Source organism: Nannocystis exedens (assembly GCF_002343915.1).
Lineage (GTDB): Bacteria > Myxococcota_A > Polyangia > Nannocystales > Nannocystaceae > Nannocystis > Nannocystis exedens.
The window spans coordinates 4602183-4658810 of sequence record NZ_NETK01000001.1 but is presented as its reverse complement, the minus strand read 5'-3'; the positions used below and the strand labels follow the sequence as shown (position 1 = coordinate 4658810).

The 56628-nt window shown below is 71.2% G+C and carries 50 protein-coding genes and 1 pseudogene (2 of these 51 running past the window's edge); 22 read left to right on the top strand and 29 right to left on the bottom strand.

Features of this window, described 5'->3' with window-relative positions:
* The 8 genes from NAEX_RS18305 to NAEX_RS18270 form a co-directional block, all read right to left on the bottom strand.
* Nucleotides 1–160: the beginning of a methyltransferase domain-containing protein gene (locus tag NAEX_RS18305; protein ID WP_143825592.1), read on the bottom strand. The gene continues 2087 nt to the left of window position 1, outside the view; only the first 160 of its 2247 coding nucleotides appear in the window; it begins with the start codon at nucleotides 158–160; its stop codon lies off the left edge, out of view.
* Nucleotides 161–251: 91 nt separating this feature from the next.
* Nucleotides 252–725 carry a hypothetical protein gene (locus tag NAEX_RS18300; RefSeq protein ID WP_096328765.1) on the bottom strand — a complete coding sequence of 158 codons (474 nt, stop codon included), beginning with the start codon at nucleotides 723–725 and terminating at the stop codon, nucleotides 252–254.
* A 27-nt stretch (nucleotides 726–752) separates the two neighbouring features.
* Entirely contained in the window at nucleotides 753–1742 is a 990-nt protein-coding gene (locus NAEX_RS18295; protein ID WP_096328764.1) for an Ig domain-containing protein, read from the bottom strand.
* A gap of 208 nt (nucleotides 1743–1950) precedes the next feature.
* Nucleotides 1951–3375, bottom strand: coding sequence for an aminopeptidase P family protein (locus NAEX_RS18290; RefSeq protein ID WP_096328763.1), 1425 nt, complete (start codon nucleotides 3373–3375; stop codon nucleotides 1951–1953).
* A 102-nt stretch (nucleotides 3376–3477) separates the two neighbouring features.
* Nucleotides 3478–4569: a hypothetical protein gene (locus tag NAEX_RS48000; protein ID WP_143825591.1), complete on the bottom strand. Its 1092-nt coding sequence runs from the start codon at nucleotides 4567–4569 to the stop codon at nucleotides 3478–3480.
* On the bottom strand, nucleotides 4554–4772 hold the full coding sequence (locus NAEX_RS18280; RefSeq protein WP_096328761.1) for a hypothetical protein: 219 nt from the start codon (nucleotides 4770–4772) through the stop codon (nucleotides 4554–4556). The genes NAEX_RS48000 and NAEX_RS18280 overlap by 16 nt, the downstream gene beginning before the upstream one ends.
* Nucleotides 4773–4867: 95 nt before the next feature.
* Complete coding sequence (locus tag NAEX_RS18275) at nucleotides 4868–5845, bottom strand: hypothetical protein (protein WP_143140910.1); 978 nt, start codon at nucleotides 5843–5845, stop codon at nucleotides 4868–4870.
* A gap of 93 nt (nucleotides 5846–5938) precedes the next feature.
* Nucleotides 5939–7129: a hypothetical protein gene (locus NAEX_RS18270; RefSeq protein WP_096328759.1), complete on the bottom strand. Its 1191-nt coding sequence runs from the start codon at nucleotides 7127–7129 to the stop codon at nucleotides 5939–5941.
* A gap of 581 nt (nucleotides 7130–7710) precedes the next feature.
* Here NAEX_RS18270 and NAEX_RS18265 point away from each other — a divergent pair.
* From NAEX_RS18265 to NAEX_RS50390, 5 genes and pseudogenes are all read left to right on the top strand, one after another.
* Nucleotides 7711–9093 carry an ArnT family glycosyltransferase gene (locus NAEX_RS18265; RefSeq protein WP_143140911.1) on the top strand — a complete coding sequence of 461 codons (1383 nt, stop codon included), beginning with the start codon at nucleotides 7711–7713 and terminating at the stop codon, nucleotides 9091–9093.
* Between the two features lie 100 nt (nucleotides 9094–9193).
* Nucleotides 9194–10228, top strand: coding sequence for a class II fructose-bisphosphate aldolase (fbaA, locus tag NAEX_RS18260; protein ID WP_096328757.1), 1035 nt, complete (start codon nucleotides 9194–9196; stop codon nucleotides 10226–10228).
* Between the two features lie 37 nt (nucleotides 10229–10265).
* Nucleotides 10266–10880: an L-threonylcarbamoyladenylate synthase gene (locus tag NAEX_RS18255; RefSeq protein ID WP_096328756.1), complete on the top strand. Its 615-nt coding sequence runs from the start codon at nucleotides 10266–10268 to the stop codon at nucleotides 10878–10880.
* 53 nt (nucleotides 10881–10933) lie between these two features.
* Nucleotides 10934–11725, top strand: a pseudogene (locus NAEX_RS54560) (DNA-methyltransferase); the annotation flags it as partial.
* A 615-nt stretch (nucleotides 11726–12340) separates the two neighbouring features.
* Nucleotides 12341–13759: a ferritin-like domain-containing protein gene (locus tag NAEX_RS50390; protein WP_170135812.1), complete on the top strand. Its 1419-nt coding sequence runs from the start codon at nucleotides 12341–12343 to the stop codon at nucleotides 13757–13759.
* 180 nt (nucleotides 13760–13939) lie between these two features.
* Here NAEX_RS50390 and NAEX_RS18240 read toward each other — a convergent pair whose 3' ends face one another.
* Together NAEX_RS18240 and NAEX_RS18235 are read right to left on the bottom strand one after the other, a co-directional pair.
* Entirely contained in the window at nucleotides 13940–14830 is an 891-nt protein-coding gene (locus NAEX_RS18240; protein WP_143140912.1) for a hypothetical protein, read from the bottom strand.
* Nucleotides 14831–15218: 388 nt separating this feature from the next.
* Nucleotides 15219–16466, bottom strand: coding sequence for a family 3 adenylate cyclase (locus NAEX_RS18235; RefSeq protein ID WP_096328752.1), 1248 nt, complete (start codon nucleotides 16464–16466; stop codon nucleotides 15219–15221).
* Between the two features lie 318 nt (nucleotides 16467–16784).
* Here NAEX_RS18235 and NAEX_RS18230 point away from each other — a divergent pair, with 318 nt between their 5' ends.
* The 3 genes from NAEX_RS18230 to NAEX_RS18225 all read left to right on the top strand — a co-directional run bounded on the left by NAEX_RS18230 (nucleotide 16785) and on the right by NAEX_RS18225 (nucleotide 17626).
* On the top strand, nucleotides 16785–16997 hold the full coding sequence (locus NAEX_RS18230) for a hypothetical protein (protein ID WP_096328751.1): 213 nt from the start codon (nucleotides 16785–16787) through the stop codon (nucleotides 16995–16997).
* A complete protein-coding gene (locus tag NAEX_RS53845) occupies nucleotides 16994–17116 on the top strand; it encodes a hypothetical protein (protein WP_256254079.1) in 123 nt (40 codons plus the stop codon). The genes NAEX_RS18230 and NAEX_RS53845 overlap by 4 nt, the downstream gene beginning before the upstream one ends.
* A gap of 105 nt (nucleotides 17117–17221) precedes the next feature.
* The gene (locus tag NAEX_RS18225) at nucleotides 17222–17626 is read left to right on the top strand and encodes a hypothetical protein (protein WP_096328750.1); all 405 of its coding nucleotides are present in this window, start codon (nucleotides 17222–17224) and stop codon (nucleotides 17624–17626) included.
* Between the two features lie 8 nt (nucleotides 17627–17634).
* Here NAEX_RS18225 and NAEX_RS18220 read toward each other — a convergent pair whose 3' ends face one another.
* From NAEX_RS18220 to hemE, 6 genes are all read right to left on the bottom strand, one after another.
* A complete protein-coding gene (locus NAEX_RS18220) occupies nucleotides 17635–19125 on the bottom strand; it encodes a hypothetical protein (protein ID WP_096328749.1) in 1491 nt (496 codons plus the stop codon).
* Nucleotides 19126–19364: 239 nt separating this feature from the next.
* On the bottom strand, nucleotides 19365–20432 hold the full coding sequence (gene add, locus NAEX_RS18215; RefSeq protein ID WP_096328748.1) for an adenosine deaminase: 1068 nt from the start codon (nucleotides 20430–20432) through the stop codon (nucleotides 19365–19367).
* Nucleotides 20433–20445: 13 nt separating this feature from the next.
* Nucleotides 20446–21021, bottom strand: coding sequence for a hypoxanthine phosphoribosyltransferase (gene hpt / locus NAEX_RS18210; protein ID WP_096328747.1), 576 nt, complete (start codon nucleotides 21019–21021; stop codon nucleotides 20446–20448).
* Between the two features lie 277 nt (nucleotides 21022–21298).
* Nucleotides 21299–22432: a mechanosensitive ion channel family protein gene (locus NAEX_RS18205; protein WP_096328746.1), complete on the bottom strand. Its 1134-nt coding sequence runs from the start codon at nucleotides 22430–22432 to the stop codon at nucleotides 21299–21301.
* 86 nt (nucleotides 22433–22518) lie between these two features.
* Nucleotides 22519–23079: a TlpA family protein disulfide reductase gene (locus NAEX_RS18200; protein ID WP_100793221.1), complete on the bottom strand. Its 561-nt coding sequence runs from the start codon at nucleotides 23077–23079 to the stop codon at nucleotides 22519–22521.
* A complete protein-coding gene (gene hemE / locus NAEX_RS18195) occupies nucleotides 23076–24092 on the bottom strand; it encodes a uroporphyrinogen decarboxylase (RefSeq protein WP_096328744.1) in 1017 nt (338 codons plus the stop codon). Before hemE ends, NAEX_RS18200 begins: the two co-directional genes overlap by 4 nt.
* Before the next feature lie 131 nt (nucleotides 24093–24223).
* On the opposite strand from hemE, the gene NAEX_RS18190 reads away from it, so the two are divergent.
* Nucleotides 24224–25141: a hypothetical protein gene (locus NAEX_RS18190; protein ID WP_143140913.1), complete on the top strand. Its 918-nt coding sequence runs from the start codon at nucleotides 24224–24226 to the stop codon at nucleotides 25139–25141.
* A gap of 48 nt (nucleotides 25142–25189) precedes the next feature.
* Here NAEX_RS18190 and NAEX_RS18185 read toward each other — a convergent pair whose 3' ends face one another.
* Together NAEX_RS18185 and NAEX_RS18180 are read right to left on the bottom strand one after the other, a co-directional pair.
* Entirely contained in the window at nucleotides 25190–25765 is a 576-nt protein-coding gene (locus tag NAEX_RS18185) for a hypothetical protein (RefSeq protein WP_143140914.1), read from the bottom strand.
* The gene (locus NAEX_RS18180; RefSeq protein ID WP_245913754.1) at nucleotides 25759–26277 is read right to left on the bottom strand and encodes a methylated-DNA--[protein]-cysteine S-methyltransferase; all 519 of its coding nucleotides are present in this window, start codon (nucleotides 26275–26277) and stop codon (nucleotides 25759–25761) included. The genes NAEX_RS18185 and NAEX_RS18180 overlap by 7 nt, the downstream gene beginning before the upstream one ends.
* A gap of 749 nt (nucleotides 26278–27026) precedes the next feature.
* Between NAEX_RS18180 and NAEX_RS52155 the strand changes: the two genes are divergently transcribed.
* Nucleotides 27027–28439: a formylglycine-generating enzyme family protein gene (locus tag NAEX_RS52155; protein WP_096328740.1), complete on the top strand. Its 1413-nt coding sequence runs from the start codon at nucleotides 27027–27029 to the stop codon at nucleotides 28437–28439.
* 316 nt (nucleotides 28440–28755) lie between these two features.
* Here the strand turns inward: NAEX_RS52155 and NAEX_RS18170 are convergent, their stop codons facing one another.
* On the bottom strand, nucleotides 28756–29520 hold the full coding sequence (locus NAEX_RS18170) for a TerC family protein (protein WP_096328739.1): 765 nt from the start codon (nucleotides 29518–29520) through the stop codon (nucleotides 28756–28758).
* Between the two features lie 70 nt (nucleotides 29521–29590).
* Complete coding sequence (locus NAEX_RS18165; RefSeq protein ID WP_096328738.1) at nucleotides 29591–30172, bottom strand: hypothetical protein; 582 nt, start codon at nucleotides 30170–30172, stop codon at nucleotides 29591–29593.
* Nucleotides 30173–30417: 245 nt separating this feature from the next.
* Between NAEX_RS18165 and NAEX_RS18160 the strand changes: the two genes are divergently transcribed.
* Nucleotides 30418–30681, top strand: coding sequence for a hypothetical protein (locus tag NAEX_RS18160; protein ID WP_096328737.1), 264 nt, complete (start codon nucleotides 30418–30420; stop codon nucleotides 30679–30681).
* Nucleotides 30682–30792: 111 nt separating this feature from the next.
* Here NAEX_RS18160 and rpoD read toward each other — a convergent pair whose 3' ends face one another.
* Nucleotides 30793–32640, bottom strand: a complete 1848-nt coding sequence (gene rpoD, locus NAEX_RS18155; RefSeq protein ID WP_096328736.1) for an RNA polymerase sigma factor RpoD — start codon at nucleotides 32638–32640, stop codon at nucleotides 30793–30795.
* A 79-nt stretch (nucleotides 32641–32719) separates the two neighbouring features.
* Entirely contained in the window at nucleotides 32720–34603 is a 1884-nt protein-coding gene (gene dnaG, locus NAEX_RS18150; protein ID WP_096328735.1) for a DNA primase, read from the bottom strand.
* A gap of 329 nt (nucleotides 34604–34932) precedes the next feature.
* Here dnaG and NAEX_RS18145 point away from each other — a divergent pair, with 329 nt between their 5' ends.
* The 5 genes from NAEX_RS18145 (at nucleotide 34933) to NAEX_RS18125 (ending at nucleotide 38657) form a co-directional block, all read left to right on the top strand.
* Nucleotides 34933–35346 carry a hypothetical protein gene (locus tag NAEX_RS18145; protein ID WP_143140915.1) on the top strand — a complete coding sequence of 138 codons (414 nt, stop codon included), beginning with the start codon at nucleotides 34933–34935 and terminating at the stop codon, nucleotides 35344–35346.
* Nucleotides 35347–35371: 25 nt separating this feature from the next.
* Nucleotides 35372–36190: a myxosortase MrtZ gene (gene mrtZ / locus NAEX_RS18140; RefSeq protein WP_143140916.1), complete on the top strand. Its 819-nt coding sequence runs from the start codon at nucleotides 35372–35374 to the stop codon at nucleotides 36188–36190.
* Entirely contained in the window at nucleotides 36187–36867 is a 681-nt protein-coding gene (locus NAEX_RS18135) for an HAD family hydrolase (RefSeq protein WP_170135811.1), read from the top strand. The genes mrtZ and NAEX_RS18135 overlap by 4 nt, the downstream gene beginning before the upstream one ends.
* Before the next feature lie 78 nt (nucleotides 36868–36945).
* The gene (gene nadC / locus NAEX_RS18130) at nucleotides 36946–37809 is read left to right on the top strand and encodes a carboxylating nicotinate-nucleotide diphosphorylase (protein ID WP_096328732.1); all 864 of its coding nucleotides are present in this window, start codon (nucleotides 36946–36948) and stop codon (nucleotides 37807–37809) included.
* 86 nt (nucleotides 37810–37895) lie between these two features.
* Nucleotides 37896–38657, top strand: a complete 762-nt coding sequence (locus NAEX_RS18125; protein ID WP_096328731.1) for a biotin--[acetyl-CoA-carboxylase] ligase — start codon at nucleotides 37896–37898, stop codon at nucleotides 38655–38657.
* A 235-nt stretch (nucleotides 38658–38892) separates the two neighbouring features.
* On the opposite strand, the gene NAEX_RS18120 is transcribed toward NAEX_RS18125, so the two are convergent.
* Together NAEX_RS18120 and NAEX_RS18115 are read right to left on the bottom strand one after the other, a co-directional pair.
* Entirely contained in the window at nucleotides 38893–39555 is a 663-nt protein-coding gene (locus NAEX_RS18120; protein ID WP_096328730.1) for a TetR/AcrR family transcriptional regulator, read from the bottom strand.
* A gap of 25 nt (nucleotides 39556–39580) precedes the next feature.
* Nucleotides 39581–40252: a DUF4336 domain-containing protein gene (locus NAEX_RS18115; RefSeq protein ID WP_096328729.1), complete on the bottom strand. Its 672-nt coding sequence runs from the start codon at nucleotides 40250–40252 to the stop codon at nucleotides 39581–39583.
* Nucleotides 40253–40329: 77 nt separating this feature from the next.
* On the opposite strand from NAEX_RS18115, the gene NAEX_RS18110 reads away from it, so the two are divergent.
* A complete protein-coding gene (locus NAEX_RS18110; protein WP_096328728.1) occupies nucleotides 40330–41832 on the top strand; it encodes an O-acetyl-ADP-ribose deacetylase in 1503 nt (500 codons plus the stop codon).
* A 106-nt stretch (nucleotides 41833–41938) separates the two neighbouring features.
* Here NAEX_RS18110 and NAEX_RS18105 read toward each other — a convergent pair whose 3' ends face one another.
* The gene (locus tag NAEX_RS18105; RefSeq protein WP_096328727.1) at nucleotides 41939–42394 is read right to left on the bottom strand and encodes a DUF1036 domain-containing protein; all 456 of its coding nucleotides are present in this window, start codon (nucleotides 42392–42394) and stop codon (nucleotides 41939–41941) included.
* 305 nt (nucleotides 42395–42699) lie between these two features.
* Entirely contained in the window at nucleotides 42700–43992 is a 1293-nt protein-coding gene (locus tag NAEX_RS18100) for a homoserine dehydrogenase (RefSeq protein WP_170135810.1), read from the bottom strand.
* Nucleotides 43993–44041: 49 nt separating this feature from the next.
* Between NAEX_RS18100 and NAEX_RS18095 the strand changes: the two genes are divergently transcribed.
* Nucleotides 44042–45421, top strand: a complete 1380-nt coding sequence (locus NAEX_RS18095; protein ID WP_177325977.1) for a cytochrome P450 — start codon at nucleotides 44042–44044, stop codon at nucleotides 45419–45421.
* Here NAEX_RS18095 and NAEX_RS18090 read toward each other — a convergent pair.
* The gene (locus NAEX_RS18090) at nucleotides 45354–46790 is read right to left on the bottom strand and encodes a sensor histidine kinase (RefSeq protein ID WP_096328725.1); all 1437 of its coding nucleotides are present in this window, start codon (nucleotides 46788–46790) and stop codon (nucleotides 45354–45356) included. The genes NAEX_RS18095 and NAEX_RS18090 overlap by 68 nt on opposite strands.
* 105 nt (nucleotides 46791–46895) lie before the next feature.
* Between NAEX_RS18090 and NAEX_RS18085 the strand changes: the two genes are divergently transcribed.
* Nucleotides 46896–47945 carry an NAD-dependent epimerase/dehydratase family protein gene (locus tag NAEX_RS18085; RefSeq protein WP_143140918.1) on the top strand — a complete coding sequence of 350 codons (1050 nt, stop codon included), beginning with the start codon at nucleotides 46896–46898 and terminating at the stop codon, nucleotides 47943–47945.
* 3 nt (nucleotides 47946–47948) lie between these two features.
* On the opposite strand, the gene NAEX_RS18080 is transcribed toward NAEX_RS18085, so the two are convergent.
* A complete protein-coding gene (locus NAEX_RS18080) occupies nucleotides 47949–49601 on the bottom strand; it encodes an AgmX/PglI C-terminal domain-containing protein (protein WP_096328723.1) in 1653 nt (550 codons plus the stop codon).
* A gap of 235 nt (nucleotides 49602–49836) precedes the next feature.
* Between NAEX_RS18080 and NAEX_RS18075 the strand changes: the two genes are divergently transcribed.
* Nucleotides 49837–51597: a glycosyl hydrolase family 28-related protein gene (locus NAEX_RS18075; protein WP_096328722.1), complete on the top strand. Its 1761-nt coding sequence runs from the start codon at nucleotides 49837–49839 to the stop codon at nucleotides 51595–51597.
* Between the two features lie 129 nt (nucleotides 51598–51726).
* Here the strand turns inward: NAEX_RS18075 and NAEX_RS18070 are convergent, their stop codons facing one another.
* Nucleotides 51727–52776, bottom strand: coding sequence for a VWA domain-containing protein (locus NAEX_RS18070; RefSeq protein WP_245913753.1), 1050 nt, complete (start codon nucleotides 52774–52776; stop codon nucleotides 51727–51729).
* A 1157-nt stretch (nucleotides 52777–53933) separates the two neighbouring features.
* Here NAEX_RS18070 and NAEX_RS18065 point away from each other — a divergent pair.
* Together NAEX_RS18065 and NAEX_RS52985 are read left to right on the top strand one after the other, a co-directional pair.
* Nucleotides 53934–55841 (top strand): integrin, encoded by a 1908-nt coding sequence (locus NAEX_RS18065; RefSeq protein ID WP_096328721.1) that lies wholly within the window; start codon nucleotides 53934–53936, stop codon nucleotides 55839–55841.
* 167 nt (nucleotides 55842–56008) lie between these two features.
* Nucleotides 56009–56628, top strand: partial view of an ATP-binding cassette domain-containing protein gene (locus NAEX_RS52985; RefSeq protein WP_245913752.1) — the 5' portion only. It continues 1291 nt past the right edge of the window; 620 of the gene's 1911 nt are visible here — the first part of the coding sequence; it begins with the start codon at nucleotides 56009–56011; the stop codon falls past the right edge of the window.

Below are 56628 nucleotides of genomic sequence, written 5' to 3'. Positions count from 1 at the left end.
TCTTCGCGCCCGCGCCCAACCGATGCAGCAGCTCGCCCGTGCCGCGCCCGGTCCCGCAGTGGATGTCGAGCGCGAGCACCTCGGGCAGGTTGGGCAGGTTGCGGACGATGAGCCGCGCGAAACGATCGTGCCAGACCGGAGAGATCTCGCGGTCGAGCACCCGGGCGACCCTTCGGTCGCGGAGCCCTGCAGCTCCGCCGCCGCGACTGTCTTGTGTGCTCAAGGGTTGGATGGCGTCGGCCCCGTGGGGCTCAGTTCTGGGGCAGGATGATCAGCCCGAACTCGTAGTTGCTGCCGTCGCCGTTGGCCCGGATCAGCGCCGCCTTGGCGTTCGGGTCGGCCTCGTTGTTGCCGCAGTCCTGGTCGTTCTGCGCCATGCAGTAGTCGAAGCTGATGTTGGTGACGAAGGCCCGGTTGCCGTAGTTGCGCAGGAAGGTCTCGTCGCTCTCGGTGACGCGGATGGCGTGGGTGAAGCCGTCGAAGCCCATCGCCGGGAACTTCGCCGACGGGCTGGCGCTGACCGAAGCGGCCGCCGACAGCGCGTTGTACGAGAAGATGTAGGCGTAGAAGCAGCTGCCCTGGCAGTCCTCGGTGTACGTGACCGTGACCTGCGGGTCGGGCGCGTCGGTGCCGAAGGTGAAGGTCGGCGGGTCGGCGGCCTCGAGGTCGAACACGATGTGGCCCGGCGACAGGGTCTTGTCGGTGCCGCCGTCCTGGCGCTGCACGCCGTAAGCGGTGCCGGCCTGGACGTCCTACGGGGCGCAGTACGGCAGGTAGGCCTTGGTGCCCGACTGCTCGATGGTGGTGATCCACGCGTAGGCGCCGAAGCGGAGCTTGCTGTCGATGGTGCCCGAGAGCTCGCAGGTGTCGGCGCTGACCGAGATGCCCGGCGGGAAGCTGTCGGGCGTGTTCGCGTCGCCGTCGAAGTTGCGGCTGCCGTTGCCGCGGCCGGCGACCAGCGAGCAGGTCGGCGGGGTCGTCGCGTCCTTGACCGGGATGACGATGCCCTTGGCGATCAGGCCGTCGAGGTCCTCGCCGTAGGTGATGCAGCCGTCGGGATAGGCGGCCAGCAGCGAGTCGGTGTCGACCTGGATCGGGTCGCGGATCTCGAGGACGCCGCACTCGCTCGTGATCTCCTGGCCGTCGGCGTCGGTGACCGTCAGCGTGACGTTGGAGATGCCGGCGACCTCGGGCGTGCCGGAGATGACGCCGGTGGCCGGGTCGATCGTGAGGCCCGCGGGCAGCGTGCCGCCGTCGGTCCAGTTGGTGTACGGCGGGCGGCCGCCGACGGCGGTGGGCTCGTAGTTGTAGACGAGGCCGACGAAGCCGTCGGGGATGTCGCCGGGGGCGACGCTCTCGTCGCGGCAGTCGATGCCGGCGCCCGCGTCGATGACGATGTCGCCGCAGGTGATGACCGACTGCACGTCGCGCGCGTCGACGACGACGACCTTGAGCGGATACATGCCCTCGGCCGTGGGCGTGCCGGAGATCGTGCCGGTGCTCTCGTCGATCGTCAGGCCGGGAGGCAGCGGCGTGCTCGGGTCGACCGAGAACGTGAAGGGCGCCACGCCGTCCACCGTGGGCGTGTACGAGTAGGGCACGCCGACCTGCCCGCGCGCCGGGTTGGCACACTCGAGCGAGACGTCCTCGGCGAAGCCCCACGGCGCGAACTCGTCGCGCGAACAACCGACGAGGGCGCTGGTGAGGAAGGCGGTGGTAAGGACGAGGGGGCGGAGGTGCATCGTCGACTCCTAGGACGCCTGCGAGGGGCGCCGGGGCAAAGTAACACGAGGAGTTAGCGCTGACTACGCGCCAGGGCAAACAAACCGCGCATCCGCCCGGCGGACGCGGCCGCAGGGGGGTGACCGGCGGAGGGGCGGAAGCGGGCGGGGGCGGGCGGGCGGGGCCGATTCGGGGCTGTACGGCCGAACAGGGGGCCGGGGCGGGGCTTCAGTCCGCGTCCCGCGGCGCACCGACCAGGGCCGCGACCGCGTCGGCGTCGCGGGGGATGGCGGCCGTGAGGACGTCCGGGCCGGCCTCGGTGCACAGGACGTCGTCCTCGATCCGGATCCCGCGGACGTCGGCGTAGGCGGCCAGGCGCTCGCGGTCCAGATCGGCCTCGAAGGGGCCGCACAGGGCCCTGTCGCCGAGGATCGCCGGGACCAGGTAGAGCCCGGGCTCGATGGTGACGAGCATGCCGGGCGCCAGGTCGCGGTCGAGGCGGAGGTAGCAGGTGCCGAACTGGCGGCTCCGGGCCCGACCCGGGGCGTAGCCGGCGCGGTCGCCGAGATCTTCCATGTCGTGGACGTCGAGCCCGAGGAGATGCCCGACGCCGTGCGGGAAGAACAGGGCGTGCGCACCCCGCTCGACCAGGCCCTCGGGATCGCCGCGGAAGATCCCCAGGTCGACGAGGCCGCGGGCCAGCGTGAGGCTGGCGCGGAGGTGGATGTCGCGGTACCGGACCCCCGGACGCACCATCGCCGTCGCGTCCTGGTTGGCCTGCAGCACCAGGTCGTAGAGCGCGCGCTGTGTCGGACTCCACGCGCCCGAGACCGGCCAGGTGCGCGTGACGTCGCTGGCCCAGCCGTGACAGTCGGCGCCGCAGTCGGCGAGCAGGAGATCGCCGGCCCGCAGCGGGTGATGACTGTGCTCGTTGTGCAAGACCTCGCCGTGGACGGTGACGATGCTGCCGTAGGCCGGGGTCATGCCGCGCGCGGCGAACTCCGCCTCGATCGCGGCCCGCACGTCGCTCTCGCGCCGCCCCGGCCGCGTCGCCGCCATGCCGGCGAGGTGACCGGCGCGGGCGCCCTCCGCGGACTGACGCAGCAGCTCGAGCGCCGGCGCGTCATGTTGCAGGCGCAACGAGATCACCGCCTCGGCGAGCTCGGCGTCCTTGCCCGCGAGCGCGACGGTCCCCGACTCGGCCTCGTCGTGCGCGCCCCACGGCCGCCCGAGCAGCGAGGCCTGCCGCGCCCGCGTGCGCGGGTGGACGGCCGGCAGCGTGGCGACGCCGCGCAAGGAGTCGAGCGCGGTCCGCAGCTCGCCGAGCGGGCGGATCTTCCGCACCCCGGTGGCCGCCTGCAGCTCGTCCCAGGTGGCGCTCGGACCGATCCACAACGGATCGTCCGGCGCCGGCGGCGCGGCGAAGATCTCCCACCCGTCACCGCTGCCCAGCAGCACCGCGCCCGGCCAGTGGACGCCGGTGAAGTAGAGGAAGTGGCTGTGCGCGCGGTACGGGTAGGTGTTGGCCGCGTAGTTGCGCGGGACGAGGTCGCCGGCGAAGAAGATCGCGGGCTCGCCGGCGAGGGCGCGCGAGAGTCGCGAGCGGCGAGAGACGTAGACCGCGGCCGGCTGCGGCGGGACGAGGACGGACATGACCGGGAGCTTACCGCAGGCGGCGAGAGTTCATGCAAGCCGCGGCCGCGCGGTGTGCGCCTGGCGTCGACGGCGTTCGATACCCCCTCGATCGGGCCAGCGTCATGGGTCGACCCGCCGAAGGTCGATCGTCACCACGGTGTCGAATGGCATGACGATCTCGAGGGCGTAGATGCCGGCCTCGAGCTGCAATTCCTCGTCCGTCTGCCGGAACGTGCGTGACGACTGCTCGTCGCAATCGCCGCAGCGAGTCAAAATGACCTGAGAGCGCGGATATTCCGTCGACAGCGGGGGCACGTCGTAAGCGATCTGCAGGCGATACGTCCCGCCGGACTCGATCGCGATCGTCTGCTGGGCGGCGATGTCGAGGTCGTCGTCGCCCTCGCTGCCGTAGAAGTCGGGGTCGTCGCACGAGGCGGCTCGCGTGACGTGGAAGCGGTCTCCGACCGCAGCGGCAAGTTCCAGCTCGCAGACGTCGAGCTGATATTGGCAGCGCGCCGGGCCGGACAGATACTCGGCCTCGAGCGCCACGAAGCTCTCGCCGTAGATGCTCGCCACGAGCGCCTCGATCTCCGCGCGCGAGCGGCCGAGGGACTGCTGAAACAATCGCTTGAAGCGCGCCAGACCGCGCGTGTCGATGAGGAACCGGGTGAAGTAGGCGGCGGCGGTGTAGTCGACCTCGGCGGGGACGCGGTCCAACATGTCGCCCACGGGCTCGGGCGCCGGCGGCGGCGCGCGGTCGAGGGTCCGCGACAGCGACTCGGCGAGGCCTTCTTCGAGAAAGGGCAAGCCCTGGCCCCAGAACCGATCAATGATTGCATGGGTCAATTCGTGGCGCAGGACGGCGCCAGTGCGATCTCCGGGCGCGTCAAGATCGGCGATGTACACTGCTCTTCGATCAGGTTGATAGCAGGCACGCCAGGGACACGGAATCTCGTTCGTCACTCGCACCGGCACGGAAAAGTCGGTGGGTGCGGCGATGTCGAGGAACTTGAAAGCGCGCTCAAAATAGGAATTCAGGTGGATCTCGCTCCCGGCGCAGAGCGATCTCGTGTCGTTCTCGAACGAGAACTCGGCGTATTGATGGGGATGATTCGCGCCGGAGCTCGCGTCACAGGACGCAGCCGAGAGGCTGGCAGCGACGATGAGGAGAAAATGCTCGGCGTGTGCGTGCGTTCTCATACGGTGCCGCAATCTTCCAGGTCGATGACGCAGAGTTCGGTGCCGCGGCCGAGCCAGCCCTGAGCGGCGTCACAGATACCGTCTCCCGGCCAAGGGCACGGATCCAGCACGGTGTCCTCGCCGAGGTTGTCGCCGACCCGAATGTCGCCGCCGACGATGATTCGCGCGAGCAGCGAGTCGACCGTGGCCGGCAGCAGCGATACGTTGCCGTACAACGACAGGTTCCCCGATACCTCGGCGAGCGCGGGAAACCACGCGTCCGGACCGATGAATGCGGCGTTGCGGGCGATCGCCAGCTCGTCGATGCGCTTCAGGGCGGGGAAGCGGCGAGCTCGGGCAGCGCCTCGTTCTCCTCGATGGTCAGGCCGGCGAGCGACTCGACGGCGGCGAAGCCCGTCACCGACTGCAGCGCGGGGTTGAGCGCGATGTGCAGACGACCATCGACGGCGAGCGCGGACGCGGCGCCGTCGATCCGTTCAAGCCTCGCGTTGGCCGCGATCATGAGCCAGGCCGTCCCTGGCGTGGCCCAGTGGATCTGCTCGAGGGCGTCATTGTCCTCGATCAGCGCGGCCGTCACCTCTTCCAGGGCAGAGAACCCGGCGAGGCTTTCGAGTGACGCGTTGGCGACGATCGAGAGCGTCTCGACCGACCGGAGCGCCGGCAGCTCGACGGAGCGCAGGCCGGGGTTCTCGGTGATCAGGAGGTCGCCGCCGACGTCGCGGAGAGCGGGCAGCTCGAGGGTGAGCAGGCCGGCGTCGTGGGTGACGCGAAAATCGCCCGTGACGTCGGTCAGATTCGCAAGACCCCGGAGCTCGGCCAGCGACGGATTCAGGGTGACGAACACCGAATCGATGGTCGTCACGCCGTCGCCCAGCTCCAGCTCGACCAGCGCCGGGTTCTCCGCCACGTAGAGCCCTCCGGACAGGTCCTCGAGGACAGGAAAGCCACGCACCGCGGTCAGGGCGGCGTTGTGCGAGATCGAGAGCGAACCGCCGATGCTGACCAGCGCCGGCCAGGCGGGGAGCTCCGCGAGCGCCGGGTCGTCGTGGACGACCAGGGAACCTTCAATCGACTCGATGCGGGCCAACACCGCCAGTTCTTCCGGCCCTCGATGTTGCACCACCAGGTCCCCGCGCACGCACAGGAGACCGGGGGGAGGCGACTGCCACAATTGCGCGCCCTCGATGCAGGCAGCATCGTCGGGCGTGCAGCCGACGAGAGCGGCGACGAAGGGGCTCAGAACCCATGTTACCGGGTAGCGCGTCACGTGCCAGATCTCGCGTAGCATAGTCGACTGGTCCCGTCCATTGCCTGTGCGCGAATGGCGCGACCCTCGGTCTGGCGCGCGGCTCTCGCTACGCGCCGGACCGAGTGGTGCCCATCAGCCGCCGGTGATGCGCAGCCAGAGTGACATCCCTTGCGACGACCAGCCGAGGTCCAACTGGAGCTGCTGGCCATTCCAGGTGCCGCGGGCGCCGTCGACCACGAACATCGCACCGTCGACGCCGGCGCTCAGCGGCAGGCCGTCGAGGGTGACGGCGCCCGTCGAGACGGTGGCGAACAGATCGGCGTCCGGGAAGGTGACGACTCCGGTCCGCTGATTCAGCTCGCCGAGGACCGGCTGCAGGAGCCGGACTTCGAGGTTCGAGACGACGAACGGCACCGAGGTCGTCGCCCCGTTCGCGTCCCTCGTGGTGTAGAGGCCCTGGACCGTGGCGGAGCCGGCGCGGATGTCGTTGAGCGAGACGGCGCAGACCAGGGTGCCGGGCGGGCAAGCGGCGAAGGAGAAGTCGAGGACACCGTTCAACCCGTTGGTGCTGGCCGAACCGCCGCCGATAGACAGCTCGGCGGACGCGGCGAAGGACAGCGGATCCTCCAGCCACATCGGGCCCTTGCCCGAGCACATCGTGAGCGGATCGGTGGCCTCGGCCGGGGTGAAGTTGTAGAGGTCGCCGCAGGGGAACGTGGGGCTCCAGACCTTCGTGGCGCTGTTGTCGGCCTCGTTCTGATGGCCCTGGTTCTTGGCCATGCAGAGTTCGTAGCACCCGGCCGCCGCGGTCTCCTGCGAGTCCGCCGTGACGCAATCCGGGACCACCCCTGGGGCCATGCAGCGCTCATCCTTGGTCGTCGGCGGGAACGTGTCGGTCATCACCCCGCAGATCGTGGGGGAGCCGTTGCAGATCCAGATGCCGGCGGACGGAGGGTCCTCCCCGCCGCCGGTCGTCGGGTCCGTCTCGCCGTAGCACCACTGCTCCAGCACCTCGTAGTCGTTCAGCCCGTTCTTGGCCGGGCACCACGACAGCTCGTTCCACCGGTCCTCGGGCATGTTGTCGTTGAGCCAGCCGCCGAGCTGGTTGCCACACGCGCGGCAGTCGTCGCAGCCCGACATGAACCAGCCGTCGCGGATCTCCGGCACCGACTCGTCGTCCTCGGTGTCGGGGTCGTCGGCGGCCGGGGTCGGCAAGTTGGCGCAGTCGACGACGCCCTGGAACGGGGCTCCGGCGAGCTGGGGCTGGCCGTCGTAATCCGCCGGCGTGCCGCCCCACAGGTCGGCGCAGATCGACTCACGCACGTAGTGGCCGCGCGCGGAGCAGTTTCAGTCGTTTTGGTCATGCAGACGAGCAGGGGCCCCGAGACGTCGGGCGTGCATTCCACGACGTAGCCCGGCCACACCGGAGGAGCATCTCCCGTCTCACCGGGCGTGCTGGTGTCGGTCGACTCGACGCTGTCGCCGCAGCCCGCGAGCGAGCAGGCCAGGACGAAGGTCGAGACGCGTGAATGGGTTGATGATACGGATTTGCATGATTTCGGCTCTCCTTCTACGATTCGAACGCGGGCGAGATAGCGGCACGCCCGCGCTGCAGGTAAAGCACCCGTCAACCTCGCGTTCAAGGATTTCACTGCGACCGCGATTGTGAGAACCGGGCCCAATCGAAATTGGGGCGCCGCAACTGGCATTGAGCCCGGAATGTAATTGCGGCCGATGGGCTCATTTGCAGTGAGCATTGGCAACGACCAGAGTTGGCAATGCCCAGTTGGGGTCCGCCCTGCTATCGTGCGTCCGTGATCTCGATGTCATGAGATAACTCTCGCCTCTGTCGCGCGGATCCGGGCCTCTTCCCGTCGGGCGCGTGGGCCAGTACCCTCGCGCGCGTGGGCCAACCCCCGGAACGGCGTCTGTTGTGGATCTTGATCGGCCTGGCGCTGCTGTCGCGCCTGGTCTGGGTGTTGTGGGTGCACCCGCCGGGGGAATACCTGTACAGCGACATGCGGCTGTACGCCGAGCGGGCGGTGGCGCTGGCGGACAAGGGGATCCCGCCGCCGACGCGGACGCTGGCGTGGCAGGCGTACGGGACGCACATGCTGCTGGCGGCGCCGCTGCGGCTGTTCGGGACCCAGCCGCCGATGCTCTCGGGGGCGCTGCTGTGGGGGCTGCTCGGGGCCGCGGCGGTGCCGCTGACGTACCTGCTGGCGTGCCGGGTGCTGCGCGAGCGCTGGCAGGCGCGCACGGCCGGGATCGCGGCGCTGCTGTGGTTCCCGAATTTGTCGACGACCGGCTTCTTCCTCTCGGAGACGCCGTTCCTGTGCGCGCAGCTGCTGTCGCTGTACTGGCTGGTGGTGTGCTTCCAGGAGGGGAGGCGCGCCTGGCCGGCAGGGCTGGCCTCGGCGGCCGCGTTCATGCTGCGGCCGCAGGCGGCGGTGTTCTACGTGTTCGTGCTGCTGGTGTGGCTCGTCAACGTGCGCCGGCTGAAGCACATCAAGTGGCACCACATCGTCGGCGTCGGCACGCCGCTGGTGCTCGCGCTCGGCTTCAGCCTGTGGCGCTTCCACTACCACACCGGCTATTGGGGCGGGATCGCCGAGAACGCCAACATGAACCTCACCGCCGGGCGGTGCCACAACATCAACACCCAGGCGTACCGCACCGAGCGCGAGCGGGCCGCGGCCGAGCGCAAGGACGACCAGACCAACGGCCGCCGCGTGACCCTGCCCGGCTTCCGCACGCTCAAGAACTGGGTCCCCGAGTGGTCGCCGCTGGCGCTGCGTCCGGCCCTCAAGGGCGACAGCATCCGCTTCGTCGGCTACATCGGCGACCCGTTCATCCACAAGGACATCCGCGCCAAGTGCTACGCGGCCACCGGTCTCTTGGAGCAGGTGCGCTACAGCTTCGTCAACATGATGCTGCAGTGGTTCATCGCCGGGCAGTGGCCCGAGACCAGCAAGGGCCACGCGCGCACGCTGGTGGTCGCCGAGGTCTACCGCTACTTCTTCAACACGGTGGTGCTGCTGCCGTCGCTCGTCGGCATCGGCCTGGCGCTGCGCGGGGTCCGGCGCGACCCGGCGCTGGCGGTGCTGGCGGTCTGCCTGGTCGGGGCGATGATCATCGCCGCGATCTTCTTCGGCGACCCGCGCCTGCGCACGCCGTACGACCCGGTGTCGATCATCCTCGCGCTCTACGCGGCCGCGGTGGCGCGGCCGGCGTGGCGAGCCTGGCGGGCCCGGCGGGCCGGCAGCACGCCCGCCCAGCCGGCGTGAAGGGCCGCTCACGGGCGCGGGCGAGCGGCCGCGGCGGTTTTCGCGGTGCCGCCGCGCGAGAGGTGTGTTACCCCTTGGCCGCGCCAAGCCCGGAGGAACCATGCCCGTCGCCGACTACGCCACCTACTGCCGCATGCTCGACAACGCCAGGGCGAACAAGTTCGCCTACCCGGCCATCAACATCACCTCGTCGAGCACCGTCAACGCCGCGCTGGCCGCGTTCAGCGAGGCCAAGAGCGACGGCATCCTGCAGGTCAGCACCGGCGGCGGCGAGTTCGCTTCGGGACAGGGCGTCAAGGACATGGCCTTCGGCGCCATCGCGCTGGCCGAGTTCATCCACCGCGTCGCCGAGCGCCACCCGCACTACGTGGCGATCCACACCGACCACTGCCCGGCCGACAAGATCGACAAGTTCATGCGTCCGCTGCTGGCCGAGACCCGCCGCCGGCGCGCGGCCGGGCTGCCCAACCTGTTCTCGTCGCACATGTTCGACGGCTCCGAGCTGCCGCTCGCCGAGAACATGAAGATCGCCCGTGAGCTGCTCCAGGAGTGCGCCGAGCTCGAGATCATCCTCGAGGTCGAGGCCGGCGTGGTCGGCGGCGAGGAGGACGGGGTCAACAACGAGCACGCCCCGGCGTCGAAGCTCTACACCACCCCCGAGGACATGGTCGCGGTGGCGCGGGCGCTGCGCGAGGTCAAGGGCGGGCGCTACATGTTCGCCGCCACGTTCGGCAACGTGCACGGCGTGTACAAGCCGGGCAACGTCAAGCTCAAGCCGACTATCCTTCGCGACGGACAGCAGGCGGTCGCGCGCGAATTCGGCGAGGCCGCGCGCTTCGACCTCGTGTTCCACGGCGGCTCCGGCAGCGAGCTCAGCGAGATCCACGAGACCCTCGAGTACGGCGTCGTCAAGATGAACATCGACACCGACACCCAGTACGCCTATACCCGCCCCATCGCCGACCACATGCTCAAGAACTACGACGGCGTGCTCAAGATCGACGGCGAGGTCGGCAACAAGAAGCACTACGACCCGCGCTCGTACCTCAAGGCGGCCGAGAAGAGCATGCAGGCGCGCGTCAAGCAGGCCTGCGCCGACCTGCGCTCGACCGGCACCACGCTGCTGAAGCGCTAGACCTCCACGCATCGACCACGGAGCTGCACGAACCACCATGCGGGTACACGTCGACGCCGAGCGCCCGAACCCGCGCAAGCTGCAGCCCGCGGTCGAGGCGCTGAAGAAGGGGCAGGTGATCGTGTACCCGACCGACACCGGGTACGCGTTCGGCTGCGCCATGTCGAGCCCCAAGGGCATCGCGGCGATCCGCAAGCTCAAGGGGCTCGACGAGCGCTCGCACAAGCCGCTGACGATGATCGTGTCGGGGCTGACCGAGGTCGGCCGCTTCGGCGTGCTCGGCAACACGCACTTCCGCCTGGTCCGCCGCCTGCTGCCGGGGCCGTACACGCTGGTGCTGCAGGCGACCTCCGAGGTGCCGAAGAGCATGCACAACCGCCACCACGAGGTCGGCCTGCGCGTGCCCGACCACCTGGTGTGCCGCATGCTGATCGGCGAGCTCGGCGAGCCGCTGCTGACCGGCTCGGTCACGCCGGGCGAGGCGACGACGCCCGAGCTCGAGGACGCGGAGGAGCTCGAGAACCGCTACGTGCGCGAGGTGGCGGTGACGGTCGACGTCGGCCCTCAATGGCCCGACCCGTCGACGGTGCTGCGGATGATCGGCGACGAGGTCGAGGTGCTGCGCGAGGGCAAGGGGGACTTCCGTCCGTGAGCGACGAGGCGGCTCCGCCGCGACCGCGGGCGCGGATCGTGCTCGCCGACAACATGGACGTGCTGCCCGGCCTGCCGGCCGGTGAGTTCTCGCTGATCTACATCGACCCGCCGTTCAACACCGGGCAGACCCAGCGGCGCGCGCAGCTGCGGACGGTGCGCGACGCGGACGGCGACCGCACCGGCTTCAAGGGCCAGCGCTACCGCACGATCAAGCTCGGCGAGCGCCGCTACGCCGACGTCTTCGACGACTACCTCGAGTTCTTGTGGCCGCGGCTCGAGCAGGCGCACCGGCTGCTGGCGGCCGACGGCAGCTTCTTCCTCCACCTCGACTACCGCGAGGTCCACTACGCGAAGATCGCCTGCGACCAGATCTTCGGCCGCGAGTGCTTCATGAACGAGATCGTGTGGTCGTACGACTACGGCGGCCGCTCGAAGTCCCGCTGGTCGGCGAAGCACGACAACATCCTGTGGTACGCCCGCGACCCCGCGCGCTACACGTTCCAGTACGAGGCGATCGACAGGATCCCCTACATGGCCCCCGGGCTCGTCGGGCCGGAGAAGGCCGCCCGCGGCAAGACGCCGACCGACGTGTGGTGGCAGACGATCGTCAGCCCGCAGGGGCGCGAGAAGACCGGCTACCCGACGCAGAAGCCGCTCAAAATCCTCGAGCGGATCGTGGTCGTCCACTCGCGCCCCGGCGACCTGTTGCTCGACTTCTTCGCCGGCAGCGGCAGCTTCGGCGAGGCGGCGCTGCGGCACGGTCGCGACGTCGTGCTCGTCGACCAGAACCCCGAGGCGATCGAGGTGATGCGCCGCCGGCTCGAGTTCGCGGCGCCGACGATCGAGGCGCTGGGCTCGCTCGCGCTGGCGACGAGCGAGGTCGCCGCGGCGCCGGCGAGCGCGGCGGACGGCGAGGCACCGGCCGCGGGGCCGATCGAGCCGCCGACGCCGTCGAGCGCGGGGGTGCAGCCCGAAGAGGATGCGGGCGCGGCGGGGTCGCGGTGCGACGACTCGCCGGCGGCATCACTCGGGGCGCCGCAGCGCGAGGGCTCGTCCGCAGGGGCATCGCTCGCGGCGCCGCAGGATGACGACGCGCTCGCGTCGCTGGCGGGCGAGGCGTCGGCGCGCGGCGCAGGGGTCACGCTGGCCGCGACGGTGCGGCCCAGCGAAGCGCCCGCGAGCGCGAGCCAAGGCCCGGCGGCGGCCGAAGAGGTCGGTTGAGACGATGGCGTTTTACCCATGCGAACCTCCGCGGCCGAGCGCGGTAGGATGTCCGAAGGGACATGTGCGCGTAATTGCGCCGACTGTGGACAAAGCTATCGACCGCGGTCCACGCTCGCGGCTCCTGGTGTGATTGTCGGAGGTGCGAGCGAGGGCGGTGGATCACGACATCCGTGTCGTGCCGTGAATCGCATGAGCCCGGTGGCGTGACCGACACGGCTTGGTTAGGTTTCCCCCATGCGCTCCTACTTTGACGTTACCCGCGCCTTCTATGTCGAGCTGATGGCCGGACTGGGTTTGGTCGCGGCTTGCGGTGGCACGAGCGGCGAGACCACGGCGGCGAGCGACCCCGGCTCGACGTCGTCCACCGGCGCGGCGACGTCGGGGCTCACCACCGGCGCGACCGACGACTCGGGCGAGGTGACGGGCACCACGGAGGGGGCGACGACCACGGCGACGACGACGAGCGACGGCACGACCGCCGCGCCGGGCACGAGCACGACCTCGACGAACTCGATCACCGGCGAGGAGAGCACCACCGGCGACACGACCGGCGAGGCCAGCGGCACCACGACCACCAGCACGACGTCGACCACGACCACCACCGGCGAGCCGCAGACCACCGGCGACACCAGCGAGTTCACGTGCGAGCCGCCGCCGCCGGGGATGATGCAGAAGTACGTGTGCTTCCCGGTGCCCGACGGCCTGGCCGACTGCGCCGCGTGCGACGCGGTGTGCAGCGAGAGCTGGGCCAACGCGGCGGCCACCGGCGACCCGTTCTGCAGCTACACCGAGCTGGTCGTGCAGTGCGGGCCGGACCCGATGCCGGCGGCGCCGGGGCAGTGCTGCTACTTCATCGCCCACGGCGACGGGATGGTGTGCGAGGGCCGGCCGTTCGTGGTCGAGGGCGCGGGCCGGGTGGCGCCGAACCTGCGCCGCAGCGACTGGGGCGGCCAGGTCCTGCCGTCGCTCGCGGGCCTCGACGAGCCGACCCGCGCCGCGCTGGCCGATCTGTGGGGCGCCGCCGCGGCCGACGAGCACGCGTCGGTGGCCGCGTTCGCCCGCTTCGCCCTCCAGCTGCTGGCCGTCGGCGCGCCGGCGTCGCTGGTCGACGGCGCGCAGCGAGCGATGGCCGACGAGATCGCCCACGCGCGGGCCTGCTACGCGCTGGCCGGGGCGTACGCGGGGGTGCCGATGGGACCTGGCCGTTTGGACATGTCTGATGCGCTAGGCGACACCGACCTGCCGGCGCTGGCCGCCGCGGCGGTGCGCGAGGGCTGCGTCGGCGAGACGCTGGCCGCGCTGCTGGCCCAGGTCGCGGCGTTCCAGACCGGCGACTACGCGGTCCGCAGCGTGCTCAAGCAGATCGCCGTCGACGAGGGCCGCCACGCGCAGCTGGCCTGGCGGTTCGTGCAGTGGGCCCTCGGCCGCTCGCCGGCGGTGCGCGAGGCGGTGCGCGAGGCGTTCGCCGCGGCCCTGCGCGAGCCGATCGGCGCCCGCCCGTGGCCGCACGACGCCGACCCGGAGCAGCTGCGCGCCCACGGGCGCGTGTCGCCCGACGAGCAGGTGGCGCTGTGCCGCGACGCGCTGGTCGGGGTGATCGGCCCGGCCGCCGACGCGCTGCTCGGCCGCGCCGAACAGGCCGCGGCGGCCTGAGCAGGAATGATCATACGACGCGTACGCTTGAGCTCTCGCGTCGGCGGGTCGCCCGGAGGGCCGAGGAGATCTCGGCGCGCCCGGGTCCGATGATTCGCCGGGGGTCGGCGAATGGTGGCACCGGGTACGGCCTCGCAGGTCCACCAGCACCCGGAGGTCGATCGCCGCGCCCCCGCGCCGTCACTGCGGGCAGCGCGGGGCGATGAACTTGCCGTCGAGCTCGAAGTCGTCGTCGAGCCCGTGCCAGGTCACGTGACACAGGCGGCCGACGACCTTGTCGGCGTCGATGGCGACGATCTCGAGCGTGCCCTTGGCGACGCCCCCGCCGCCGTCGCAATCGTCGCCGCTGCCGAGGTCGGCGCCGGTCTGCAGGCCGAACGCGTGCACCCCGGCCCACGAGAACGAGTACACGCCCGGCGCCTGGAAGGCCTGCGGGATCCGCAGCGACAGCTCCCACTCATGGCCGCACGAGATGCGGTCGTGCGGGTCGGCGCAGGTGAACGTCTCGCTCGAGAAGCGGACGTACAGCAGGTTCGGGTCGTCGTCCTCGCCGGTGGTGCCGTCGCTGTCCTGGTTCGCCGGGATCTGCGACTCGAGATAGGCGAGCACCTCGACGTCGAGCGGCTCGGGCTCGCCGTCGCACGGCACCGGCTCCTCCGGGCGGTCGGTGGTGTACTGCGAGGTCGTGTCGCCGGTGGTGCCGGGCCACTCGGCGGTCGTCACGTTTTCGGTGTCGGAGACGACGCCGGTGGTCTCGCCGTGGCTGTCGGTCTCGGAGAGGATGCCGGTGGTCACGCTGTCGGTGTCGGAGACGGCGCTGGTGGCGGTGACGGGGGGGCCCTCGGTGTCGGAGCCCCACCCGGGCTGCGTGGTGACCGTCGCCGGGCCCGAGGCGGTGATGTCGATCGTGGTGCCCTGCCAGGTGTCGAAGGTGCCCTGGGACGGGTCCGCGGAGTCGCCGGTGGTGCCGGTCGTCGGCGCGGTGTCACTGTCGTAGAACTTGGTCTCGAAGGTACACGCCAGCAAGGTAGAGGCGAGGAGGTAGAGGTGGACACGCGTTGTGATGTGCATGCATGATTCAATAGCACGTGGTCTGATGATTCGATCGGACCCGTTTCGGCCCATCGGACCGCGATCGGACTTCTGCGCTGGATCGGCCTAAATCCGGAGAATAGGCGGGAACTCCGGCGCCCCGCGGGGGGCGCGGAGCGCGGACTATGCACATTCGGAGGGTTCGCCGACCGCGATCGCGGGTTCGCCCGGCGGCGTCGATCCTCGCAATCGCCTCGGCGGATTTGCGGCGGGTGTGCGGATCGGGGTCGGCGTCGAGGGCGGCCGGGGCGCGGGTCGACATCCGCCCATAAGCAGGAGAGCTGCGACGAGGCCGGCTGAACGCACGCGGAGCTCGAGGATAGCACGCGCGTCCCGGCGGACGACCGAGCCCGCGCTCGGGGCCGCGTCAGTCCTCGAAGGCGCGCAGCTCGAGGCCCGAGACGAAGAAGCAGCGCTCGCGAAAATCACCGCCGCCGACGCAGGCGTGGACGCGTTCGCTGAGGTACAGCTTGCCCCACGCGCCGCAGTCCTGGGCCATCTTCGAGGCGACGTTGACCGGCATGCCGGCGATGTCCTTGCCGCCGCCGGCGAGGTCGAACACCAGCACGGGCCCCTGGTCGATGCCGATCCGGCAACCGATGCCGTCGTCGGCGAGCTCGCGGCGGAAGGTCCGGGCGAACTGGAGCGCGCGGGCGGGCTCGTCGAAGGTGTAGATGCCGATCGGCCCGCTGACCTTGACCTCGCTCCCGTGCGCGGCGCCCAGGTGACGCAGCCCCGCGTCCTTCATCCTCGCCGACAGCGAGAGGTTGTCGAACAGCGCGACGGCCCGGCTGTCGGCGTCCTGCGCGTGACGCTCGATCAGGACCACGATTTCGTGCCGCGTGTACCTGGCGGTCATCTCGCGCGCCAGCTCGCGGTCGCCGAGGCGGCCGGCGAGGCGCGTGAGGTCGGCGTGGAAGACGTCCGAGTAGGGGATCGGGTAGCGCTTGCCGCTGAATGTCCCGAGGGACAGGCGCGGGCCGTCGACGACGCGCCACAACGGGCCGAGCCCGTCGGCCTCGCCGACGGCGATCAGCGTGAAGTCGTGCGCGGGCGGCAGGCGGCCGACCACGGCCTGGCTGACGACGATCTCGCCGCCGGTCACGTGGTCCTCGGCGAGTCTTTCGATCGCGTCCGACGCGTCGCCGTAGAGGCCGCCGCTGGCGCTGTAGAAGTCGCCGAAGTGGGCGGCGAGGCCGATCTTGATCGCGCAGCGGCGGGCGACCTGGTCCTGCACGGACAGCAACGCGGCGAGCAGGCGCTCGGCCGGGACCGCGGCCGGATAGAACATCTGCGTGTTGTCGGCCGCCCAGATCCCCACGCTCTCGCCGCCGATCGCCAGGCCGTGGTCGTATACGATCGCCTTCGGCTGATCGATGATGGCGAGGATCTCCAGCAAGCCGCGCTCGGCGGTGAGGCGCGTGAGCCCGGCCGAGTCGGACACGACGTTGAAGCCGGTGACACGGCAGGCCGTGAGCAGCCGCAGCGCGTCGGCCTCGGTCTGCTCGCTCTCCCACCACCGCTCGAGCAAGCGCAGCGGGAGCCCGCCGACGATGTCCTGGGCGAGGTCGAACAGCGCGGGCGAGTACTGCGTGCGGGCGAACTTGGCGGCCAAGGCGAGCGCCCTCGTGGGTAGCAAGCCGCCGCGAGGTTGACAAGCGCGCGAGCGCCGGCGAGGCGCCGACGTCGGCGGAGGATATCGACAGGGCGACGTCGAATGCGCCTAACAATCGCGTCCGCGCCTCGTTGGCGGGCTGCGACCAGGAGGTCCCGTGGACGATCACGACAGCGAGGACTTAATGAAATTTAACCATGTCTTGCCGCGGTCGCGCTGCTCGCGGGCTGCGGCGACGACGGCAGCAGCACGACCGACAGCCCCGAAGACGCGACCCAGGAGCCGCCGACCAGCGGCAAGGCGGCGACGCGAGAATGGTTGGCCGCCGGCCACGACAAGCAATGGGCCTGCGAGGCCAGCGCCCACGACGCGACGATCGGCGCGTCGCCGCACGGGAAGCAGGGGATCTGCAGCAACGACGCGCTGGCGGCCCACGGCGACGCCGAGTACCCGATCGGCGCGGCGGCGGTGAAGGAGCTGTACGACCCGAGGGGGCGAGCGTCATCGGCTACGCGGTCTACCGCCACGTGAAACCAGGGACCGACGGCGGCAGCTGGTACTGGTACGAGGAGGTGCCGGCCGATCACCCGGCGCCGCACGACGAGGACGGGATCGTGGCCGACGGCCTCGGCGACGCCGCCCGGCGATGAGCATCTGCGTGGGCTGCCACCAGGCGGCCGGCAGCGACGCCGACCACCCCGGGCACGACTTCGTGTACGTGCAGGTGCAGTGATTCGCGGTACGATGCCGCTCGCGTGAGCGAGGCGACCCTCGACGACGCGGCGCTGCTGGCCGGATTCGTGGCAGCGACCCTGCCGGGGCCGGCGTTCGGGCACCGCGAACACGTGCGCGTGGCGTTCCTGTTCCTGCGCGCGCACGGCGACTTCGGGGCGGCGGCCGTGGCCTTCCGCGCGGCGCTGCGCCGGTTCGTCGCCGCGCTCGGGGCCGAGGACCGCTACCACGAGACGCTGACCTGGGCCTATCTGGCGCTGGTCCACGAGCACATGGACGGGCACGACGACGCCGACTCGCTGGCGTTCCTGCGCCGCTGCCCTCGGCTGGGGCAGCACCGCGGAGGCGAGCTCGAGGCGCGCTGCGACGTGGCGGCGTTGTTGGCGTCTCCGCTGGCCCGCCGCGTGCTCGTGTGGCCCTCGCGCTAGCGTGATCGTCACGGGGGGATGATGCAGAAGCAGGTCGCCGGTGCGCCGCCGTTGTTGCACAGGGACACGGCGGGGTCGGACATGGTCTCCGCGACGTAGTCCTCCAACATGGGGGTCGGCAGCAGCGGGTTGTTGAACGCCCACAGGTACTCGAGCCCGATGCCCTGGGGGAGCGCCGTGATCGACTGCAGGGCGTCGTTTTGATAGAGGCTCAGGCCGCCGAGCGCGGTGAGGCCCTCGAGGCCGTGCAGGTCGATCAGGGCGTCGTTGCCCTGCGCATCGCAGTAGCCGATCTCGAGCTGCTCGCTGATGATCGTCAGGCCGGCGAGGGCGGCGAGGCTCGCCAGCTTCGGGTTGCCCTCGAACCTCAGGGTCGCGACCTGCGTGAGCGTCTGGAGGCCGTCCAGGGTGGCGAGCTGCGGATTGCCGGAGATCTGCAGCTCGCCGGCTTGCACGAGCGCCTGGAGCCCGTCCAGGGTGGCGAGCTTCGCGTTGTCGAGCAGCCACGCGTGGTCGCTCACGGATGACAGGCCGTCCAGGCCCGAGAGGTCGACGAGACCGGCGTTGTCACGGAGCTCCAGCCGCCCGAGCGCCTCGACCGACTCGAGCCCCTGTAAATCCGTAAGCAGCGGGAGGCCGCTGATGGACAGCCCCGCCAGGTCCGGCGCGAGGATGTCGGCGAGGGGGCTCAGGTCGGCGAGCTTCGGGCTGTAGCCGATGTCCAGATAGCCGCTGAAGCCGGTGATGCCGGCGAGGCTGGCGAGCGAGCTCAGGTCGGCGTTGTCGACGAGGGTGAGGCTCCAGCCGGGTTCGATGATCCCGGTGAGGCCCGTGAGGTCGGTGAGCGCGTCGCAGCCCGCGATGCTCACCAGCTTGACGTGCTGCAACGCCTGCAGGTCACTGATGTCGGTGAGCGAAGGGTTGTCGTGGATGTACAAGAACGCGGTCGTGTCGATGCCCTCGACGATCTGCAGGCCCGCGAGGCCGTCGAGGGACGCGAGCTCGGCGTTATTCTCGATCCGGACCTTGCCGCCGACCCGCTGCAGGTGCTCGAGCGATTTGAAGGAGATGAGCGACTGGGTGTTCTGGATCAGGAGGTCGCCGGTGATCTCGACGATGCACTGCAGGCTCGCCGGGTCGGTGTCGTCGAAGATCTCGAGCGGGCCCTCGAAGATGATGGCCTCGTCGCAACCGACCGGCCTGCCGGTGCTGCTGCTCGTGTCCTCGCCGGTGCTGGTGCTCGTGGTCGAGGGATCGACGGCGGTCGTGCTCGAGGGGCCGACCGTGGTGGCCGGCGATTCCGTGGTCGTCGGTTCGCTGCTGGTCGGCGGATCGGTCACCGAAGCGGTGACGCTGGTCTGCGAGGCAGACTCCGAGCCCGGGCCGGGTGCGCTCGTCGTGGCGGTCGCGTCCGTCTCGCCGGTCCCTGTCTCGTCCATGCCGATCGGGTCCTGGCAGCCGAACAAGAAGATCCCCAGGCCAAACCATGCGCGCCGCATACCCATCCTCCGAGGATGCCTGCATCGGCGCCGCCTGGCCAGGACTCTCCCGCCCCCGAACGCAACCGCCTCGGCCCGCCGGCCGCTGCCGGGCTCGGCGCCGTCGGGCGCGGAGCGGCGCTCTTCGGGGCCGGATGACCCGGGCGACGCAGAGCGCGGGGCGGATCAGCCCACATGCTCTCACGCCCCGGTGCGGCTCGGCAGCCGACCTGTCCCCGGGGACAGGTCGATGGCGCCGGTCACTTCGCGCCGCTCAAGTTGTTCGCGGCGAACTCGTCGAGCTCGGCCACGGTCGCGCGCATGAACCGGCGCTTCTCGTGGTAGGGCAGGAACGCGCTCTTGAAGCCGTTGAGGATCACCTGGCGCAGGGCGGCGAAGTCGAAGTCGAGCTCGGTGTGGAGCAGGTGGAGCTCGCGCGACACGGTGGTGCCGGTGATCAGGCGGTTGTCGGTGTTGACGGTGATGCGCGCGCCGAGGTCGAAGTAGAGGCGCAGCGGGTGCTCGGCGATGCTGTTGACGGCGCCGGTCTGCACGTTCGACGACGGGCAGCACTCGAGCGGGATCCGGTGGTCGACCACGTAGCGGAGCAGGTCGCCGTCCTCGCGCAGGCGGCAGCCGTGGCCGATCCGGTGGGCGCCGCACACGTGCAGCGCCTGCGCGATCGAGGCCGGGCCGTAGGCCTCGCCGGCGTGGATCGTGACGTTGATGTTGTTCTGGCGCACGAGGTTGAAGGCCTCGTGGTGGTCCTTGGGCGGGTAGTCGTACTCGGCGCCGGCGAGGTCGAAGCCGACCACGCCGCGGTTCTTGTAAGCGACCACGAGCTCGGCCATCCGCAGCGAGGACTCGGGCGAGATGTTGCGGATCCCGCACAGGATCAGGTTGCTCTCGATGTTGTAGGCCTGCTGGGCGTCGTGCAGGCCGCGCAGCACGGTCTCGACCACGCGGGTGAGGCCGAGCCTGCGCCGGGTGTGCAGCATCGGCGAGTAGCGGACCTCCATGTAGCGCACGTTCTCGGCGGCGGCGTCGGCGGCGAGCTCGAAGGCGGCGCGGTAGAGGGCCTCCTCGTCCTGCAGCACCTGCAGGGTGACGTCGAAGGCCTTGAGGTAGGCGACCAGGCTGCCGGCGTTCTGCCCGAGGTGCATGGCGGCGCCGAGCCCCTCCGGGGTGTCGGCGGGCAGCGCGACGCCGCGCTCGCGCGCGAGCTCGAGGATCGTGCCGAGCCGCATCGAGCCGTCGAGGTGGACGTGCAGGTCGGTCTTCGGCAGCTGCTGGATCTGCGCGAGCGTGAGGGTCGCTCCGGCGGTCATGCTGGTCTTTCGGTCAGGTGGTGTAGATCGCCGGCTTGAGCACGCCGATGTACGGGAGGTTGCGGTAGTGGCCGCGGTAGTCGAGGCCGTAGCCGACCACGAACTCGTTGGGGCAGGGGAAGCCGACGTGGCGGACCTGCAGCGGCCGCTTGCGCGCCTCGTGCTTGTCGAGCAGGGCGCAGATCTCGAGCGAGGCCGGGTGGCGCGTCCGCAAGATGTCGCACAGGTAATCGAGGGTCAGGCCGCTGTCGACGATGTCCTCGACCAGGACGATGTGGCGGCCGGTGGCGGCGCTGCCGAGGTCCTTCAAGATCCGCACCTCACCCGAGGAGGTGGTGCGGTCGCCGTACGACGAGACGGCCATGAAGTCGATCGACAGCGGGATGTTCATGTGCCGCACGAGGTCGGCCATGAACAACAGGCTGCCGCTCAAGATGCCGACCATCAGCGGGTCCTTGTCGGCGTACTCGCTCGCCAGCGTGCGCCCGAGCTGCGCGACGCGCTCGTGGATCTGCTTCTCGGTCAGGAGGATCTTCGAGAGGTCCGCGGTGAGGCCGCCCTGCCAGGTGTCCGTGGTCGTGTGTGTCATGCGCGCTCGTGCGCGCGAGGATACACGAGCGGGGCGGGCGCGTCAGCCCGCGCGCGGGGCCTTCATGGCGCCGTGGAGCGTGCTGCCGGCCCGGTTCGCCGAGCTCCACGCGGGCGCTGCGTGGCGGCCGCGATCGCAGGCGCCGGGTCGAGGCCGGTCGCGCGGCGAGCTGCGGGGCGTACGGCCGAGGTCCGCCGCGGATGCGGAGGGCGACGGCGCGAGCAGACGACGCGGTGAGGCGAGCAACCGGACAGCGGTGTCCGTTTCGCGGCGGCGCTCAGGGGGCGGGCGGGGCGAGCAGCGGGCGCGGGGCGCCGAGGGTCAGCGAGGGGCGCGGCTCGGGGGCGGCGGGCAGGGCGGTGGGCTCCGGCAGGCCCTTGATGTAGACGTCGTGCTTCGAGTACGGGATCTCGATGCCGGCGGCGGTCAGGGCCTTGTACACGCGGCAGTTGAGGTTGTCGAGCACGTCCTCCAGGAGGCCCGGCTGGACGATCCACACCATCAGCGAGAACTCGAGGCCCGAGGCGCCGAAGCTGGTAAACACGACCGTGGGGGCCGGCTCGGGGCAGATGTGCGGCTGTCCCTTGGGACAGTCGAGGAGCACGGCGCGCACGAGGTCGATGTCGGAGCCGTAGGCGACCGAGACCTTGATCGCCACGCGCTCCTTCTCGGCCGGGCCGGCGCTCTCGTTGACGACCTTGGAGTTGCCGATGATCGAGTTGGGGACGGTGATCTCGATGTTGTCGCGGGTGAGGATCCGGGTCGAGCGCAGGCCGATGTCGGTGACGCGGCCGCGGGAGCCGTCGTCGAACTTGATCATGTCGCCGATCTTGTAGGGCGCGTCGGCGAGGATGAAGATGCCGGCGAACAGGTTGGCCAGCGAGTCCTTGGCGGCGAAGCCGACGGCGATGCCGACGATGCCGGCCGAGGCGAGCCAGCCGGTGACGTCGACCTTCCACGCGAGCAGGGCGAAGTAGGTGGCGCCGCCGAACAGGATCAGCTTGGCGAACATGTCGAACAGCGGCAGCGTGCGCGGCTGGAGGAACGCGCCGTCGCCGGCGCGCTGGCTGAAGTGGCGCAGCACGAGCGTGGCGATCCGGAAGGCCGCCCGCGTCCACACGATCACGGCCACGGTCTCGAGCAGCGGGTCGCTGATGTGCCTGAAGCGGGCGGCGGTGTCGACGATGCTGGTCGCCCAGCGCAGCCCGACCAGCAGCACGGTGATGAAGACCGGGCGCCGCAAGATGGCGACGATCTGGTCGTCGAGGTCGGTCTTGGTCTTCCGCACCAGGATCAGCACGACGCCGCGGAAGAACAGCTCGACGAGGAAGGCGGCGACGAAGGAGCCGAGGAGGACGGCGGCCGCGCGGATCGGGGGGACTTCGAGCAGCTCGAGCAGCGCTTCGGGCATACGCGGACGACCGAGGATGCCGCGCCGCTGGGCCGCGGTTCAAGTCATGAGAGGGGATACACGACTCGGAGTGAGGTCTTGAGACCTCAGGGGCCCAGAGCGGCGCGCACGGCGTCGGCGAGCGCGCGCGAGGACTCCGGCGCGGGGCCGCCCTCGACGTGGACGATCCGTCCGTCGCGGCCGAGCACCAGCGTCGTCGGCAGCGCGCCGAGCTGCAAGCGAGCCGCGAGGGCGCCCTGCGGATCCCAGCCGAGCTCGAAGCCGTGGAGGCGGAGGTCGGGCTCGGGGCTGAGGCTGCTGCGGTCGCCGTCGAGGGCGACGACGACGACGGCGAGGCGAGCGGCGCCGTACTCGCGCAAGAGGTCGTTGTAGCGGGCGAAGCTCGCCGGCCACGAGGGCAGCGCGGCGCTGGTGAGCTCGAGGACGACGACGCGGCCGCGCAGGCTCGGCAGCGGCAAGCCGGGGCCGGCGAGCAGGGGCACGGTGAGGTCGAGGACCTCGCCGGCGGCGTGGCGGATCGGCTGCGCGGGCTGGACGGGGGCGTCGGGCGGCGGGGGTTCGGGCGGCGGGGCGGTCTGCGGGCGCGTACACGCGGCGGTCAGCGCCGCGAGCGCGGCGGGCAGGAGCACGCGTGACGAGAGGCTCATGCGTCGTGGACCGTGTCGACCAGGAGGCGGGCGATGGCCGGGTCGGTGTGGCGGGAGATCCCATGGCCGAGGTTGAAGATGTGGGCCCGGGCGCGCCGGCCGGCGGCGACCACCCCCCGCGCCTTGCGCTCGACCAGCGCCGGCGGGCCGAGCAGCGCGAACGGGTCGAGGTTGCCCTGCACGACCCGCTCGGGGCCGACGACGTCGATCGCCCGCGCCATGTCGATCGACCAGTCGACGCCGATGACGTCGGCCGGCATCTCGGCCGAGTACGCGAGCAGGTTGGCGTTGCCGCGGGTGAACATGATCAGCGGCACGCCGAACTCGCGCACGGCGGCGCACAGCCGGGCGGTGTGCGGCTGGACGTGCTCGCGGTAGTCGTCGGGCGCGAGCGCCCCGGCCCAGCTGTCGAACACCTGCAGCGCGTCGGCCCCGGCCTCGACCTGGCCGCGCAGGTAGTCGATCAGCAGGTCGGTCAGCCGCTCCATCAGCTGTCCGAAGAGACCTGGCTCGCAGAACATGAGCGCCTTGACATGTTCGAACTCGCGGCTGGTCTTGCCCTCGACGAGGTAGCTGAGGGTGGTGAAGGGGGCGCCGCAGAAGCCGATCAGCGGCACGCGGTCGGCGAGGGCGGCCTTGCAGGCGCGCACGGCGGCGTAGACGTAGTGGCAGGCCTCGCGCGGGTCCATCCACTGCAGACGGTCGACGTCGGCGCGGGTGCGCACGGGGGCGGCGATCACCGGCGAGGGCTCGAAGCGGACGTCGACGCCGAGGGCGTCGAACACGACGAGGATGTCGGAGAACAGGATCGCGGCGTCGACGCCGAGGCGGTCGATCGGCTGCAGCGTGACCTCGGCGCACAGGTCGGGGGTCCGGCACAGCTCCTCGAAGCTGACCCTGGCCCGGACCGCGCGGTACTCGGGGAGGTAGCGCCCGGCCTGTCTCATGAGCCAGATCGGTGTCCGCTCGGGGCGTTCGCCGCGGCAGGCGCGGAGGAAGCTGTCGTTTTGCATGACCCGGGCACGATAGCGCACCCTGGGGGGCGCGGGGCCCCGCGGCCGGGGCGCGGACGCACACGCGGCGCCCCGCGAGCGGTTCGGCGCGGCCCCTGGCGCCTCCGCGGGCCCTTTGCCATCCTTCGCTCATGCGACTTAGATCTCTCTTGTGGATGTCCAGCCTCGGCCTCGCCTGTTCGACGGCCGCGCCGCAGAGCAGCGAGACCCTCGGCAACACCACCGCGACCGCGTCGAACACCGACGGCACCGGCGAGACCGCCGGGCAGTCGACGCCGGGGTCGAGCGCCACCGACTCGCCGGACACCAGCCTCGACCCGACGGGCGGCACCGGGACGACGGACGCCTCCACGACCGCGCTCTCGGCGACGACCGGCGAGCCGACCACCACGGTCGAGACCAGCACGGCGGCGCCGACCACCACCGAGGCGATGAGCACGACCGGCGAGACGACGGTCGCGACCACCAGTGAGACGACCGACCCGGGCGACACCTCCACCACCAGCGGGACCGGCACCGAGGGGACGACCGGCGGCATGGGCGGGGGGCCGTGCGAGGTCGACGCCGACTGCAAGCTGCACGACGACTGCTGCTCGTGCTACGGCATCCCCAACGATCAGAACGACCCGATCTGCAAGGCCGAGTGCGAGGAGACGCAGTGCCAGCAGATCGGCATCGACGAGGCCCGGTGCGTGCTCGGCCAGTGCACCACCGAGAAGGTCGACTGCAGCAGCGAGGTCGCCTGCGACTCGCTGCCGCCCGACTGTCCGCCCGGCACGCTGCCGGGCATCGAGGGCGCGTGCTGGAGCGGCGCCTGCGTGCCGGTGATCTCGTGCGACAAGGTGCCCGACTGCAAGCTGTGCCCCGATACGCAGATGTGCGTCGAGTTCCAGGCGTTCATCAACGATCACACGTGCCTGCCGCTGCCCACCGAGTGCGGCGGCAAGGTCAACTGCGAGTGCGCCGGCGAGGCCTGCGTGGAGCCGTTCGGGCTCTGCGGCGCGGGGGCGGGCGACGTCGACCTGGGGTGCGCGTGCCCGGCCTGCTGAGGCGCCCGGCTCGGCGCGAGCGAGCGCCGCGGACGCGTGGCCGCGGCGCTACGGCCGGCAGCGCTCGGGCGACCACAAGTGCGCGGCGCGACCCTCGAGGAAGCGGACGCAGAGGTCGGGGTAGATGATGTCGAAGGCGCCGAAGGGGCCGAGCTCGACGAGCTGGTCGGGCTTGCCGCGCACGGCCTCGACCTCGGCGAGCGACATGCCGGCGTGGATCTTGCCGACGCCCTTCTCGTACTCGGCGATCTCGTCGGCGACGCCGAGCATCCGCTCGCCTCGCCGCGTGCGCGGGACGGTGTAGCGCGCGGTCACTTCGTAGGTGCCGCCGATGTGACCGGGGTGCCAGCGGGCGAGGATGAAGACCAGGTCGTCGTCGTCGAAGGCGTGGAAGAACCACGCGACGTGGCCCTCCTCGCGCGCGGTCCGCTGCAGCTCCTCGCGCGCCCGCTCCTGCAGGCGCAGCGCCTCGCGCCAGGAGAGCGACTCGTGGGGGGCGCTGTCGATGCCGGCGAAGACGACGTGGACGAGGCCCTTGGGCACCTCGTGCAGCCGGCCGCCGTCGGGGTTGGTGGCGCAGGCGACGGCGAGGAGGGCGAGCGCGAGCGAGCTCCGCTTCAACATCGCGGCGGATCGTAGCCGGGGAACACGGCGCCCACCAGCCGGGCCTCGTGCGCCAGGAGCCACCGCTTGCGCTCGAGGCCGCCCCCGTAGCCGACGAGGCTGCGATCGCTGCCGACGACGCGGTGACAGGGGACGATGATCGGGATCGGGTTCTTGTTGTTGGCGCCGCCGACGGCCCGCGTGGCAGTGGGCCGCCCCATGGCCCGGGCGATGTCGGCGTAGCTGCAGATCGCGCCGAACTCGACGGCCATCAGCGCGGCCCACACGGCCCGCTGAAACTCGCTGCCCTCGGCGCCCAGCGGGACCTCGAAGCGTCGCCGAGCGCCGGCGAAGTATTCGTCGAGCTCGCGCCGGGCCTGCTGCAGCACGGGGTCGTCGTCTCGCTCGACGCCGTAGGCGGCAGGGGCCGGCTCGTCGCGCCGCTCGGTCAAGTGGACGCGGCGCAACACTCCCCCGCCGGCGACGAGCCGCATATCGCCGATCGGGCTGGACATCCATGTCCAAAAGGTCATTGTCATGAGATGTTCCTCGGGACAGGTTCGGAGAGGTGGGCGAGGGCGACCCGGGAGGTGTCAGGGCGCGGCTCGCCCGAGGGTGTACACCGGGGCGCCGACGCGCGCCGCCGAATTCGCGCATCGGCGCGAAAACGGGGTCTCAAGCCCGAAATTGCGGGGCGCCCGGCCGACCCGGACGTCGGCGAAGACGCGGACGCGGCGCGCCCCGAGGGCTGGAGACCGAGGCGATGCGCTCGCGAGGAGGACTCGCGGCGGGGAGACCCGTGATCGATGCGGTGGGCTCGGAGGAGGCTCGTGACGCGACGGGCGCAGCGCGAACAGGGAAGCGAGCGCTGCGACCGAGGAAGGCGAGCGCCCGTGACCGGGGCGGTGCGCTCGGAGGAGGCTCGCGGCGACAGATCGCGAGGCGAGCGAGGAAAGCGAGCGCTGCGACCGACAGGGCGCGAGCGGGGCCGAGGCGGTGCGCCCGGAGGAGGCTGGCGCGGCGACGATCGCGGGGCGAGCGGGGAGCGAGCGCAGCGATTGACGCGGGGGTGAGCGGCTCGCGCTCGCGATGGTCGCGCCGCACGGAGGATGCATGCAGGTCGCGAGACGACGCGACCTCGCGAGCGCGCGCAGCGATCGCGCGAGCGTGCTCGCGGGCGCGAGCGTGCGGCCGTGCTCGCTCGCGGCCGCACGAGCGTGCGCAGCAGATCGCGCAGCGACGCTGGATGCAACGCGCGCCGCGGTCGGGGTAAAACGGGCAGATGCTGCACGTCGCCGCGGCCCCCGAGCTGTTCGACCACACCCTCTGGGTAAGCGCCACCGACGACCGCCGCGAGGAGCTGGCGCAGCTGGTCGCGGCGGAGCTCGGGCCCGAGTTCTTTCATTACGAGGGCCTGCGGCGCTACGGCCAGGCGAGCGCGCCGGTGGCGGTGTTCGTCCACGCGACGGTCGGCGAGATGAGTTTGGTGCCGGGCGGCGGCTTCGACATGGGTCTGTCGCCCGAGGAGGAGGAGGCGATCCGCGCCGCCCGCGACCGGGCCGAGGCGGCCGCCGAAGACTTCGACCAGGAGTTCGATCTGCTGCTCAGCGAGATCGGGCAAATGCGTCCGCTGCACCGCGTGGTGGTGCCGCCGTTCTTGATCGCCCAGCGCGTGCTGAGCATCGGCCGGGCGCTGCGGTGGTTGCCGAACCTGCGCGACCCACTGTACGGCAACGTGCCGAAGGCGCCGGCGCACCTGACTCCGGAGCAGATCACGGCGGTGCTGCTCGGCACGGGGCTGCGACTGCCGGCGGAGGCCGAGCTCGAGTACGCGGCGCGCGGCGGACTGCGCCGCCGCCTGCTGCCGTGGGGCGACGAGCTGCCCGACGACGCGACGATCGAGGCGATGCTGGCCGACGACGAGGGCGCGACGCACAACGCGTTCGGTCTCCACGGCTACGGCCTCTACCCGGAGCTGTGCGCCGACCACTGGCACGAGCACTACCGCGGCGCCCCGGACGACGGGGCGCCCTGGCTCGGCTCCGGGATGCACGTGGTCCGCGGCGGCGCCGGCGATTGCTACCCCTGGCAAGACTGCGGCGAGTGGAACCTGATGCTCTGCGCGATGCGCATGACCGAACGCGCGGCCGAATTCGGGGCGACGGTGCGGCTGGTCCACGGGCTCGGCGAACACGAGAGCGCGAGCGCGGAGATGGCTGAAGAGACAGGTGATGCGAAGGGGCCGGAACGGAAGGCGAGCGCGAAGCGGACGGGGAAGACGGCCGGGGTGAAGAAGGCGGGGAAGGCGGCGGCGAAGAAGTCGAAGGCGGAGGCCGGTGCGACGAAGTCCAGGGTGAGCAAGCCTGGGGGCAAGAAGGCCGGTGCGAAGAAGGCGGGGAAGGCGGCGACGAAGAAGGCCGGTGCGAAGAAGGCGAAGAAGGCGGCGACGAAGAAGGCCGGGAAGGCGGCGGCCGGTGTGACGAAGTCCGGGGTGAGCAAGCTCGCGGGCGAGAAGGCCGGCGTGAAGAAGGCGGCGACAAAGAAGGCGGGCAAGAAGACGGCGACGAAGGCTGCGGGCGCGACGATGTCCGGCGTGCGCGAGTCCGGCGCGAAGAAAGCGGGCAGGGCGGCGACGAAGAGGACGGTCGTGAAGAAATCGAAGACAGCGTCCGCGCAAAAAGCGGGGGCGAAGTAGACGACGGGCGTGCTCCGAGGGGGTGAGCGTCGAGTCGTTCTGCGAGAACGTGGTCGTCTCGCGGCCCAAGCGCCCGAGTCTGCGCAATCCTCTCATCCCCGGCGGAGCTCGAGCAGCGCTGCCTCAAGAAGGACCGCGACAAGCGCTTCTCCTCGGTGCGAGAGCTGGCGCAGGCGCTCGCGGCCTTCGCCGCGCCCGCGGCCGACCGGAGCGGACGCGCGGGCAGCCGCGAACCGCTCGACTCGAGCCGTTCGATGGCCGGCGCGCCGCGGAAGGGGCCGCGCGACGGCGGCTCCTCCGGGCGCCCGTCGTCGCCTCAGAACGGGTGAGCCGCCTGCGGGTCGGTCTCGGGCGCGTGTTTGATCTTGCCCTTGCGGCCGATCTTGATGTTGACCATCTCGATCGCCACCGAGTAGGCCATCGCGAAGTAGATGTAGCCCTTGGGCACGTGGATCTCGAACGCCTCGGCGGTCAGCAGCAGGCCGATCGTCAGCAGGAAGCTGAGGGCCAGCACCTTGATGGTCGGGTGGCGGTCGACGAACACGGCGATCGACTTGCTCGCCAGGAGCATGACCCCGAGGGCCAGCACGTTGGCCGCGACCATGATCCACAGGTCCTGGGCCATGCCGACGGCGGTGATGACGGAGTCGATCGAGAACACCAGGTCGAGCAGGAGGATCTGGAAGATCACGCCGCCGACGGTGACCGCGCCCCTGGCCGCGACGTGGCTCTCGGAGTCGCCCTCGATCTTGTCGTGCAGCTCCTTGGTGGACTTGTAGATCAGGAACAGACCGCCGAGCAGCAGCACGACCTCCTTGCCGGTGAAGGGGTGGCCGAGCAGCTCGAAGAACGGCTGGTCGAGGTGCATGATCCAGCTGAGCGTCGCCAGCAGGCCCAGGCGGGTGACGAAGGCGCCCATGAGGCCGATCCGGCGGGCGCGATCGCGGCTGGCCTCGGGCAGCTTCCCGACCAGGATCGAGATGAAGATGATGTTGTCGAGCCCGAGCACGATCTCGAGGGCCGAGAGCGTGAGCAGGCTGATCCAGACCTCGGGTGTGGCGAGTGAGGCGGGGTCGAACACGGCCCCGTAGCCTAACCCGGTTTCGCCGCGGCGAGCCGGCGAGCCGGAGCGGGGGCGGCAGACGACGAGCTCAGCCGACCGCGCGGTAGGGGTGCTCCGGCGCGCTCGCCAGCAGGGCCCGCTCGCAGCCCTCGATGTCGCCGATCAGGGCCAGGAGGAGCCGCTGCACCGCCTCGACGTCGGGCACCGCGAACGGCTCGAGCGCGGGCGCGCGGACGCATCGTCGCACCGCGCGGCCGAGCTCCGCGCGTCGCTCGCCGAACTCCCGCGCGGTGTAGCCGTAGGCCTCGAGCCGCCGCTGCTCGGGCTCGGGCAGGGCGTCGTAGGCCTGCAGCCACGCGCTCGCGGCCGACCAGGCGTCGGCCAGCGCGAGCCGGAATCGGAAGTCCCGAACGCATCCGAAGGCGACGTCCGGGTCGACGATGAGCACCGTCGCGACCTGCCGCGCGCTGGCCACGAGGCGCACGCGGCCGGCGTGGCCGTGCCCGAGCAGCTGCTCGAGCGCGTCGCCGAGGTGCGCCGGGGCCGGGCGTCGGGCCTCGACGCGCGGCAGGTCGCCGCGCATGCGATGGAACCGCCACTGCCCTCGCGCCCACAAGGCCGACCGCACGGCGCCGTAGACGAACATGAAGGCGAGGAGGACGAGCGACACTCGAGCTTCACCATAGCGCAGGTCGGGCGCGAGGGGGCGAGGAGCGGGCCGCGCGGTCGGGCCCCGCACACCCCCGGGGCGGAGGAGGTACGACCCCGCCGACGACGAGCTGTCTACCTCGCCGCTCGCGCAAATGCCGCTCGCGGTCCGGCGTGGCAGGGTGCCCCATGGTTCGCCAGCGCGCATCGGTGTACAAGGTGCGCGGAGCAATCATGCATCGTCTGTATCGAGTCATTGCGGTAGGTATGTTTTTCACGGCGGCTGCTTGCGCCTCGAAGTCGTCCAAGGACGACAGCGCGCGCGAGAAGATCCTCAACCAGGCGGCGTTCGACCTGCAGTGCGATCGCGCCAACCTGACGGCGCAGAAGATCAGCGACGACCACGAGATGATGGGCGTCAAGAACACGACCTGGGGCGTCCGCGGCTGCGACAAGCAGGCGACCTACAAGTCGTCGTGCGGCATGGGCAACTGCAATATCTTCAACGAGGCTCAGCTGAGCAACAAGTGACCGCGGCGGGCGCTGCGCGCTTCCCGTCCCGACGTAAAAACACGTAGCGTAGAAAAGCCGAGCGCCCCGACACGCGTCGCGTGCGGGGCGCTTTCAGCTCTGGCGCGAGCGTCAGTTCTCGACGAAGGCCTTGAGGCGCTTGCTGCGGGACGGGTGGCGCAGCTTGCGGAGCGCCTTGGCCTCGATCTGGCGGATGCGCTCGCGGGTGACGGAGAAGTCCTGACCGACCTCCTCGAGGGTGTGGTCGGACGACTCGCCGATGCCGAAGCGCATGCGGAGGACCTTCTCCTCGCGCGGGGTGAGGGTGGCGAGGACGCGGCGGGTCTGGTCGGCGAGGTTCATGTTGATGACCGCGTCGGTGGGCGAGATCATGTTCTTGTCCTCGATGAAGTCGCCCAGATGCGAGTCCTCTTCCTCGCCGATCGGGGTCTCGAGCGAGATGGGCTCCTTGGCGATCTTGAGGACCTTGCGGACCTTGTCGAGCGGCAGCTCCATCTTCTCGGCGATCTCTTCCGGCGTGGGCTCGCGGCCCAATTCCTGGACGAGAGACCGGCTGGTGCGGATGAGCTTGTTGATCGTCTCGATCATGTGGACCGGGATGCGGATCGTCCGCGCCTGATCGGCGATCGCGCGGGTGATGGCCTGCCGGATCCACCACGTCGCGTAGGTGCTGAACTTGTAGCCGCGCTTGTACTCGAACTTGTCGACGGCCTTCATCAGGCCGATGTTGCCCTCCTGGATCAGGTCCAGGAACTGCAGGCCGCGGTTGGTGTACTTCTTGGCGATCGACACCACGAGGCGGAGGTTGGCCTCGACCAGCTCGGCCTTGGCCTTCTCGGCCTGGCGGCGGGCGGTCATCAGCTGCTCGTGGAGCTCGCGCAGCTGGGGCGCGCGCATGTTGGTCTCTTGCTCGACCGCGCGGATGCGCTTGATCGCCAGCTTCATGCGCGCCTCGATCTCGTGCAGCTCCGAGGGGTGGAGGCCGAGGCGGCGGCACAGCTTGAACTCTTCCTCTTCGGACAGGCGGACGTCCTTGAAGAGCTTGCGCAGCTCCTTGAGGTCCATGCCGGCCCGGCGCTCACACTGGATGAGGTCCTTCTCGGCCCGGGCGACGCGCTCGACGAGGAGGGTGAGCTCGCCGACGATGCCGTCGATCGGGCGGCGGCCGAGCTTCATGTCCTGGATGGCCTCGAGGATCTGGCGCTTGTGCTCCTCGCCGGCCTTGGCGTGGGCCTCGCGGGCCTTGTCGTCGAGCGGCGGGGTGGGCGGCTCGTTGACGGCGACGACGACGCCCTTCTTGGTGTCGACGGCGAGGATGAGCTTGATGCGGTCGAGCTCTTTCTGGTGCCGGCGGATGCGCTCGACCTGCTTGCCGAGGTTCTCCATCGCCGCCTCTTGATTGAGGGCGGTCGGGTCGTTGCTCATCGGCAGCGCGCCGGGGCCGGCCTCGGCCGGGTTGGAGATGTTGAGCACGTCCTTGGCCCGAATCTGGCCGCGCTTGATGCGGTCGAACATCTCGAGGATGTAGGGGACCGAGACCGGCGAGGCGAGCGCGATCTCGAGGACCCGCATCTCGCCTTGCTCGATGCGCTTGGCGATCTCGACCTCGCCCTCGCGGGTGAGCAGCGAGACGCTGCCCATCTTGCGCAGGTACATGCGGACCGGGTCGTTGGTGCGCGAGGGCTCGTCCTCCGGGTCCTCGTCGCGCTTCGGCATGACCTTGCGGGTCGCCAGCTTGGGCTTGGCCGCCTCCTTGGCGGCGTCTTCGCGCGGGATCACCTGGACGCCCTCGTCCTGCAGCGTCCGCTCCCACTCGCTCAGCTCCTCGGGGTCGATCAGGTCGGGCGGCAGGAGTTCGTGGAGCTCGTCGTAGGTGACGTGGCCCTTCTTCTTGCCGAAGGCGATGAGTTGCTTCTTGAGCTTCTCACGGTCCACGGTGCGCGTCTTGCTGGGGGTCATAGGGTGCTCTGGCCTCGGAGTGACTGCGTATGCGACAAAGGCGAGAAGGAAGCTCCGCGCCCCGGAGGACTACGGACGATCAGGCCCGCAGGCCCGATGGTGGTTGCGACGGAGGAATCAGGGCGTGCTCGTCGAGGTTGGCGAGCTTGCGGTTGTGCTCGATCTTCTTCAGCGACAGCTCGCGGGCGCGGTCGAGATCGCCCCGCTCCTTCGCCTCGCGCAGCTGGACGTCGAGCCGCCGCGACTCGGCCTTGAGCTGCTCGCGTCGGCAATCGAGGATGCAGTCCTTCAACAGCATCACCGGGTCGTCCTGCGTGTCGCGGAAGGTGCCGACGAACACCGCGTCGTGGACCTGGCGGCGGGCCTCGGGCGGGATGAGCTCGAGCAATTCGCCCTCGGTCGGGTTCTCGCCGACGAGGGCCTGCCGCACCACCATCTCGGCGATGGGCGCGAGTCTGCGATCTGTCACGTAGTGCTGCACACCCGCCTGCTCGGCCTTGTCGGCCAGGTGTGGGTTGTCCACCAGCAGGGCGAGCAGCGCAACCTGATGGCGCGGAAGCTCGGGCAAGGGCCGTGCTGGCGCGGGCGGCGAGGCGGCGTGGCGGGTCGGCGGGCTGGGCGCGGCACGGTTTCCTTGAGGGCCCGGAGGCCCATGAGGACTCTGGCGCGACGATATGCGCCCCACCGGCAGCCTGAGCAACTTTGCGGCGCGCTCGGCATAGCGCTCCCGGGCGGCGTCGCTCTTGACCTTGCCGAGCAAAGGCTGCAGCGCGGCGACCGCGCGCTCCTGCGCGTCGATCGAGTCGAGCGCGCCCTGGGCCACCCATTGCTTGACCAACCACTCGAGCGCCGAACCTGGCTCTTCGAGCAGGGCCGCCAGCCGCTTGGGGTCGGTGCTGTCAGGGTCGGCGCCGGGGTCGAGCGCGACGACCCGGGCGTCGAGGCCCTCGTCGAGGAGGATCGGGATGGCGGCGCGGATCGCCTTGCGACCGGCGTTGTCGCCGTCGAAGCACAGCACCACCGTGTCGGTGAAGCGCTTGAGGATCGCCGCCTGCTGAGCCGTGAGCGCCGTGCCCAGCGGCGCCACGGTCTCGGCGTAGCCGCGCTGATGCATGCTGACGACGTCGACGTTGCCCTCGACGAGGATCGCCCGCCGCGCCCGGCTCATCGCCTGGCCGGCGACGTGCAACCCGAACAGCGTCTTGCTCTTCGTGTAGAGCAGCGACTCCGGGCTGTTCATGTACTTGGGCGCCTCGCGGCCGTCGGCGTCCCTGGCGTACTCGGGCAAGATCCGGCCGGAGAAGGCGATCGGCTTGCGGTTCGACTGCAGCACCGGGAACATCAGCCGCCCGCGGAACCGGTCGTACAGCGAGCCCTTGTCGCTGCGCACCACCAGGCCGAGCTTCTCCGCCAGCGCGAGGTCGCAGCCCTTCGATTGCAGGTGGCGCACCAGGCGGTCCCAGCTGCCCGACTCGGCCGGCGCCGGGGCGTAGCCGAGCATGAAGGTCTCGGCCAGCTCGGGGCTGATCGCGCGCTGTTGCTGATACAAGCGCCCGAGCTTGCCCTCGGGCCGGCTCTCGAGGATCTCGCGGTAGAGGTCGGCGGCGACCTGGGTGATCTCGCGGGCCTTCTCGAGCTCGCGCTGCTGCTCGCTCGACTTCCGGTCGACCAGTCCTTCGGGCAAGGTGACGCCGAACACGCCGGCGAGGTGACGCGCGGCCTCGAGGAAGCCGAGCCCGTCCATGCGCATCACGAAGTCGAGGCCGTCGCCCCACACCCCGCAGCCGAAGCACTTGAAGCTGCGCCGCTCCGGGTTGACGAAGAAGCTCGGCGTCCGCTCCTGGTGGAAGGGACAGCACGCGGTGAAGTTCTTGCCCGCCCGCTTGAGCCCGACGTAGCGCCCGATCAAATCGACGATGTCGATCCGATCCCGCAGCTCCTGCAGTTTCTCATCGGGGATCATCACAGAGGTTCTGGCCGCGCGCGCCTGGTTTCCGCTTCCGCTGATTCTGCTGTGAAGGCCACCCGGGCCCGTGAAGTTCGAGCGCAGAGGCGTTGACCGCCCGCTGCGCCCTACCGGCCGCTTCGAGCGGCACAGATTAGGACAACTCCTCCGGCCAGGCCCTGCGCGCGCTCGTTAGGATCTTCACGCAGGGCCGGGCAGACCGGCCAAGACGTGAACATCTGCTCCGATGGGCAGGCGTGGCTGGCGTCGGATCGGCCGTGGAGGACCACGCACGAGGATTTAGCCGAAAACTTGCCGGGCGCCGCGATGCCTGCCATGCCACCGCCATGTCCGAGTCGCTGGCTCCCCCCCTGCCCCTGGCTGGTCCAGAAATTGCTGAGGCACGCGAGCTCGACGGTCGGGAACGCCGCCGCAGCGGCAACCGCACCCGCGCCCGCGACCGCATGATGGACCGCGCCTCGCGCGACTACCCGGAGAGCGAGGCCCTCCGCGGCGTGCGTGGCGTCGAGAACCTGGTGCTGTTCATCGACGACGACCTCCGCGAGACGGGGATGGCGCTCGGCCACGTGGAGGCCTACCTGGTCGAGATCTTGCGGATGCTCGAGAGCCCGCGGATCAAGCGTGAGGATGTCCACGCGCTGGCCAGCGACACCCGCGTGCTCGACCACGTGGACATGCTGGTCGAAAACCTCGAGACGCTGCGCCGCCGCCTGACGAAGCTGGCGACCAGCCTGCGCTGAGGCCGGTAAGGTAAGCTCGCGCGCCGTGACGTCCCCCGAGGCCAGCCGGCGCGCCCGCACCGCGGTGCTAGCGACCTGCGGCCTGTACGCCGCATACGGCCTCATGGGCCTCGTCCCCGGGCTGTCATGGGTCCGCGGGGCGGCGCTGGTGGCCGCGTTCTACTTCTTGCCCGGCTGGCTGCTGCGGGACGAACCGGAGGTCCAGGCCCGCTACCAGGTCGGCCCCGAAGGCCCGATCCCGCCGTGGAGCTGGCGCGCGCTCCGCTGGGCCGCCGGCGCCTGCCTGCTGGTGTTCCCGCCGTTCGTGCTCGGGTTCTGGTGGTTCTACGACGAGGTCTGCGCCGGCGACCTGCGCGTGCTGGCCCCGGCGCTGTGGGTCGAGCAGATGACGCCGTGGGCCGGCGGCCTCGAGAGCTACCTCGAGCGGCTGTGCCGCGGCCACAGCGGCGGCTTCTGGCCCGAGTCGCTGCGCCTGCCGGCGACCTGGACGGCGACCGGCGGCCTCGGCTTCGTGTTCCAGGTCGTCGAAGGCCTGTTCGCGGTGGCCCTGGCCGAAGAGGTGTTCCACCGCGGCTACCTCATGAGCGCGCTCGAGGAGCGCTTCCCGCCGCGGCGCAAGATCTTCGGGGCCCAGATCGGCGTCGCCGCCGTGCTGTCCAGCCTCCTCTTCGCCGTCGGCCACCTGGTCGGCATGGCCCAGGCGGCGCGGCTTGCGACCTTCTTCCCGGCGCTGGTGTTCGCCTGGCTCTGGCGCCGCAGCGGCAACCTGTGGGCCCCCGCCCTGTTCCACATGAGCGCCAACCTGTTGATGGAGCTGCTGCTGGCGAGTACCTTCCGCGCGTGACGACCAGGCCCGAACCGAACGCCGTGGGGGCCTTCTTCGACGTCGATCACACCCTGCTCGCCGTCAACTCCGCGGTGCTGTGGGTGCGCTACCAGCGACGCATCGGCAAGATGTCGGCGGCCAAGGCGCTGCGCTCGCTGACGTGGGTGGTCCGCTACCGCCTCTCGCTGCTCGACCTCGAGGCCATGACCACCAAGGCGGTCCGCGACTACGCGGGGGTGCCGGTGGCCGAGGTCGAGGCCGAGACGCGGGCGTGGTTCGAGGCGGAGATCGTGCGCTGGATCTGCCCGGAAGGACAGGCCCGCGTGGCCCGCCACCGCCGCGACGGCCACGTCGTCGCCCTGCTGTCGTCCGGCACCCGCTTCTCCGTCGAGCCGCTGGCCGAGCGCCTGGGCGTCGAACACGTGCTCTGCACCCGGCTCGAGGAGCAGGACGGGGTCCTCACCGGCAAGCACGTGGCGCCCGCCTGCGCCGGCCCGGGCAAGGTGGTGCTGGCCGAGAAGTTCGCCGCGGAGCACGACATCGACCTGTCCCGAAGTTACTTCTATACCGACAGCTTCTCCGACCTGCCGATGCTGGAGCGCGTCGGCCGGCCACAAGTGGTGAGCCCCGACCCGCGCCTGCTCCGGCGCGCGCGCGCGCTGGGCTGGCCGATCGAGCGCTGGCAAGCGGCTTGAGGGCCAGGGCCGCGCGAAGCGGGCAGGCAGGTCGGGCCGCGGTGGCGAGCGGCATGGCCGTGTGGCACCCTCCCGGTCATGCGTGACCCCTGGAGCGAGCTCGGACCCGTCGCGGCGATCATCGAGACGGCCCTGGCGGAGGACCTGGCCAGCGGCGACGTCACCGGCCGCGCGACGGTCGGCCCGGAGGTGCGCGCCCGCGCGCACATGGTGGCGAAGGCCGACCTGGTGGTGGCGGGCCTGCAGGTGGCCGAGGCGGTGTTCCGTCGGGTCGAGCCGGACGTCGGCTTCGCCGCCTACGTGCGCGACGGCGCGCGCGTGGTCGTCGGGACCGAGATCGCCTGCATCGAGGGACCGGCCCAGGCGCTGCTGGCGGCCGAACGCACGGCCCTCAACCTGCTGCAGCGGATGTCCGGGGTCGCCACGCTGACCCGCGCCTACGTCGACGCGGCCAAGGACCGCTGCCGGATCACCGACACCCGCAAGACGATGCCCGGCCTGCGCGCGCTCGACCGCTACGCGGTCCGCTGCGGCGGCGGCCACAACCACCGCAACGACCTCGGCGCGGCGGTGCTGATCAAGGAGAACCACGTGCGCGCGGCCGGCGGGATCACGCCGGCCATCGCGCGCGCCCGCAAGCTGGCGCCGCACACGATGAAGATCGAGTGCGAGGTCACCAGCCACGAGGAGCTGCGCGAGGCGCTGGCCGCCGGCGCCGATATCATCATGCTCGACAACATGGACGACGCGGCCGTCCGCGAGGCGGTGGCGATCACCGCGGGGAAGGCGATCCTCGAGGTCTCCGGCGGGGTGGCGCTCGAGCGCGTGGCCGCGGTGGCTCAGCTCGGGATCGACGTGATCAGCGTCGGCCGCCTGACCCACAGCGTGCCGGCGGCCGACATCTCGCTGCTGTTCGAGCGCGCCGACGGGACGTGGACATGAGGCGCGGGCAGGACATGGCGGAAGAGACATGTCCTGAGGGGAATGTTGGCAAGGCGTGAGGCGACGTGAGCGGCTCCTTCGAAACCATGTCGTTCGCGACGCGCTGGCTCGGGCGACCGCGCGAGCACTGGGCCGAGCTCGGGTCGACCAACGATCGCGCGATGGCGTGGGCCCGCGCCGGGGCTCCGCACGGGGCGCTGGTCACCGCCGACGCGCAGACGGCGGGGCGCGGGCGGCTCGGGCGGGCATGGGCGTCGGAGTCGGGCGAGGACCTGTACGTCAGCGCGATCTTGCGGCCCGCCGCGGGCAAGGCGATCGGGGCGCTCGGCCTGGCGGTGGGGGTGGGTCTGCGCGAGGGGCTGGCGCGCTGGCTGCCGACGACGCAACTGAAGTGGCCCAACGACGTGCTGGTCGGCGGCCGCAAATTGGCGGGGATCCTCTGCGAGGCGCGCTGGATCGGGTCGTCGCCGGAGGTGATCGTCGGCTTCGGCGTCAACGTCGGCCGGGCGCGGTTCCCGGGCCCGCTGGCGGACTCGGCGACGAGCCTGCGCCGCGAGCTCGCGGCGGCGGCCCCGGGCCGCGAGGAGGTGCTGGCGTCGATCCTGCCGGCGCTCGAGGCGGCGCTCGGGGAGTTCTTCGCCGGCGGCTTCGCGGCGATCCGCGGCCGCTACGAGCCGCACTGCGCGCTGGTCGGGAAGACTGTCCTCGTGGATCTGGCGAATGGGGCAGGTCCGAAAGTACAGGCGACGGCGCTCGGGCTGGCCGACGACGGGGCGCTGCTGGTCGCGCCCGGAGACGGCGAGCCGCCGCGCCGGGTCGAGTCCGGCGACGTGTGGCTGGCGCCGTGAGCGGTGCATTCGCGGGAGCGCTGAAAGGCTGCGACGAACCACCTTTTCATTCGCGGGCGGCTGGCGGTAGACGCGAACCGTGTGAAGAGCGACGGGGTGAACCAATTTTATGGAGTGACGGCTTATTCGCGTGGAGACGCCGATTGCGATCGGTGCACGCGGTGACGCTCAGGTATCGCTGAAGCCGAGCCGCGCGTCGGGGCGCGTGCTCGACTGTCGGAGCGGACCGCCGGCTTCAGCGAGTGACGCCGCGGACCAGGGCGGCGCAGGCTTCGTCGCACAGGGGGCGCCAGGCGCCGCGCTCGGGGTGGGGCTGGTTCATCGCGTAGCTGAGCAGGCCGTGGCTGGTCAGCCAGGCGACCTGGGCCAGGCGGGTCGGGTCGGCGTCGGGGTGGAGCAGGCCGGCCTTGCGGTCGCGCTGGAGCTTGGCCTCGAGGGTCTGACTGACGACCGCGGTGAGGGGCAAGATCTCCGCCAGCACCAGGCGCTGGGCCGCGCCGAGGGTCGGCGCCCAGGTGTAGAGGATCCGGAACGCGTCGGGGTCGGCGAGGTAGTGCTCGACGCGGCCGCGGATCAATGCGGCCAGGCCGTCGATGCCGCGCTCGGCGGCGATCACCGCCGCGCTCACGGCCTCGACCTCGCGCCGCAGGGCCTCGATCGCCAGCGCGGCGACGACCTCCTCCTTGGCCTGGAAATAGTAGTAGAGCGCGGCCTTGCTGGTGTCGGCGGCCCGCGCGACCTGCTCCATGGTGAACGCCTCGGGGCCGCTCGCCAGCAGGACCTCGCGGGCGGCGCGGAGGATCTGCTGGCGACGGTTGTCCTGGCGCCGCGACTTGCGGGCCAGCCGCCGCGCCTCGGGGCTCGGCTCGGTGTCGGCGAAGGGTCGAGGCTGTCCCATGAGACCTGCCTTCAAAGACCTGGTGCTACAGCCAGGCAGTGGCCGTGCGCACGGCCTCCTTGCCGCCGCGGGGGAGGATGTCGCGGTGGCTCATGACGACGCGGTCGAAGTCCCACTGCAGCAGGCGCTCGATCGAGGCGCGGGCGGCGGCGCGGTCCGTGATCAAGGACTTCATCACCGCGGTCTGGGTCGGCTTGCCGAGGGCCCGGGAGAGGCGGAGGTAGAGCCCGGTGAACCAGTTGGGCGACTCTTTGAAGTAGAACACCCAGTCGGTGAGGATCAGCGTGCGCGAGGCGCGGTGGAAGAAGGCGACCTCGCCGAGCTTGGGGGCGCCCTCGAGCTCGAAGTGGTCGAGGTCGCCGGCCCAGAGCAGGTCGGGGTTCTTGGGGATGCTCTCGAGCTGCAGCTCGGGGTGCTTGGCGATCGCGCCCGGGGCCGCGTAGCCGCGCGCCTCGGGGTAGGCGGCGAGGAAGGGCCCGAGGAACAGGTGGTGCATCGAGTTGGGGGCGACGACCGCCTGCACCGGCCCGAGCGAGTCGATCGAGGTCCGCAGCTCGGGCGTGAGCGAGATCGGGGCGTGGACCAGAAGACCGCCCGAGCCGAGCTTGATCACGGTCATGCGCGCGCCGATCTGCATGCCGAACATGCTCAGCGGCTGGGTGGCGGTCCACAGGTTGGTGTCGATCGACTGCAGCACGCGGGCCTCCTTCAGGGGTGTCGAGAATCTGACCGAGGGTCGAAAAATGTGCAAGCCGGGCGGTGCAGGTGGCCGAAATGGCGATCTGGGCCTACAATTCCGGCATGTCGGAGCGGCGGATCGAGCTGGTTCGCGGGGACATCACCCGCCTCGCGGTGGATGCGATCGTCAACGCGGCGAACACGTCGCTGCTGGGCGGCGGGGGGGTCGACGGGGCGATTCACCGCGCCGCCGGGCCGGAGCTGGTCGAGGAGTGCCGCACGCTCCGCGGCTGTCCCACGGGACAGGCGAAGATCACCCGCGGCTACCGCCTGCCGGCGAAGCACGTGATCCACACGGTCGGGCCGAAGTGGAACGGCGGCCACCGCGGCGAGGAGGCGCTGCTGGCCTCGTGCTACCGGAGCAGCCTCGAGCTGGCTCGCGCCCACGGGGTGCGCACGATCGCCTTCCCGGCGATCTCGTGCGGCATCTACGGCTACCCGATCCAGGACGCCTGCGCGGTCGCGGTCCGCACGATCTCGGCGTTCCTCGCCGAGGACGCGGCGATCGAGCGGGTCCTGCTGGTGTGCTTCGACGAGGCCGTGCATGACGCGTACGCGGCGATTCTGGCCGACCCTGGCACCTCGGCAAGCGTCGACGCGCACGCGCGCCTGCTCGGGTGCCTGCTCGGGGCGGTGGTCGGCGACGCGCTCGGCGTCCCGGTCGAATTCCGCAGCCGCGAGCAACTGTCCGCCGACCCGGTCACGGGGGTGCGCGGCCACGGGACCTACGACCAGCCGCCGGGGACGTGGTCGGACGACAGCTCGCTGCTGCTGGCCACGGCCGACAGCCTGATTCACAACGGCTACGACCCGCCGGACATGATGGCGCGGTTTCTGACCTGGCTCAAGGGACAGGCTTATACGCCGCACGGCGAGGTGTTCGACGTCGGCATCGCCACCCGCAGCGCGATCGCCCGCTACGCCCACGGGGCGCCCCCCGAGGAGTGGGGCGGCCGCAGCGAGCGCGACAACGGCAACGGGTCGCTGATGCGGATCGCCCCGCTGGCGCTGTTCACCCGCGCGCTGGCGCCGGCGGAGATCGTCCGCTGCAGCATGGAGGTCAGCGGACTGACGCACGCGCACCCGCGCTCGCAGCTGTGCTGCGCGTACTTCTCGCTGCTGCTCGCGCGGGTGGTGCAGGGCGCTCCGCTGCAGCAGGCGATGGCGCAGGCGTCGCACCAGCTGGCGCCGTTCGTGCCGGCGGCGGAAGGCGAAGTTTTAAAGGAGATCCTCGACGGCTCGATCGTGGCGGCGCCGGCGTCGGCGATCCGCGGCAGCGGCTACGTGGTCCATTGCCTCGAGGCGAGCCTGTGGTGCGCGGCGAATCACCCGAGCTACGAGCAGGCGGTGCTGGCGGCGATCAACCTCGGCGAGGACACCGACACGACGGCGTCGGTGACGGGGGCGCTGACGGGGGCGATGTACGGGCAGGCGGCGATCCCCGAGGCGTGGCTGCGCGCGCTGGCTTCGCGCGAGTATGTGGAGACGATCTGCTCGCGGCTGGTCGAGCGCATCGAGGAGGAGAGCCGGCGGGGCTGATCGCCGCGCGACCGCTGGCGACGAGCATCGGGCCTGCGCGGCCCGATGGGCGACCAGGCGGCCCGATGCCCCGAGGCGTCAGCGGCAGGCCGCCGACCTCGCGGGCTCATTGCTGCAGGTTCCAGCGGACGGTGTCGCCCGAAACTCGCGCAAAGCGAGGCAGCATGACGCCGCGGTCGACCCGGTCAGGGTCGAGGCAGACGTCGCGCATGTTGCTGCGGAACACCGGACCTTCACCGGCGGACACGCAGAAATCCCCCTCTTCCCGGCTCCCCCACCAGCCTCCGCCGCCCGTCTTTTCGCAGTAGGCGTAGTATGGATTGACGAATGTACGCTCCTTGCCCGGGTCGATCCTGTACCAATGCTCGGTGTGCCATCGACCCTGGGCGAAGTGGACGACCGCGCAAGCGACCGGGTAGTCGTTGGGGTTGTTCACGACGAGTCGCTTGGCGGGCTGGATCGACGAATCACTGGTCCTGGGCTCGAGCGAGCCGTCGGCGGCGAACACGTCGGTGCCGGTGAGCAGGAGAGCGGCGAAGGCGAGGCAGATCGAACGCTTCATGACGAGGCTCCAATGGTCAGGCGCCCCCCACGTCGTCGCTCCGCTTGAACGGTCGACGGAGAGCGCAAGGGCCCCACTGGGTGGGCCCGGTCTCCGGACGCTGCAAGTGCTCGGCAGAATTCCGGAGCATGTACAGACCTGGCCAGCCGCTCGCCGAATACACCGCGGGGGCCGCCGCTTCACCGGCAGCCGATCGGCTGGCATCTCCCGGCGCGACGGCTGCCGCGTGACACGCGGGGCAGCGTGGGCCTCGCGGCACGGTCGTGCCCGGCAGGCAGCACGCGACGGGCCCGAGCGCGGCGGCGTCAATCGCCGGGCAAGAGGCGCAGGCGGGTGACGGGGAGGGCGGCCTCGACGAGGGCGGCGGCGAGCGGGCCGTCGGCGACGGGCTCGGTCAACATCACCATCGCCGCCGAGCCGTCGTCGGAGGGGGTCTCCTGCGACATGCGGCGGATGCTGACGCCGTGGCGGCCGAGGCAGGCGGCGACCCGGCCGAGCACGCCGGGGACGTGCGGGGCGCGGAAGCACAGGTAGTGGGCGCAGACGACGTCGGCCAGCGGGCGCAGGCGGACCGGGGCGGAGGTGGCCGAAAGGACCTGTCCTGAACGACCTGGCCCGGAGTACAGGCCGGCGAGCAGGTCGCGGGCGACCTCGAGGATGTCGGAGACGACGGCGACCGCGGTCGGCATCATGCCGGCGCCGCGGCCGTAGTAGAGGCTGGGGCCGAGCGCGTCGGACTGGACGAGCACGGCGTTGAAGGCCCCCTGCACGCCGGCGAGCACGTGGGTCCTGGGGACGAGCGTCGGGTGGACGCGGAGGCTGACGCCGTGCTCGTCGCGCTGGCCGATGGCGAGGCTCTTGATGACGAACCCGAGCTCGGCGGCGGCGCGGATGTCGAACGCGGTGATGTGGGAGATCCCCTCGGTCGGGATCGTCGCGGGGTCGACCTGCACGCCGAAGGCGACCAGGGCCAGCAGCGCCAGCTTGTGCGCCGCGTCGCCGCCGCCGACGTCGAGGGTGGGGTCGGCCTCGGCGTAGCCGGCCGCCTGGGCCCCCGCGAGCGCGTCAGCGAAGCCGGCGCCGGTGCGGGTCATGGCGTCGAGGATGTAGTTGGAGGTGCCGTTGACGATCCCGCACAGGCCGGTGATCCGGTCGCTGGCGAGGCCCTCTCGCAAGCTGCGGAGCAGGGGGATCCCGCCGGCCACGCTGCCCTCGAAGACGACGGCCCGGCCGACCCGCGCGGCCTCGGCGAAGATCTCGGCGCCGCGCTCGGCGAGCACGGCCTTGTTGGCGGTGACGACGTGCTTGCCGGCCCGCAGCGCCGCCAGGATGTAGCTGCGCGCCGGCTCGACGCCGCCCATGAGCTCGACGACGATCGCGATCTCGGGGTCGCCGAGGACGGCCCCGATGTCGGTGGTCAGCAGCTCCGGGGCGACGTCGACGGCGCGCTCGCGGGCACGATCGCGCACGAGGACGCGGCGAATGGTAAGGGAGGCCCCGAGGCGGGCCTCGATGCGCGCGCGGTGTTCACCGAGCAGTCGCACCGTTCCCGCGCCGACGTTGCCGAGGCCGAGGATGCCGACGCCGAGGGCTCGCACGCGGCGACAGTACCAGACGGGCGACGATTGTGCGACGCTGGCGGCTGCGATGAACGCGCCCGTCGATGTCACTGGAACGCCGTTCAGGACCATGCCGCGGGCGCCCGGCCTGCCGTGGCTGGGCAGCATGGTCGACATCGCGAGGAAGACGAACTTCGTCGGCATGACCGACCTGGTGCGCTGCTACGGGGCGCCGCTGGCGGTGCACTTCGGGAAGATCGTGGTGGTGCCGACGGTCCGGCCGGAGCACGCGCAGCACATCTTGGTGGAGAGCCGCGGGGCCTATCAAAAGCTGGCGGAGATCGACGGGCTGCGGCTTTTGGTCGGGCAGGGCTTGTTCTCTTCCGAGGGCGAGACGTGGACCAGCCAGCGGCGCCTGATGCAGCCGCACTTCACGCCGAAGGCGGTGCAGCGCTACGTCGACGACATGCGCGGCGCGGTCGAGCAGATGCTGCAGCGCTGGTCGGGGCAGGCCGAGGTCGAGGCGCTGTTCGAGTCGATGCGGATGGCGATGGACGTGATCGGCCGGACCATGTTCGGGGTGCCGGAGATCGGCGACGCCGGGCCGATCGGGCGCGCGATCGGGACGGCGCTCGAGCTGGCGAGCCGGCGCCTGTTCGAGCTGTTCACGCCGCCGCTGTGGATCCCGACGCCGCAGAACCGCCGGTTCGTCGCGGCCAAGAAGGGGGTCGACGCGTTCATCTACGACCTCATCGGCAAGCGCCGCGACGGGGCGTCGGGCTCGGAGCAGCGCGACCTGCTCGACGTGCTGATCGCCGCCAGCGACGACGAGTCGGGCCGCCGCATGAGCGACGAGCAGCTGCGCGACGAGGTGATGACGGTGTTCATCGCCGGCCACGAGACGACGGCGGTGACGCTGACGTGGGCGCTGACGCTGCTGGCCCGCCACCCCGGGGTGATGGCCCGCCTGCAAGCCGAGGTCGACGCGCTGGACCACGACCTCCCGGACCTCGGCGACATCCCGAAGCTGACGTACACGCGGCAGGTGATCGACGAGACGCTGCGGCTCTACCCGGCGGTGTGGGCGATCCCCCGCACCGCGGCCCGCGACGACGTGCTCGGCGGCTACCCGATCGCCAAGGGCTCGATCGTCACGGTGATGGTCCACGAGCTGCACCGCCAGCCCGACGTGTGGCCCGACCCCAACCGCTTCGACCCCGACCGGTTCGCGCCCGGCGCGGCGCAGGCGCGGCAGAAGACCGCGTACATGCCCTTTGGGGCAGGTCATCGCATTTGTATCGGCATCCACTTCGCCCTGCTCGAGCTGGTGATCGCGCTGGCGGCGGTGGCCCGGCGCTACGACTGGCGATTGGTGACGCCGGAGGTGCCGAGCGTCGGGGTCAGCACGCTGCGGCCGGCGCGGCCGGTTCGGCTCGCGCTGGCGGCTCGGCCGGCAGCTTCACGGTGAAGACGCTGCCGTGGCCGAAGTCGGAGCGGACGGCGATGCTGCCGCCCATCATCTCGACCAGGTTCTTGCACAGCGCGAGGCCGAGGCCGGTGCCCTCGTAGCGCCGCCGCGGTGACGAGTCGACCTGCGTGAAGGGCTCGAAGATCCGCCGGTGGTCGCCCTCGCGGATGCCGATGCCGGTGTCCTCGACGGCGAACACGACGAAGCGGGCCGGGCCGATCTCCTCGCCGCGCACGTGGACGGTGACGCGGCCGCGCGCGGTGAACTTGAGGGCGTTGCCGACCAGGTTGATGAGGATCTGCCGCAGCCGGCCGCGGTCGAGCAGGGCGAACAGCGGGGCCGGCGGGGCGCGGACCTCGAGCAGGTTGCCGCGGGTGCGCGCGAGCGGCTGCAGCGCCTCGGTGACCTCGCGCGCGACCTCCTCGGCGGCGAAGCGCTCGCGCCGGAGGTCGAGCTTGGCCGCCTCGACGCGCGAGAGGTCGAGGACGTCGTCGATGAGCCCGAGCAGGTGCTGGCTGGCGCCGACGATCTTGACGAGGTCGTCGCGCATGTCGGACAGGCCCTGGGCGTCGGCGTCCTCGACCAGCATCTCGGCGTAGCCGATCACGGCGTTGAGCGGGGTGCGCAGCTCGTGGCTCATCGTCGCCATGAAGGCCGACTTGGCGCTGTTGGCCGCGACGGCCTGCTGGGCGAGGATCCGCGCGCGCTCGACCTCGAGGTCGGCGTGCTCGAGCCGGACCGCCGCGGCCTCGGCGCGGGCGATCGCCTCGTCCTTGGCGAGGTCGGCCAAATGACTGAGGCCGTGGACGGCGAGGATCGTCATGGCCCCGTAGATCGCGGTGGTCGAGGCGAAATTGTCGGGGTCGTGGAACTGCGGCAGGACATCGGCGAAGCGATCGGCGACGAACAGCGCGCCGACGCCGACCAGGCAGATCGCGCCCCACAGGTGACCGGCGCTGCGGCCCGCCATCTGCGCGGCGAGGAAGGGCACGATGGCGAGCAAGATCCAGTAGGGCGAGGCGAAGGCGCCGGTGGTCGAGACGGCGTAGACGGTGCCGGCGAACACGCAGCCGGTGATCCAGTGGCCGGCCGCGGCCGGGGTGCCGCGCCGCCGCAGCAGCCACGGGCCCACGAGCGTGAGCAGGAGGGTGCCGATGTCGGCGGCCAGCGAGGTGATGCGGCCGAGGCCCGTGGTCGTGCCGGCGATGACCGGCACGGTGAGCGCGCAGGCGAGGACGACCAGCCAGGCGGTGCCCTCGATGAGGAGGGCCCGGCGGCGCATCTCGTGGTCTTCCAGGAGCGCGGGCGGCAAACCGCGCTCGAGCAGGGCGATGAGCCGGCTCGACCAGGTGGGCTGGCGCTCTGCCATCCGGGGCGAAGAGCATAACGCAGCGGTTGTCGCGGTGCGACGTGGGCCACGTCGCGAGGCGGGTGCGCTTTACAGGGCCCGGTCGGCGTGGTCTCGTTGCGCGCCATGACGACCCCTCAGAGCAGTGTTCCGGCGCCTCCCAACGGCAAGACCCTGGTGACAGGCGCCAGCGGCCACGTCGGTGCGAGCCTTGTGCGACATCTGCTGGCCGCGGGTGAGGATGTGCGCGTGCTGGTGCATCCGCGGCACAACAATCGGGGAATTGAGGGTCTGCCTGTGGAGCGTATCGAGGGCGACTTGCTCGACGCCGATTCGGTGGCCCGCGCGGTGAAGGGTTGCACCCGCGTGTATCACACCGCGGCCAAGGTCTCGGTGCTGAGCCCGACCGAGCCGCAGATGCGGGAGCTGTGGCAGATCAACGTGCTCGGCACGCGCCACGTGCTGCGGGCGGCGCAGCGGGCCGGGGTGGCGCGGGTGGTCCACACCAGCTCGTTCTCGACGATCGGCTTCGACCCCGACGACCCGCAGAAGCCGTGCCACGAGGACATGCCTTTTTATCCGTTCGTCGAGTGGATGCCCTACTCGCGCACGAAGGTGCTGGCCGAGCACGAGGCGCTGCAGGCGTGCGCCGACGGGCTCGACGTGGTGATCGCGGTGTCGACCGGGGTGGTCGGGCCGTACGACTATCTGCCGTCGCGGACGGGCAAGGCGATGATCGACTTCTCGCGCGGCAAGCTGCGGGCGATCATCCCCGGCGGCTACGAGGCGGTGACGACCGAGGACCTGGCGCGCGGGCACGTGCTGGCGATGGAGCGCGGGCGGACCGGGCAGCGCTACATCTTCAGCACCCGCTACGTGACGATGGACGAGATGCTGGCGCTGTTCGCCGAGCAGATCGGGACCGACCGGCGGCCGATCGCCCTGTCGCCGCGCTTGATGTCGGCGGTGGCGCGGACGATCTCCAAGCCGATGGCCAAGCTGTTCCCCAACGTGCCGCAGCACCTCACGCCCGGCGCGGTGTTCGTGCTGACGATGCAGCGCCGCGCCGACACCACCCGCGCGCAGCAAGAGCTCGGGTTCGTGCCGGGCGACCTGCCGGCGGCCGTGCGCGCGTGGTACCGGTTCTTCGTCGACGAGGGGATGATCACCCGCTGAAAATCAGTGGGTGTGGGCCTCGAACTGCAGCTCGAACACGGCCTTGGTCTCCTTGGGCATGGCGGGGGTGAGCCGCCAGCCGACCGAGGCCTTGGCCAGGCAGTCCTCGATCTTGCCGATCGAGAGGGTCGACCAGTTGACGCGGGCGAGGGTGGCCTTGCCGGTCTCGTCGAAGTGGACCTGGAACTGCATGATGCCGGCGAGCTCGGGGTCCTCGAGCAGCGCCTGTTCGTAGCAGGCGCGCCACGGGCCCGACCGCTTGCGCGCGTACTTCTTCAGCTCGATCTTGTCGAGGCCGGCGTCGCCGGTGATCGTCGGGCCGTCGATGTGCAGCCGGGCGATGAGCCGGCTCGCGGCCCGCTCCTCCTTGGTCGGCGGCGGCAGGTCGAGCGCGGCGGTCAACGTGACCTGAGAGACAGGTCCCTTCTTGGGCGCGGGCTTGTCGGGGTGCAGGCCGCCGCCGCGCTCGGTCTCGGCGAGCTCGAGGCCGCCGAAGTGCTTGGCCGTGCGCGGCGGCCCGCCGGTGGCCTGGGCCCACCACGCGTCGTCCGTGGCGTTCTTGTAGGCGCGCTGGCCGTTCTTCATGTTGACGGTGTAGTCCTCGACGGCGTTGATGAAGCCGGGGTCGCCGAGGTGGCCGGCGACGCGGTCGTAGTCGAACCTGCGGTCGAAGCGGGAGCCGACGTTGGCCTTGACGGGGCGGCGGGCGAACGCGGCCGGGGACGACGGGGCGACCAGGCCGCCGGCCTCGTCGACGGCATAGCCGACCGGCTCGGGCTCCGGCGCGGGCTCCGGCGGGCGGGCGGGCTTTTCGACCGGGCGTGACGCGGCGACCCGCGGGGTCGTGACGGGCGGCGGTCGCGGGGCCTGGTCGTCCTTCGGCGGCGCCGGCGTGATGTAACGGGCGGCCAGCTCGATCTGCGCGTCGCGGTCGAGCTCGAGCGAGGCGACCGGCGAGCGGTCGAGCCAGAGCACCCAGCCGCCGACCAGGACCGCCGCGCCGATGTGACTGAGCCAGGTGAGGCGATCGAACTCGAGCGGGTTGTGCGGCGCGTCGGCGGGCGGGACCTGGGAGATCTCGAAGGACAGCTCGCCGAGCTCGATGACGGCCTTCGCGCCCGCGGGCAGGGCGAGCGAGCGTCGACCCTGCGCGGCGGCTTCGGCGAGGTCGATCGGCGAGTCGCCGTCGACCGTGCCGCGTACGCCGGGCGGGAGGCCGAGGACGAAGCCCTGCTCGAGGGCGATGATCAGCGGGACGCCCTCGGCGGGGGCTCCGGGCACGGAGACGGTGAAGTCGGTCCCGGGCGCCTCGCCGATGACGTAGCGGGCGCGGCCGCGGTCGCGCCAGCGGACCAAACCGACGACCAGCGGGAGCAGGCCGGCGGCGATCAGGAAGGCGCCGAGGCCGGCGCCCACGCCCACCGTGGGGCAGGGGGGGAGGGCGCATCGCGCCGCGGCCTCGACCTGGGCCAGGCCGCGCAGGGCCAGAGCGAAGCCGAGCAGCAGCAGGGCCGCGCCGCCGCCGAGGAAGGCCGCCGGGGTGACTGCCGGCGGCTCGGACCAGCGGACGTGCTGCACGTCGACGACGCGTCCGCGATGACGGGCGACGACCTCGGCGACGGTTGGGACGACAGGGGGCACGCTGGCGGGGCTCACGCAGCAGGGTGTCACGATCGAGGACGGGGAAAGTTCCTCGGCCCGTGAGGTTCACGACAGGCGCCGGTGCGTGAAACCGGACGCCGTTCGCCGGGGTCGGCCGGCCACGCCGCGCGAGCCGCGAGAGATGTCCGAAAGAGCATGTCTGATCGGGCATCCACGGAGGCGGAGGTCGTGAGGCAGCGGCGATCGCCGCTCGTATTGTCGAGCCCGCTGGTCGGGCAAGCTGGCGATCATGCGCAGGTTCGTGGGTGCGTCGCTGGTGTGGTTCGTGGCGTGTGGCGGTGGGGAGGGCAGCACGGGCGCGACGACGTCGACGGCCGACGGCACGAGCACGGGGGCGGGCAGCGACGCGACGAGCACCACGAGCAGCGGGACGACGAGCGAGTCGCCGACCGGCACGGGCGAGGCGACGGGCACGACGGGGCTGCCGACGTCGACGAGCACGAGCGACGCGACGAGCACGACGGGCGAGCCGGCGGGCTGGCGCAGCGAGCTGTATCCCGAGGATTGGACGCCCGAGTTCACCGGGCCGGACGGGCGCTTCCTCCACGACTTCTCGTACGCGGGCTATCGCCTGGCCGAGGCGGCGCCGGGCAGCGTGCTGCCGGCGACGACGATCGACGTCGTGCGCGACCACGGGGCCGACGCGACGGGCACGAGCGACGCGACCGCGGCGTTGCAGGCGGCGCTCGACGCCGCGGCCGAGGCAGGCGGGGCGGTCGTGCGCCTGCCGGCGGGGCTCTACCGGGTCGACGGGCAGTTGACGGTGAAGAGCTCGAACACGGTGATCGCCGGCGTCGGGGCCGAGCAGAGCCGGCTGTGGTTCACTGACTTTTCGGACATGTCCTACAAGGCACATCTGACGTTCGCCGGCGCGCCGCAGCTCGGGGCCGACATCGCGCTGAGCGAGGACGGCCAGGCGCGCGCGCGCACGGTCACGGTGGCCGACGCGACCGGCCTCGAGGTCGGCGACGAGATCGCCATCGGCTGGCAGATCTCCCCCGCCTTCGTCACCGAGCACGCGATGGCCGGCACCTGGATGGTCTTCAACGACACCTGGCAGCCGTTCTTCTGGCGCACCGTCACCGCGGTCGATCCGGACAGCGGCGCCGTCGAGGTCGACGTGCCGCTGCGCTACCCGGCGCTCGTGCGCGACCAGGCCAGCGTGCGGCCGGTGACGGGGCTGCTGCGCGAGGTGGCGCTGATGGACGTCGGGGTCGCCAACGCGGTCGGCTGGGAGGACGCGTGGTCGCAGGACCAGGTGTACGCGGTGGCGATGATCGGCGTGCGCGACGCGTGGGTGTCCGGCGTGAAGTCGTTCGTGTCGCCGGGCGCGCCGGCCCAGGGGAACGGCGCCGGGCGCCACCTGCAGTCGGGCGGGCTGACGATCCAGCGCGGCGCGCGGGTGACGGTGGCGGACAGCACGCTCGAGCTGGCGCAGCACCGCGGCGACGGCGGCAACGGCTACCTGTTCGAGGTGATGCAGAGCGGCGAGGTGCTGGTGCGCGACTGCGTGGCCCGGGCGGGCCGGCACAACTTCGTGCAGAACTGGGGCTTCGGGGCGACCGGGATCGTGTGGCTGCGGGTGCACTCGTCGGAGGGCAAGGCGGTCGCGCTGATGGGCAGCGAGTTCGGGACGGTGGGGCTGTCGGAGTTCCACCACTCGCTGGCGACCGCGAATCTGCTCGACCAGAGCGTGGTCGACGACGGCTGGGGCGCGGTCAACCGGCTGGCGTGGTCGAGCGGGGCCGGGCACAGCGCGACGCAGTCGGCGGTGTGGAACGCGAGCGGCAAGGGGGTCGTGCGCTCGCGCCAGTTCGGCCACGGCTACGTGATCGGCGCGGGGCCGCAGCTCGCGGTCGAGACCAGCCTCCAGTCGCCCGACGCCGCCGGCACCGCGCCCGAGGACTGGGTCGAGGGCCCCGGCCGGGTCGGCCCGCTCGACCCGCCGTCGCTGTACGAGGACCAACTGGCGCGCCGGCTCGGCGGTTGAGTTGATAGTGAGGGGGGATGTTCGAAAGGACATCCTCGCGGGCCAGAGCCGTGCTCGTGTGGAGATGAACGAACGGACATGTCCGTGAGGACATGCCCGCTTGTACAGGAGGCGGCTCGGCGCCGGGGCTCAGTTGACCGAGGCGGAGGCGGAGGCCTTGACCTTGACCTTGCCGCTGCTGCCGCTGTCGCCCTGGACCTTGCTGGTGTCGACGAGCTCGCCGGTCTTGAGCGGGAAGACGGGCGGGGTGTTGGGGTCGCAGTCGGGCGGGGGGCCGAAGCCGTCGGCGTTGAAGTCCCACTCGAGGTCGCCGGAGCCCTTGGGGTTCTTGCTGTTGGCGACGATGCGGACGGTGTGGGTGCCCTTGCGCGCGGGGGTGCAGTAGGACAGGAGGTAGAAGCGCTTGGTGTGCTTCTCGATGCGGTCGGCGACCTTCTCGAAGGCCGCCTTGACGCCGGCCTGCTCGGTCGCCAGCTCGGTGCCGTCGCGGCCGATGTCGCCGAGGCCGGCCTTCTTGATCTCCGCGCCGACGCCGATCGCGTAGATCTCGTAGTCCTTGTACTGCTCCTTCATCAGCTCCTGCTTCATGTCCTCGCGGCTGAAGCGGGCGGCGCGGTCGGTGCCGTCGGTGAACACGACGAGGGTGCCGAACTTGAGCGGCTTCTTCTCCTTGTCGAGCGACTTCTTGAGCTCCTTGAGGCCCTCCATGACCGCGCCGTGGAGGTTGGTCGAGGGGTCCTTGGCCTTGTAGGTGCGCAGGCCCTCGAGGCCGCCGGACACGGCGCCCTCCGACTCGGTGAACGGCGTGACCGGATGGATCTCCTTCTCGCCGTCGAACGCGTACACGCCGACCTTCTGGGTCTTGCCGACGCGGTCGGTGAACAGCTGGGCGGCGTCGACGAGCTGGTCGGCCGAGCCCGACTCGGAGACCGAACCCGACACGTCGAGCAGCAGCATGGTGTACATGACCGCTGCGACCTCGGGGTTCTGGATGACCTGCTTGCTCTCGTAGGTCGAGACCAGGTCACCGTCTTCGTAGATCTGGAAGTCCTCGGCCTGGAGGCCGGCGACCGGCTCGTCACCCTGCTCGACGGTGAAGAACACCCACACGTTGTTGGGCTTCTTCTGCGCCGAATTCAGGCGAGTGAGGGTCAGCGAGGTACAAGCGACGAACGGCACGGACAGCGCAGCGCAGAGCGCGACGCTGCGACCGATCCGCCGCGAATCGAACAGACGGGAGAAAGCGCGGCGAATGCGCATGGTGAGGGGCGTGACGGGCGGCACGGCCCCAATTCCTCCGACGGACCGCCGCTTGTCAATCGCCCTGGCGCCGTCCACGACGACTTGCACGCCTTCTGGACGATTTCGCGCAATCGCCGGGCGAGCCTTGGAATTCACGCGCCGGGCTCGCGAGGCCCGCCTGGCCCGAGGGACCTGCCCCGCGGACCAGCTAAGACCAGCAGCACGGGTGTTCTTCGTACTCCTCCAAGTTGTCGCCGCCCCACGGAGAGAAGCTGGGCGCGACCGTAAACGGTGCGTCGTCCGCGGCGGTCATCCCCAGCGGGATGTTCGGGTGTTCCCGATGCTCGGGGGACTGATGGGTCTCGTTGTGATCACGCATGGCTTCCTCTGTCGGAACGGGTGAGGCACCGTGACCCCCTGCATGTAATGCCCACGGCGAGAAGCAATCGCGCTGCGTGCGCCGCGCATAATTTTGCGAGAGGCCCCGCAGACGGGTCGTGGCCAGGTTGGCGGCGGCTGCGGTGGCTGCGCAAAAAGCGCCGTCCAGCGACTGCGCAAGACGCGGCGTCTGGAGCGAGCGGTTTCGCGCGCGGTGAGCGCGGCGCCATTACAGCGTCGAGGCGTCCGTCGAGGCGATGTCGGCTGGCCGCGAAGCTGCTCGCGCGGGCCGGGGGGTCGCGGTGGGGAATCGGCGGCGGCCAGGAGGCCGGTGACGGGCGGCGCGAGCCCGGCGGACGTGGACGTGGCGATGGGGACCGATGCTCCGTGGTGGGCGCGACGATGGGACAATGCACATAGCCGGCATTCGTCGCAGCCGAGGTGCCGACGAATGAGTCGATCCAACTGCGGTTGGGGGTTGGTGCTGGACTTGGCAACTGCGCTTGGGAAGCGGCGGTTGCCAAGCAGAGTTGCGTCGGCGACTCACGTCGGAGCGGGGCTGGATTCGTGTGTGGCGCGTTGCGACGGCGATCGAGCGCGTGCTAGATCGTCCGACGAATCGACGGACCGCTTGCGGCGGTGCGTCGCAACGCGGCGGGGCCGGCTGCTTGCCGGGCTCGACGAGTGGCATCGCCTTGGCGTCCGGGAGGTAATCCGTGTCCATCTATCTGCGCCTGTCCCTGTTCTCCGCTTGCATCCTCGGCTGTCTCCCGCAGGGCGACGCGGCCGAGGTCGACCTCGATCCCGAAACTGACGGCGACGGCGAGTCGACCGGGGCGCCGGAGGCGGACGACACGTCGAGCACCACCGGCGCCGCACCCGAGCCGGTGATGACCGTCACCGGCTCGACGGGCGCCGAGGACGTGCCGGAGGCGCCGGTCCTCTCGCTGGGCTTTTCGGCGATCAAGCAGTTCGACTTCTCTTGGTCGCCGAGCGCGGGGGCCAGGTACTATCAGTTGATCGCGCTGGGCGGCGAGGCGGGCGAGGTCGTGCTGGCCGACGAGCTCCTGGGCACGTCGCTGTCGCTGGCGATGCCGCTGCACCTGCAGGCGGGGGCGAGCTACGCGGTGCGCGCCTGCAACCAGAGCGGCTGCAGCGACTCGGAGGCGGTCCGGGTGACGTCGGCGATGGTCGCGGCGGTCGGCTACCTCAAGGCGAGCAACCCCGACAAGAACGATTACTTCGGCACGGGCGTGGCGCTCTCGGAGGACGGCGAGACCATGGTGGTCGGGGCCCCGCTCGAGTCGAGCTGCGCCTACGCGGTCAACGGCGACTCGTCCGACGACGGCTGCCCGGAGGCGGGCGCGGCCTATGTGTTCGTGCGGGCCGGGCAGACGTGGACGCAGCAGGCGTACCTCAAGCCGTTCAACCCGGGCCCGCAGGACCAGTTCGGCAGCGTGGTCGCCATCTCCGGCGACGGCGAGGTGGTGGCGGTCGGCGCGTGGAACGAGGACAGCGAGGCCGTCGGGATCGACGGCGACGGCGACAGCGAGGGGGCGTCGGATTCCGGGGCCGTCTACGTGTTCGCGCGCAACGGCAGCGGCTGGTCGCAGCAGGCGTACGTCAAGCCGTCGAACACCAAGCCGGATGCAGCGTTTGGCGCGAGCCTGGCGCTGTCGACCGACGGCGACGTCCTGGCGGTGGGCGCTCCGGGCGAGAGCAGCAGCGGGACGGGGATCGACGCCATCCAGACGGACTCGGCAGCGCCGGGCTCGGGCGCGGTGTACGTGTTCGCCCGCGGCGAGGACGGCTGGTCGCAGCGCGAGTTCCTGAAGGCGTCGAACGCCGAGACGGAGGACGGGTTCGGAGCCGCGGTGGCGCTCGCGGGCGACGGCCGCACGCTGGTGGTCAGCGCGCCGGGCGAGGACAGCGGCGTCGCGGGCGAGGACGTCACGCCGCACGACAACGCGGCGCCGTTCAGCGGCGCGGCGTACGTGTTCACGGCGGACGGCGGGGAGTGGTCGCAGGGCGCGTACCTCAAGGCTTGGAACGCGAACGCCGGCGACTTCTTCGGCGGGGCGGTGTCGATCTCACAGGACGGGCAGACGATCGCGGTCAGCGCCAAAAGAGAGGCGAGCGCGGCGACCGGCATCGACGGCGACGAGAGCGACAACAGCGTGCCCGATGCGGGGGCGGTGTACCTGTTCGCGCGGGCGGGCGAGTCCTGGGCTCGGCAGGCGTACGTGAAGGCGCCGGACGTCCAGACGGGGGACCGGTTCGGCGAGAGCGTGAAGCTGTCGGCCGACGGCTCGACGCTCGCGGTCGGTGCGCCCTGGGAAGACGGGACGGACGTGGGCGTCGGCGGCGACCCGACCAACAACTCGCGCGAGGACTCCGGCGCGGCGTTCGTGTACCGCCGCACGCCGGGTTCGTGGCAGCTGCAGAGCTACGTCAAGTCGCCCAATTCGGACGCAAAAGATCGCTTCGGGATGGTGCTGTCGCTGTCCGGAGACGGGACGACCCTGGCCGTGGCCTCTTTCGACGAAGCGAGCCTGGCGGCGGGCGTGGGCGGGGACCAGAGCGACAACTGGGGCCCGCGCACGGGGGCGGTGTACTTGTATTGAAGGCGGACGGCGAAGGCCGGGGCGGTGTGAACCAGAGAGTGGCTTCCGCGTGAAGTACGCCGCGCGGCGATGCACCGCGCCGCATGGACAGGCGGGGCAGATCGGCGAAGGGGCGGGTGGCGGCCGCGGCATTGACAGGCGGCGGGGGTCCTGCGATGGCAAGGCGCGTGGCAGCCACCCGCGTCCTCGCCGAAGTGCCGGCCGCGTGGGCGCTGGCACGAGCGCTGACGCTGACGGCAGGCGCAGAGGCGCTGCGCCGGGGACTGCCGGTGTACGTCGGACTGCTGGCCGTCGGCGGGCTGCTGTTCGGCGGCAACGGGCTGTCGACCGCGACCCTGGTCGAGGGAGCCGAGACGTCGCCGCTGGCGCGGGCGCTGCTGTGGAGCGCGTGGCTCATCGCGCTGACGCCGACGATGGCGGCGCTGTGGCAGACGAAGTCGAGCTTGTGGTTGCGCTCGCTGCCGGCGCCGCGCGCATGGCACCTGGCGATCCTCTTCGGGTTGTCGATCGCGGCCGAGTCGCTGTGGACGATCGTGTGGGGGCTCGGCGGCGGACCGCTGGCGGCCGCAGGGGCGCTCGGCGGGGCGCTGGCCGGCCACGGCGTGCTGCTGGCGCGACCCGCGGGCATGCGCGGGTGGTGGATCGGGGCGGCGGCGATGACGGGGCTGCTCTTCGCTCCGACGCCGGTGCTGGCCGTGGCGACCTGGCCGATCGCCGTGCCGACGCTGCGGGCGGCCTGGCTGGCCGCTCCGACCCGCTCGGCAGGCAGCCGCGGACGTTCACGGCG

What these genes read in the sequence shown, in the direction of transcription:
- NAEX_RS18295 (WP_096328764.1), bottom strand. Translation starts at nt 1,742, where the DNA reads ATGCACCTCCGCCCCCTCGTCCTTACCACCGCCTTCCTCACCAGCGCC.
- NAEX_RS18290 (WP_096328763.1), bottom strand. Translation starts at nt 3,375, where the DNA reads ATGTCCGTCCTCGTCCCGCCGCAGCCGGCCGCGGTCTACGTCTCTCGC.
- NAEX_RS18275 (WP_143140910.1), bottom strand. Translation starts at nt 5,845, where the DNA reads ATGCTACGCGAGATCTGGCACGTGACGCGCTACCCGGTAACATGGGTT.
- fbaA (WP_096328757.1), top strand. Translation starts at nt 9,194, where the DNA reads ATGCCCGTCGCCGACTACGCCACCTACTGCCGCATGCTCGACAACGCC.
- NAEX_RS18255 (WP_096328756.1), top strand. Translation starts at nt 10,266, where the DNA reads ATGCGGGTACACGTCGACGCCGAGCGCCCGAACCCGCGCAAGCTGCAG.
- NAEX_RS50390 (WP_170135812.1), top strand. Translation starts at nt 12,341, where the DNA reads ATGCGCTCCTACTTTGACGTTACCCGCGCCTTCTATGTCGAGCTGATG.
- NAEX_RS18240 (WP_143140912.1), bottom strand. Translation starts at nt 14,830, where the DNA reads ATGCACATCACAACGCGTGTCCACCTCTACCTCCTCGCCTCTACCTTG.
- NAEX_RS18220 (WP_096328749.1), bottom strand. Translation starts at nt 19,125, where the DNA reads ATGCGGCGCGCATGGTTTGGCCTGGGGATCTTCTTGTTCGGCTGCCAG.
- add (WP_096328748.1), bottom strand. Translation starts at nt 20,432, where the DNA reads ATGACCGCCGGAGCGACCCTCACGCTCGCGCAGATCCAGCAGCTGCCG.
- hpt (WP_096328747.1), bottom strand. Translation starts at nt 21,021, where the DNA reads ATGACACACACGACCACGGACACCTGGCAGGGCGGCCTCACCGCGGAC.
- NAEX_RS18205 (WP_096328746.1), bottom strand. Translation starts at nt 22,432, where the DNA reads ATGCCCGAAGCGCTGCTCGAGCTGCTCGAAGTCCCCCCGATCCGCGCG.
- NAEX_RS18200 (WP_100793221.1), bottom strand. Translation starts at nt 23,079, where the DNA reads ATGAGCCTCTCGTCACGCGTGCTCCTGCCCGCCGCGCTCGCGGCGCTG.
- hemE (WP_096328744.1), bottom strand. Translation starts at nt 24,092, where the DNA reads ATGCAAAACGACAGCTTCCTCCGCGCCTGCCGCGGCGAACGCCCCGAG.
- NAEX_RS18190 (WP_143140913.1), top strand. Translation starts at nt 24,224, where the DNA reads ATGCGACTTAGATCTCTCTTGTGGATGTCCAGCCTCGGCCTCGCCTGT.
- NAEX_RS18185 (WP_143140914.1), bottom strand. Translation starts at nt 25,765, where the DNA reads ATGTTGAAGCGGAGCTCGCTCGCGCTCGCCCTCCTCGCCGTCGCCTGC.
- NAEX_RS18180 (WP_245913754.1), bottom strand. Translation starts at nt 26,277, where the DNA reads ATGACCTTTTGGACATGGATGTCCAGCCCGATCGGCGATATGCGGCTC.
- NAEX_RS52155 (WP_096328740.1), top strand. Translation starts at nt 27,027, where the DNA reads ATGCTGCACGTCGCCGCGGCCCCCGAGCTGTTCGACCACACCCTCTGG.
- NAEX_RS18160 (WP_096328737.1), top strand. Translation starts at nt 30,418, where the DNA reads ATGTTTTTCACGGCGGCTGCTTGCGCCTCGAAGTCGTCCAAGGACGAC.
- rpoD (WP_096328736.1), bottom strand. Translation starts at nt 32,640, where the DNA reads ATGACCCCCAGCAAGACGCGCACCGTGGACCGTGAGAAGCTCAAGAAG.
- dnaG (WP_096328735.1), bottom strand. Translation starts at nt 34,603, where the DNA reads ATGATCCCCGATGAGAAACTGCAGGAGCTGCGGGATCGGATCGACATC.
- NAEX_RS18145 (WP_143140915.1), top strand. Translation starts at nt 34,933, where the DNA reads ATGTCCGAGTCGCTGGCTCCCCCCCTGCCCCTGGCTGGTCCAGAAATT.
- nadC (WP_096328732.1), top strand. Translation starts at nt 36,946, where the DNA reads ATGCGTGACCCCTGGAGCGAGCTCGGACCCGTCGCGGCGATCATCGAG.
- NAEX_RS18125 (WP_096328731.1), top strand. Translation starts at nt 37,896, where the DNA reads ATGTCGTTCGCGACGCGCTGGCTCGGGCGACCGCGCGAGCACTGGGCC.
- NAEX_RS18120 (WP_096328730.1), bottom strand. Translation starts at nt 39,555, where the DNA reads ATGGGACAGCCTCGACCCTTCGCCGACACCGAGCCGAGCCCCGAGGCG.
- NAEX_RS18110 (WP_096328728.1), top strand. Translation starts at nt 40,330, where the DNA reads ATGGCGATCTGGGCCTACAATTCCGGCATGTCGGAGCGGCGGATCGAG.
- NAEX_RS18105 (WP_096328727.1), bottom strand. Translation starts at nt 42,394, where the DNA reads ATGAAGCGTTCGATCTGCCTCGCCTTCGCCGCTCTCCTGCTCACCGGC.
- NAEX_RS18095 (WP_177325977.1), top strand. Translation starts at nt 44,042, where the DNA reads ATGAACGCGCCCGTCGATGTCACTGGAACGCCGTTCAGGACCATGCCG.
- NAEX_RS18090 (WP_096328725.1), bottom strand. Translation starts at nt 46,790, where the DNA reads ATGGCAGAGCGCCAGCCCACCTGGTCGAGCCGGCTCATCGCCCTGCTC.
- NAEX_RS18085 (WP_143140918.1), top strand. Translation starts at nt 46,896, where the DNA reads ATGACGACCCCTCAGAGCAGTGTTCCGGCGCCTCCCAACGGCAAGACC.
- NAEX_RS18075 (WP_096328722.1), top strand. Translation starts at nt 49,837, where the DNA reads ATGCGCAGGTTCGTGGGTGCGTCGCTGGTGTGGTTCGTGGCGTGTGGC.